Raw genomic sequence first — 55848 nt, 5'->3', positions numbered from 1 at the left:
TTTTCTGTTTCATCAGTGAGCCCCGGCCTGTTCGTGGGTGCGAGCATTATAAGATTTGGCATACGCAGATGAACGCGCATTCAGAAGCGGGTCATCCGAAGCTGCAATGCCATCCGGTAAAATCAGCGGATCGTAATTGATGTCGTTACACGCGCCATCCTGCTGAGCCGTCATCGTATGGATGGTGAGGGTTCCGGCAGTGATCTTCCTGCGGTCGTCTGGCCACGCCACCGACGCATCATTGCCTTTATCCCCTGCATCCGCCTCGGTGATGATCAGGTCCCACTGCTGCGGCCCCTGTGCCAGTCGCTGCTGCAAATCGTTCCGTAAGAAGTCAGCGTCCCCCTTCTCTTTTACCGCTATCGGCTGATAGTCAGCGTGCGGCACCATACTCCAGCGCACCAGATGGGAATGGCCCGCGGCATCGATAAAATTAAAGGCGTTCAGGCTGTTAAAGCGATCGCTTATCCAGCTGGAAGAAGGCACTGCCTGCTTTGCCCAGCCAAAAAAGCGTTTGATCTCCGGGTGCTGCTGCACAAAAGCCTGAACTTTAGCGGGATCGGGTTTACCCGTTCTGGCATCCGGCAGCGTCGCGGCCTGCAGATCGTAAAAACCCTCCACGCTCTGGACCGGAAAGAACGGCATCGCATTCATGCCGGTTCGCCACTGTTCACCATTTTTCTGATAAAAGGCCAGCGCCATGCTGCGCACCGGCACCGTATAGTCAGGCGCATGGGGATTGCCGCCTGCAATCGCCAGACGACCCACCACAGGCGTCACCCCTGGCGCGAACAGCGCGGCGCGCGACAGGGCACTGGCGTTACCGTTTGCCGAAAAGTCGCCCAGAATACAGACGCCTTTAGCATGATTGCGACGAAAGCCTGGATGCCTGCCGCCCGACTTTTCTAAAGCCGTGACCAGCTTATCCGAAGACAGCCGCGACCTGTCCAGCCAGCCACCCGCCCACAGTAAGAGCGCGATCAGCAGTAACGGTATGACAGCGATTATCGCCAGACGCGCTAATTTCTGACGATCAGAAAGAGAAGATTTATTCATTAACACACTCAACATTGCAGAAATTAACGTCAACGCTCATTCGCGCGTCATCCTTCACGTTTTGCCTCTGACAGAACGATGAACCCGTAAATCGCGCCGGGCCTGCAATGAATCTACTAGTAGGTAGGCTAAGGTGTCAAACGACTTTGCGTCTTTCTTTTAATCATCTGTGCTTCAGAGAGGAAGCTGGATGAGGGGCGTATCAGGAGTTACAGACAGCGTCTTTTCCGGCCGGTACATCGTGACAAATGGCGTCCACTCTTCCGGACGCCCTGCCCACCCGGCACGCTGTTTACTCAGTAAACCCTGAGCCGGTTACTGCGACATCTGTTGGGCAGATTTCAGATGCTGCTCGACAACCGGGGTATGCGCGTCGGCCAGCGCTTTTACATCCGGATCTTTTATCGTCTTAGCATCACTTTCCAGCGTTGACAGCACCATTTTATGGTCTTTCAGGCCGGCATTTTCCATATACATTTTGTCAAATGCCCCGCCGCTCTGCTTTTCCAGTTCCAGGGCCATTGCCTTATGCGTGGCATCCGGCTCAGTGGGTAACGCGACCCCTTTTTGCTGAGCGACCGTCTGCACTTTGGTCAGGGCAGCGCCGTGATCGGCAACCATCTTCTGAGCGAAGGCCTTAACGTCAGCGCTTTGCGACTTACTGAGCGCGATTTTTGCGGCGGCAATTTCATTGATATTGGCCTGCGCCATCTCTTTAACCGCTTTCTGGTCGCCGGCGCTGAGTTTTCCGTTCGATGCGGAGGAGGCGGGATTACCGCTTTGCGGTGTGTTCGTCTGCGTCTGAGCCTGCACGCTGGCAGTAGAGAACAGGGTCACCACTGCTGAGACAGCCAGCAGCCCCTTCACCGTTTTTGTGTATTGCATTATGTGCTCCTGAACAAGGCGGGAGAAAATGAACTCTGCACGGCACAAAGTTCCGGACAAAATAGATCTGAATACCGTGCAGAAATAGCGGAGTCAGGCACGGGTTTCCTGCGTTTTACCGCGACGGCTCACTGAACCCCCTTTACGTCCCGCTTCAACGGCCCGTTCAGGGTTATTTTTAAAATTCCCACTACTGGCTTTTCCGCCAATCCGTCCCGCTTCTGAAGCCCGCTGGGGATTTTCTGCGAAATTACCCGATCCGCCTCTGTGCTTGTTCATATTCATCTCACTTTTAATGTTAATGACTTAACAAGCGTGGTTTGAATGGTGTTTAAACACAACTTTTTATTATTAATTTCTTCAGGAAATAATCGCGCTGATTATTCCCGTTTCGATTAAAAATAAATATATAGTCTTTATAAGCAATAGCTTCACCCTGATATCTGTACCGGGCCGAAATTCACTGTATAGTTTCTTCCATGAGCTTTTAAGACGATTCTTAGCCCCGTCAATAACTCAGATAACCTGCTGACTGATCAGCATGTTAAATAATCTTACGAGCCTGATGCCACGCGTAAAATCAGCAAGAGTGGCGCTAAAAGAAGAAAATCACAGGCTGCTTTTCAGAAATAAAGCGTAAGCGGCAAAAAATAAAAAGCAGGAATGAGACAAAATCGTGAAGCTGAAATTTTAAGTAAATGTTTCCTGTTTCCGGGCCAGCCGTTGTCATGGATGGCAGATAAATGAACTGCGCCAGTAAAGTACCGCTTCCCTTAAAATGTGGCAATCTGTCAGAGGATCAAGAGCAATCCCGAATCGATGAAAATAAATTTTACTGAATTTGTGCCAGCGGCGCGGGACGCAATCCGGAAATCAATTCAATCTGCGTTTCCGACTGAGTCAGGTTCAATCGCCTCAATCAGGGATTTACCCTGATTATGAATGTTCCCGACTTTGCGGGTAACAGGATGCCAGGTAAAGGCCGTCTCAGGTAAGGCTGCGTCACGTGCGATCTCCTGCGCACGTTCTGGCGTGGTTTCTGCACTCAGCCATTCGCGTACTGCATCGGCACGCAAAACCAGCGGGCGACGGTCATGAATATCGACCATGCCTTGATTGCTCGCGGCCGTTACGATGACAAACCCCTCGCGCCCGTGATCCCTGCCGTAAGGCGCCCTGCCAATCGCAGCAAAGAACAGCGGCTCCTGCTTTTTATGGTAAATAAAATAGGGCTGTTTTGCTTTGCCGTCCCGCTTCCACTCAAACCAGCCATCTGCCGGAACAATGGCGCGTCCATGCTCCCAGAGAGGTTTAAACATACGCCCTGTGGCAGCCGTCTCACCCCGCGCATTGATGAGTGGCTGCTTGTGCCACCACTCCGGACCATAACCCCAGTTGACCGGGTCAAAGTGGATCTCCTCCTCCCGCTCATTGAGCAGCAGGACGTTTGTTCCAGGCGCAACGTTGTAGCGCCCTATCGGTTCCGGATCGTAAATGACCTCATCGGGCGTCAGCCCCAGTGCGTCAAAGTATTCATCTCTGCTGCTGTACTGCGCAAACCGTCCACACATAGTCACCTCCTCTGCAAAGGATAGTGTGTTACGGGCAGGCCGCTCAGGCTATTTTCAGGATGCGCTACTCTTATTCTGGTCAGCGTCAGCGAATACTGAGGTCACGACGCAGCTCATCAGAAAGAGGACGCGAAAATGAAAATTACGGTGGTTTTTGAAGATACAGGTGTGGAAGAAGAGCATGACTTTGACGCGAAACCCCGCGCAGGCGATTTAATTACGTTGCCGCGCGACGGAAAAGGAGAGGATTTTATCGTGCTGATTGAGCCCGATCCCGATCACACGCATGACGATGGCCGCGACGGACATCCCACTAAGGCCAGAGTCCGGCCTGCGTAGTGCCCCATTTGATTAAAATCGGCGATCCCGCGTTTAACCGATGCAGGCCGCCCGGTGTGGCATATACCGGGCGGCCCTTTCATGACAACGCAATAATCATCAGGTGCGCACGCGGAGTGCGGCCTCAATCCTGTCGGCAATTTTCGTGACCACATAGGCAATCACCATGTAGAACTCTGCCGCAATCAGGAAGGCTTCGAGATAGTAGAAGTTCAGGGCTGCCGTTAACTGGGCCTGAGCAAAAATATCCACCACTTCGATGGCAAACGCCAGCGACAGGGCTTTCATGATCACCATAAACGCATTCGCCAGGTCGGGGATTGCCGCCACGATGATCTGTGGAAACATCACCCGACGGAACAGCTGTCCGCCGCTGTAGCCGAGCGATAAGGCGGCATCCGACTGACCGCTGTCGAACGAATTCAGCGCGCCTTTCCACACTTCAGCCTGGAACGCCGCTACGCAGGCACTCAGCGCCACAATGATGATGACCCAGTTCGGCAGCGAGTGAGCATTAACCGCTATTCCGGACAGCGTGGCGACAAAGTGCAGCGCCGGGGGCAGACCGTAGTAGGCGAGAAAAATCACCACCACCATCGGCACACCTTTGAAGGCAATTTTGTAGGCGATGACCAGCTGCCGCAGCACTGGGATGCGCTGATGCTCAATAAAGGCAAACAGTCCGCCCAGCAGCGTCGAACAGATGAATACCGTCACTGCCATCAGCAGCGTTACCGGCACCGCATCCAGAATGCTCCAGAAGTCCGGCAGTAACACCTCAGCATCAAACATAGTTTTTCTCCCCTGCTCAGACGCTGGTGGTGAACTTCACGCGTGGTGCAGACTTAGCGCTGTACTTCGCATGACGTTGTTCGAAGAAGCGGATAACCAGCCACGCCACACCACACAGCAGTGAATAGAGCACGGCCAGCACCAGATAGGTGCCGAACTGATACTGGTTGTAATCGCGTTCCATAATCAGGTGTGCGGTCGCCATCACATCAGCTGCACCGATGTACATCACCAGCGCCACATTATGAATCAGATAGATAATGGCATTGCCGTAGCCCGGCAGCGCAAAGTGCACCGCCTGTGGGCCAATGACACGCAGCATTTTCTGGCGGAAGCTGTAGCCCAGGCTGTCGGTGGCATCGTGCTGACCACGCTCAACCGCAAGATACGCCGGGCGCATCACTTCCGACAGGTAACCTCCGTGATAGAGGCTCAGGCCGATCATCGCCGCCACGTTGGCGGTAAAAAAGTCGCGAAAACCGAAGTTATCGGTAATCAGTGGCATGCCGTAGAAGGCAACAAACAGCTGCAGCACCACGGGCACGCTGCGCGCGTAGGAGACATAGAGATCGGCCAGCTGGCTGATCACGGGAAGACGGCGCACGCGGAAAAACGTGGCGATAAGCGCCAGAAAGAACCCGATAATCATCGCCACAAACATGATGCCGAGCGTCAGAGGCAGCGCCGACAGCAGTTCTGGGATCATGGAGGATAGATTCACGGTGAAACACTCCTGCTAAAAAGGACAGCCTGCGCCCGATCTGACACCGGGCGCAGTGAATCTGTTACTTCATGTACTTCGTCACGTCTTCGCCAAACCACTTCTGCGCCAGCTTATCCAGCGTGCCATCCGCTTTCAGCGCCTTCAACGATTGAGCGATGTCATCACTCAGCGCCTGATTCTCAGCGGAGCGGTGGATCAGCACATAGGTGTTGTTAATCACTACCGGCTCACTGGCTTTGATCGCCAGCTTCTGGTTGTCGATGACCGTCTGCTCACCCAGATTTGACGGCAGGATCAGCGCGTCATATTTCCCGTTCTGCACCTCTTTCAGGCGATCCGGGTAAGGCACACCCGCGCTGGACGCTTTGATGGTGATTTTGTCGTTCGGGTTATCCTGCTGCCACTGGGTGACAAACTTATAGACGCCGCCGCCTGCGGTCACCGGCACGATATTCTTACCGACCAGATCTTTCATGCTGTTGATGTTGCTGTCGCTGCGACTGTAAATCTTCATCAGGCTGGCACCGATCGGTGCATCGGGGATGAGGAACTGTTTACTGCGGGCAGGCGCTTTATAATATCCGCCCGTCGCCATGTCATATTTGCCGGTCACCAGACCGGTTTCCTGAGCGATATCCGCCGCGCCTTCCATCACAAATTTATACTGTGGCAGTTTCGCGTTGATCGCTCTCAGTACGTCCGGCTCGTAGCCCTGTGGCTCATGGCCGATTGCGCCCCATGACAGGGGTTTGGACTCTGCTGCGGTGGCGATCTTAATGGTGCGAACGGCATCCGCAAAGCTGTTACCGCTGATCAGGGCCAGTGCGATGATGCCAGGCGCGGCCAGGCGACGAAATGTGGTTTTGATTGCAGGCATGTCTCTGACTCCTGTGTTTATTAGAATACTTTTTCTGAGTTGAGGAACTGGGCAAGGCGCGGCAGCGTGGGGTTATCAAACATCTCTGCTGGCGTCCCCTGCGCAGCCACCACACCCTGATCCATAAACACGATGCGGTTCGAAATGCTCTTCGCAAACTGCATTTCGTGCGTCACCAGCAGCGAGGTAATGCCGGATGACGCCACATCTTTGATCACTTTAAGCACTTCCCCCACCAGCTCAGGATCGAGCGATGAGGTCGGTTCATCAAACAGCATCACATCGGGACGGACTGCCAGAGCCCGGGCGATACCGGTACGCTGTAACTGCCCGCCAGACAGCTGTGACGGATAGTGATGGTGCTTCGCCCCCAGCCCTACGCGCTCCAGCTCCTGCACGGCGATGTCGCGCGCCTGCTGTCGGGGTTTACGCTGGATGACGATCAGCGGGTCCATCACGTTCTCCAGCACCGTCATGTTCTTGAAGACGTTAAACTGCTGAAACACCATGGCGGTACGCAGACGGATCGCCTGAATCGCCGCTTTGTCGGGTGACTGATAATCCATGCGGATCTGATCGAGCTGAATCGTCCCCGCGGAGGGCTTCGCCAGATAGTTGATGCAGCGCAGCAGCGTGGTTTTCCCGGTGCCACTTGGCCCGATGATCGACACCACATCGCCACGTTTGACCGACAGGTCAACGCCTTTAAGAATCGGGTTGCTGCCGTAAGCGAGCGTAATATTGTTGAGTTCTAACATCCGGTGCAGCCCTTATTTGTTCAGGTCAGCATGGCCGAGCACATGCATCAGACGGTTGGCCCAGCCAAAGATGGCGATGGCGTGGATGAGATCGAGGATCTCCTGATCGTTCATGCCGACAGCGCGCAGAGCGGCCACATCGTCCGGCGTCGCCTCAGAGGGCGTGACCGATAAACGACGGGCAAAGTGATAGATCGCCGCGTCGCGTTCACCTAATACATCGGCCCTGTCGAAGTAGACCGCACTGACCACCGCGTCATTCCCGGCCAGCTGGGCATGACGGCGCGCATGCACCACCGCACAGTAACGACAACCGTTGACGATGGATGCACCGAGCGCGCCCAGCTCTCGATCCGCGCGGTCCAGTCCCCCTTCAACATACATAATGGCGTTGAACAGGCCGGTGCGGGCGGTGTAACTTTCGGGATCGTGCACCAGCGTGCGCACGTACTCTGAGATTTTCTTGTTGGAGGGCGTCACCTTCATCGCATCAAGCTGTGCCGGTGTCGCCTGTTCAACCTCGACCGGCGTGATATAGGGATGCCAGTGAAGTGGTTTGAGGTTAACTGACGGAATCATGCGGACCTCATCAGGCGTAAGCCAGCCGCGACGCGCGTCTGGAAGTTAACAAAGGCGATCAGTTCCGAGAGCGCGACGATTTGCGGATTACTTAACCCGGCCTGCTCAAGCAGCCGGATATGCTGTTCGGTCGCCTGAATGGGTTGCTGCGTCACCAGATCGGCATGGCGCACAATCGTTGCCAGTGGCTCTTCACTCACCCTACCGCCCGCGGCCAGGGTCAGCAGCACGTCAGACGGATTTAACGCCGCCAGCTGAGCCTGGTAATCCCGTTGCAGGGCGGCATCGTCGTTCTGGTGTGCCATGCGCTGGGCCAGCGCCAGACGCAGATCCGCCGGTAAACCCTGTTCATCTTCGGGCGCCAGCACGGACAGACGGCACGCTTCTGCACCCTCAACAAATTCGGGGCGCAGGCGGCGCGTCTGATACAACGCCTCATCGGGTGTTAATCCGGCTGCCTGATCAATAACGTCGATCACAACGCGTTCTCCTGTTTTAGTTGCGGGGTTGAATCCACCCATTCATCGCCCTGCAATTCAGGGGTGTCATAAGCCTGTAAACTGGCGAAGTGCTGTTCGACATCCTCGGCAAACAGCGAGGCCGTTATGCCGCGCACCAGACGATCGGCCCCCGCACTCACGGCCGGAATATCGCCGGAGACTTTGCCGTGCGTCAGCATCGCGGCATCGTTAAAGCAGTGGATGTGTGCCAGCATCGGGCAGGCCCCCGGCGTCACTTCGCGAAACTCAAAGGAAGGCCCCAGATCCGGCGCGTCCAGCAGGTTCTGACGTGCTGGCCCCATCTCTGGCTGATAACGGCCGTCGGCCCAGCTGCGGATATGCGGCGCGATGGCAGCAAACTCAGGCCGGCCGTTGAAATCGTTGGTGAAACCGGTGGCGGCAATCAGGAAGTCGTAGCGCAGTGCGCCCTGGGTGGTTTCAATCACCAGGCCCTCTGCTTCCTGCCTGACGGCGTTAATAGCACAGTCGAGAAAGAAACGCGCATTGTCATGACGGGAGACGCGCAGGGTTGACGCGCGCGGCGGCGGCGTTTGTGTCGCGGCGGTGTAGTCGACAAACTTCCATTTCCACGCATCCGGCAGAGAGTGCATGCCGTGTATTACCCCCTGGCTGCCGATGCCGGTCATCTTGTTGATACGCGGCATCTCTTTGCGCCGGATCAGCAGATCGACCGCTGCGGCACCCTGCTCCAGTGCGGTGGCAGCGTTATCCATCGACGACGCGCCTGCTCCAATCACCGCCACGCGTTTGCCCTGTAACGCCGCAAAATCGATCTCATCGGCGGAGTGTGCCCAGAACCGGCGATCAATACCCTGCAGGAAATCCGGAACGGCAAACCCGCCCAGTCCTGAACGTCCGGTAGCCAGCACCAGACGGCGTGTGTAAACACGGCCGGTTTCGGCGCCGTCCAGATCCAGCGCAATGACATCTCCGGCCTGGGCGATAGTGCAGACCCGCACGTTGTTCTGCACCGGCAGATTCAGCACCCTGCGATACCAGATCAGATAATCCATCCACTGCGCTTTAGGGATTTTATCCAGCGCCTGCCAGGCTTCCTTGCCCCACTGCGCCGTAAACCATGCGCGGAAGGTCAGCGGTGCAAGACCCAGTGCCGGGCCCTGCAGCGTTTTCGGCGAGCGCAGGGTTTCCATGCGTGCAAAGGTCACCCAGGGGCCTTCACGCCCTGCCGGTGCGGCGTCATACGCCACCACATTGCTGATGCCGGTGAGCTGTAATTTAGCGAGCGCAGCCAGACCGCACATACCGGCACCGATGACCACGACATCGCGAACCGGCGCCCCCTGCCAGGTGCGCTCCGGCACCCAGGATTTGGCGGGCAGTTCCAGACATTCCAGATCCTGCTGCAGCTGAGCTTCAAGCGCGGCAAGGCCTTTGGCGGCATACGTCATATAAAGATTTCCCTGGTGTCAGCGATCGCCGGATAGCGGGCGAAAACGATTAAAACGCGCCGATGACCCTGCTTTTTAATTATCTTAAAAACACATAGTAAGCGGATAAGAATCATCATAACGCATAGTAAGAACTCAGCTTTCGCATATTCCTCTTGCCCCAAATCGGAGTCAAGAAGCACGCTCACCCATTGACCAATGGATTTCTTATATCTTATGCCGCATAAGTTATAAGTATTGAAATTACAGGGATTATTCAGAAGCCTGCGCCCGGTTAATCCTGATGGGTATCTGTTGATTGTGGCTGGACGAGAGGTCACCCTGCCGGGTGACCGGGAGAGGCGGTGTTAATTCTGGTTGATAATACGCATGACGCGTGGATGTTCACTGGCTGTCAGACGTTCAAACCCCGGCAACAGGTGTGCGGCAGCATCGGCCAGGGCTTCCACCAGCGCCTGGACCGCACTGGAAATCTGGCGGCCCTGAGGGGTGATGACGCCAAAGAAGTAAGGAATATCTTCCTGAATCGGGCGGATTGCCACACCGGCCAGCGGCATGCCCCAGCCCGTTACCGGTTCGAGGATCGCCACACCTAATCCAGCCCGCACGCAGCCCAGGATATTGGCCGAGGAGTTGGTTTCAATGGTTTCCAGCAGCGGGGCTCTGACCTTTTTCAGCGCTTTTTCATAGCGTCCGCGTAAGCGCTGCGGGCTGAAGGGAGCGATCAGCCGGCGGCCTGCCAGCTGGTTCAGTGAAAGCTCACTGTTCGCCGCCAGCTCATCCTCTTCCGGCAGCGCCACGACGCACTGCGACTGTCCAATCCAGTGCAGTTCAACCGCGTGATGTTCCAGCGGCAGACTGCATAAACCGATGTCAGCCTCTGCGGTGATCACCGCGTGCGCCGTCTGGACGGCAGATTCACTGATGATCTGGACTTTGTTCTGCAGGTTCAGTGCCGCCAGCGCCTGCGGCAGTAATCCGGCCGCCAGCGCAGGCGTAGCAGCAATACTGAGCGGGCGATGCTGCTGATGCGCAATCTCCTGGGCGCGTAAGCGGATCTGCTGCAAAGAGAGCAGTGCTTTTTGCACATACTGATGCAGCTGTAACGCCTCTTCAGAGGGATGAATGCGTGGGCCGTTGCGGATAAACAGGGGGTAGCCCAGCGACTGCTCCAGCTCCTGAATCAGACGGGAAACAGCGGGCTGCGAGCGGTTCAGTGCTTTGGCTGCCGCCGTGACGCTGCCCGCAGAAATTACCGCCGAGAAGGCCTCCAGCTGACGCAGATCGAGGTCATTTAACATGGTCATCGCGAAGATACTTCCCTGAGTCGTTGATCGTTCCCGACAGAGAGTCGGAAAAAGTCATCATAGAGAGAGTGTGCAGAATTAGCCACCACGAGCAATCTGCGGGGCAGCGCAGTCCGTCATCCCCCATCACCCTGCTGCATGTGAACGCTGGTAAAGAGATAACGGAAATGTCACCCTTCAATGATGCTGATTACTCAGGAAGGTCCGGGGATCCGTCGCCACGGCATTATGCTTTTAACTGATGACGCGGCTGAAAGCCGATCCTGTATCAGGATAACTGACGGCGGGCCGTCAGTTCAGGTAATAGCGGTGCTCATCATGATAAATCATCAATGAATTAGTGCCCGCTCATCAACTTTTTTACCTCTTCAGGTTTGTCATGCACGCCGAACCGGTCAACCAGAGTCCGGGTCGCGTCGTTCATTCCCCTGATGTCGACGTCGGTGCCCTCACGGCGAAACTTAATCACAATGCGGTCCAGCGCATTGACTGCGGTGATATCCCAGAAATGGGCGTGCGTCACGTCGATCACCACACGATCCAGCTTCTCGCGAAAATCGAAATGGCGGGTAAACCGGTCAGCTGAGGCAAAGAAGAGTTGTCCGCTCACGGTATAGGTACGGGTATTGCCCTCTACGGCAGAGGAAACGGCCATAAAGTGGGCCACCTTAGTGGCAAAGTTCAGTGATGCAATCAATACCCCGGTCAGCACGCCAAAGGCCAGATTATGGGTGGCGACCACCACGGCCACGGTCGCCAGCATCACGACGCTGCTTGAAAGCGGATGGGTGCGCAGGTTTGCAATGGATTGCCATGAAAAGGTGCCGATGGAAACCATAATCATCACCGCAACCAGCGCCGCCATAGGTATCTGCGACACCCAGTCGCGCAGGAACACCACCATCAACAGCAGCACCACGCCCGCCGTAAGCGTCGAAAGCCGTCCCCGCCCACCCGATTTAACATTGATTACCGACTGGCCAATCATGGCACAGCCCGCCATCCCGCCAATAAACGAAGTGCAGATATTGGCAATACCCTGTGCTTTGCACTCGCGGTTCTTGTCACTCGCTGTGTCGGTCATATCATCCACAATTGTGGCGGTCATCATGGATTCCAGCAGCCCTACCACGGCCAGCCCCGCCGAGTACGGCAGAATGATCAGCTGGGTCTCAAGGTTAAGCGGAATATCCGGAATGAGAAACACCGGCAGGCTGTCAGGCAGTTTACCCATATCGCCCACCGTGCGAACGTCCAGGTGCAGCCAGACAGAGATAACGGTCAGCACGATGATGCAGACCAGGGGAGAAGGAATCGTTTTATTCAGGTACGGGAAAAGATAAATAATGCCGAGTCCGGCAGCCGTGAGCGCATAGACGTACCAGGTGACATGCGTCAGCTCCGGTAACTGCGCCATAAATATCAGTATCGCCAGTGCGTTCACGAAGCCGGTCACCACCGAGCGTGAAACGTAGCGCATCAGGCTGCCGAGCTTGAGGTATCCGGCTATCAGCTGGAACACGCCGGTCAGCACAGAGGCCGCAAGCAGATATTGCAGTCCGTGGTCTTTAACCAGCGTGACCATCAGCAGTGCCATCGCACCGGTTGAGGAGGAGATCATCGCCGGGCGGCCACCAAAGAAGGCCATGACGATGGGGATACAGAAGGCGGAATAGAGGCCGACCTGGGGATCGACACCAGCAATGATGGAAAAAGCGATCGCTTCCGGAATAAGCGCGAGCGCGACAACAATACCGGCAAGGAGGTCACCACGGACGTTACCCAGCCAGTCCTTACGCGTCGAGGACAGCAGCATAATAATTTCTCAGATTTTGAATAAAGTCAGCCCGCAGGGGCAATAATTTTCAGATACGAAAAGATCCATCCGCAGACGGGATGTTCAGGGCGCGCAGCTGAGCGGGCTCAGTGCGACAGAGGAGGGGTAAGACTCAGGGTGGCGTAAGACGCATGATTTCAGGTTCTCCTTTACGGCTACAAAATGCCTTCAGGACGGAAGTCATCCCGCGCAATGCTGTTCTGAACGCGGGCCGTGATATCTGATCAGAGCGAAAAGCTGACCAGACAGACCCGTTACTATAAACGAATGCCATGACCGATCAATCCCGCTTGCAACAGGTCAGCGCCTTTCCGCGCAGGGCGAGCGGATGTCAATGCGCCAATCCGTGGCTATTCTTACCTTGCAACCAGCCAGCTCTGTAAGCGAAGGCATCTGCCCAGGCCGATGGTCAGGAAAGAGAGGTGACAGTGTGGCTTTATAAGGACAGCGGACGAAGGCCTGATGCGAAGCCGCGACGATAAACTGATTAAAAAGGTGACATGATGTCTAAAACGCGGTGGCTTCTTCTCCGGCTGACCCGACAGCTCTGGTTTCGCAGTTCATTATTCGCGCTGCTGGCGATTATCACTGCCCTTGTCGCTATCGCCCTTAAACCCTTTATACCGGTTTCGGTATCAGGGATTGTGGGCAGTGACGCAGTCGATAAGATCCTGACGATACTCGCCTCAAGTATGCTGGCCGTCACCACTTTCTCGCTCAATATCGTGGTTACCGCTTATAACTCTGCCAGCAGCAGCGTGACGCCACGCGCTACGGTGCTGCTGCTTGAAGATGGCACAACGCAGAATGTGCTGGCGACCTTTATTGGCTCCTTTCTTTACAGCCTGGTGGGCATCATCGCTCTCGGCATGGGCGCCTATGGCACCCAGGGGCGGGTGATTCTCTTTTTTGTCACCCTGGTGGTCATTGCCACAATTGTCGTGACGCTGCTGCGCTGGATACAGCATCTGGCCCAGTTTGGCTGCATGTCTGACACATCACATCGCGTCGAAGAAGCCACCACGGCAGCCCTCCACGATCGCCTCCGGCAACCCTGTATGGGCTGCTCTGCCTGGAACGGTGTTCTGCCGGAGAATAGCGCCCCGCATAGCATCTTTCATCCGCAGACCGGCTATCTGCAACATGTTGACCTGCAACATCTTTCCGACTTCGCTCAGGAGAACGACTGTCATCTTTATCTTGCTGCTCAGCCGGGCACTTTTATTCATCATGGCGCCCCGCTGCTCTGGTGCGATCGGCCACTGGAGGAGGATGAGAGGCAGAGAGTGTGCCATGCCTTCACCCTGGGTGAGCAGCGTTCCTTTGAACAGGACCCCCGCTTTGGGCTGTGTGTCCTGTCCGAAATCGCCTCACGCGCGCTATCTCCGGCGGTTAACGATCCGGGCACTGCGATCGATATTATCGGCCGGGCGGTCAGGTTGTTCACCCTGCCCGCCTCTGCAGACTCTGCCACCACGCACTACCCGCGGCTCTTTATGCAGCCCGCACAAATCTGCGACATGTTTGACGATATTTTCACCGGGATTGCGCGCGATGGTGCCGCACTGGTCGAAGTTCAGTTGCGCCTGCAGAAAGCGCTGCACTCGCTGGCGGTGATTTCACCTCAACGTTATGCCGCAGAGGCGCAGCGCCATGCCCTGCTTGCGCTGACACGTGCCAGTCACGCAATGCATTGTGAGGCAGACAAAGAGGCAGTTAAACGTGCTTATGGCTGGCACTATTTAAACGGGACGGGAATAAGTGAAGAAGAGAGCCTGATATGAAACAATATCGGCTGGCAGAGAAAGGTTTTAATTAAAGTTGCCAGTAACACTGCGGCAGCGCTTATTTATTGATAATGGTTTCGTAAATTAACCCTCATCTGTCAATGTATTAAAAATGAAAGCCCCGGCAGGAATGCCGGGGCCTGAGGCTAAGTCAGAATTAACATCTCTGATTATTCAGACTTACGTCCGCCCCCGTGGCTATTCTGGCCACCTTTTTTGCCCGCTTCTGAAGCTTTTTCACGGTCATTGGCGAAGTTACCGCCGCTGTTTTGCCCGCCTTTTTTACCCGCTTCAGATGCTTTCTCAGGGTTTTCTGCAAAATTACCTGAACCACCACGATGTTCGGCCATATTATCCTCCTGGATAACTTTTCTAAAAATAGATGGTAACCGGCATGATAAATATCGCCAGCCGTATTCGTGTTGCAATGTTTATTCTAGAGGGGGCAGAAATGTTTGCAAGCGGACCCGTTTAAACTCTGCGGGGAAAAAGCATAAGCGAGACGCATGCCAGGCGAAATAAGCCAGACGACAGGGATGAAAATTTTAAAATTAAAACAAATTCTTATGACACTGAGTTGAAAGTTATATTTTCCGCGCCCCGTTAATAAAATATTACCTTTGTTAAAATTTATAAAAACAGAGCACTGTGACGCTGTGCTGAAGCATGCTTGTTCAATCGAAAAGAGTTCAGATGGGCTCTGACTCACTCATTCTGCAGAAAGAGTGGCAGATAAGCGTAACCGAGTCTGTAAAAGCCCGTATGATTTTACTCAGTTCCAGGTTCAGAAAAACACCAGGTGCAGTTTGTTAGCAGCCTGATGGATCTGCAGCGCGGCTTGGGGCGCCTGGCCATCCGCCGGAAACACACCTTAAGGATTCAGCCCTTTCAGTGGCTATCTCACAATAATTTACGCTGGCAAACAGTCTGTTTTAGTCAGAATCAGCAGGCGTTTTGACTCCTTTCTGATGTGCGATCCGCTTAACCCAGCTCCTCTGGATTCGTAGTGTATCTTCAGCGCGCCTGTTGAAGAGCCCTCCAGCCTCGACGTGCCAGTTTGTCCTGAATGCAACAGATCTGCTCTTAAACAGTTTCTGCATTAATCGTTAAATAATCAGAGTTAAAGAGGTTACAACCTTCTGAAATGCATTTTTTTCATTACCTATCCAATTTTTTAGATAAACATAAAATTAATGCTTAATAAAAATGTAATACGTTTCAGCCTGTAAAAGCTGTTACCGTGAACTGTATCTCACTTTCAGATCTGGCCTGACAAAACAGCACCCGCCAGAAAGATACATTAAAGATCTAACAAACCTACCTGCTACTTTACACACAACAGTTAATCACCAGACACTTCTTATTACATCTACATCCCTTCTCTTTTCATGCTTTTTTTAATTTACTGCAGGCAACCCCACGGCGGGATTATCAGCAACGTGTTTTTTACTCATGTATTTCTTAATTTAAGGATGGACTATGAGACTCAATAAAATCACTTTTGCGTTAGGAGTTTTGCTAATTATGTCATCCCGGCTATCAGTCGCAGCGCTGTTGGACAGTGAGGCTATTAAATCCGACTCTGCGAAGCCCTATGTGTTAATCGGCGATGCGAATGGCGCTGCAGGTGCTGCAGGAGGTAATGGGGGGAATGGTGGTTCATAACAGGCTGCTTTAATTTTAATACGCGGCGAATGATTTCTCCGCGTTTAATTTATGGAGATATAAAATGAAAGTTCGCTCATTAACCATCAATATAGTTATCCTTTCAACTATTTTAGTCAGTGCTTTGAATGCTCAGGCCTCAAACAGGCATCATCATAAACATAATGACTGCTCATATCTGAATGGGAAAGATGGCGGCACGACGAAAAGCGGTGACGCTAATGGTGAGAATGGCAGGCAAGGTGTGTCGGGAACCCCATGTATCAATGGCGGCAATGGCGGTAATGGCGGTAACACGCCTGATGGAAACGCAAATGGCGGAAACGGTGCGCCCGGAGCTAATGGAGCTAATGGATGAATAACAAAATAAATACATTTTTCTCGTTAAGCCTGTTTAGCGTAGTAATTCTCAACTCAATGACCAATGCCTGGGCAAACAAGGAGAAAAAAATTGTAATACCGGCTTCTCATTTGTTTCATCTGACAGCTGATGGCGGCAATGGTGGTGATGGCGGAAGTGGCTCAGCCGGAGGCAATGGCGGGAATGGTGGAAATGGCGGGAGTGGGCCTGATGGTGGCAATGGGGGCAACGGCGGGAATGGTGGAAATGGTAATAGTGCTGATTCACCCGGCGGGAACGGAGGTGACGGTGGTGATGGGGGCAACAGTGGTAACAGCGGGCACGGAGGTGAAGGCGCGGCCGGGGGAAATGGCGCTGATGGTGGAGATGGAGGTGATGGGGGCAGTAATAATTCACCTGGCGGAAATGGCGGTGACGGTGGAGATGGCGGGGATGGGGGAAACACTTAATCAGATAATGTAACAAATTCATTTAAGGAGAGTCTGAATGCAATATTTTAGTTTGCGCGTCTTTTTAAAGTCATCAGTCATAATAACTCTCATAACACTTCGGGTATTAATTTTTTGCACACCTTCTATTCTGTTACCGGCATTAACTTTTGCCATTAGCTTTAATGCTATCGCAGACGATGGAGATGGAGGTGATGGAGGTGATGGCTCCGGCAATGGTGACGGCGGTAACGGCGGAAATGCCGGAGCCGGGTCTGATGGAAACGGAGGTAATGGGGGAAGTGGTGGCGAAGATGGAGGTAACGGTGGAAATGGCGGTAATGGTGATGGTTCAGGTACCGGTGGAAATGGAGGTGATGCGGGCCCCGGGGGGTTAGGTGGTCAGGGTGGTCAGGGTGGTACCAATGGAGGTCACGATGGTTCTCCGGGGATGAGCGGTGCCAGAGCGTCTAAGTAGACAGACTTTTCGTAATGAATCTATTTCAGTCAGGTTGATGTAATTCAGGTATTAAAACCTGATATCGCTCTGGCTGAACGTCTGACTTTTCACAAGGTCCGCTTTGTACCAGAAGCGGCCTCTTCGCTTAAATCTGTAAAGAACAGAGCGTTTGCTTTTTTGAATGGAGACCTTAAATAAAGCATTTCATCTAAAGTTTTATGTGGCTCTGTCGTTACTTAAAAAAACCATCGATATTTATCACGGACTGAGTGTTGTTCAGGATGGAGAGGCATTGGCAATGAATATCAATACGTTAAACAATATTTACAGGCAGAATCCATCTGTATCAGTTAAACCCCCTGAAAGCTCCAGCCTCTACCCTGCCAGCGAGAGCAACGCTACAGTCGTGCAGCCTGTCTCGTCAGGCCAGTCTACGATAAGTGGACGAGGACTGATGATGTCTCGTCTTTTTGGTAAGGTAAGCACCTTACCTGAAATGCAGACTCAGCTTACCAAAAATAACCAGGGAATGGATGCCTCTGTTTTTCTGACGAAGAGCGATTTGGGCGCACTTTCACATCTCTATGATCAGGCACAGACACAGGGAGCTGACTTACGATATGTTGATGATATAGCACGCGATTTAGGTAATTACCGTAAGTTCGGAAGCGTGTCAGGTAGTTATAATACAGGGAATAGTTACGATACGACTGGTCGGGTTCAGACGGTATCATTCACAGATAAAGATGCTGCAACAGCATCCCGTATTCTGAATGGTGATAACCTTGCAAACTCTGGCCTCGACCCTGCTTTTATCAGATATGAACTCGACCCTGGGTATTCTTTCAGTCATACCGCGAGTTTTGACTATCTGGAATCCATCATGAACACTACCGTTTCTGATGCTACATCGAAAAACCAATTCATGGCATCTCCGTTCACAACTTATGTAAGTCAGGGACAGAATAACTACATAATAAAAACGGCCAGCGAAGCCACGCTGAAAATTGAAGAACCTGATGTCATCAGCAAAGATGGTGTATTTACTGTCACCGAAGCCGGCAAGAAGCATGGATTCAGATTAGAAGGCAATGATGTCATACAGGATAAAAACACAGGCATAAATGACACTCAGTATGGAAAGCGCTGGGACAAAACGTTAATGGACTACTTTTTGAACCTGAAGAATACATAAGATATTAATCCTGAAAATTCAGAAGCCAGAACTGTTTGATCTGCTTAGTCAGTAACTTTTATCAATAACGCCTTTCAGTTCTATCTGCAGTCGACGGCTCTCAGACTGGGCATGAGATTGCTTTTAGGGGAATGATCGTTTGGTCAGAATCACAAAGAAAATGGGGCCCCAGAGGCCCCATACATTCTCCACGGAATCTTCAGCAACCGCTATTCAGGTAAAGCGTAAACCACCACCTGGTCGCCCACCTGATCCTTGAGGATGGTATTACCGCCGGCGACAAACGCCACGTACTGGCGGCCTTTATACTCATAGACCGAGGGATTGGCTACCGCAGGGGCTTCTGCCTGATCGGACCACAGCTCCTCGCCACTCTCCACGGAATAGGCGCGAACCTTAGCATCCATTGACGCACCAATAAATATCACGCCGCCCGCAGTGACTGCCGGGCCGCCGATGGTCGGTGAGCCCCAGCTGTCTGGCATAAAGAAGCCATACTGCTGAGATGCGCCAACAGGACGACGCCATTTGACGTCACCGGTGTGCATATCAATCGCCACGATTTCACCAAAGGGTGGCTGCCAGCACGGCATGCCCAGCCAGTTATTGGCAACCATGAGACGCATGCCGTAAGGCGCGCCTTCCTGTGGTGCAAAACCACTCTCATTGCCCGCGCCATTATCCGCTTTTTCATAATCTTCGCGGCTGTAGAGCTTCACGTACTGCACGATATGGGAGGTGTTAACGATCGCGATCTGCTTTTGAGGATCGAACGCGACGCCGCCCCACTGCACGCCACCCGCACTGTCCGGATACGTCAGTGTGCCTTCGCCTTTGGTGACAGGCGGCGTGTACATGCCTTCGTAGGTCAGCTTATCCCACAGCCTTGAACACTGACCTGCCCCCACCATATCCGCCAGTTTCCAGATCGCTGGCTTTTTCGACTGGTCAAGCAGCGGTGCAGGTTTCGTCGGGAATGGCTGCGTGGGTGAAAGAACTTCACCCTGAACCGAGCCATCACCCTGCGGCACAGGTCGCTCTTCAATCGGCCAGACATCCTCACCGGTCAGCCGATTCACTACAAACAAAAAGCCCTGCTTGGTTGCCTGAATCAGTGCCGGGATCGGTTTGCCATTGACCGTGATATCCATCAGTGTCGGCGCCGAGTTGATGTCGTAGTCCCACACATCGTGGTGCACCCACTGACGGGACCAGACGACTTTACCGGTGTTCACATCCAGTGCAGTGGTTGAGGTAGCCAGTGGGATAGGTGCAGTGCGGTTACCTCCCCAGTAGTTGGGAGAAGGCGATGAGACCGGCAGATACGCCAGTCCATGCGCCTCATCAGCTGACATGTGTGTCCAGACGTTAGCCGTACCGGTACGTTTGCGGACCGCCTCCGGAATAGCGTCAAACGTCCATTCGCGTTTGCCGGTCTGCGCATTGACAGCGAAAACCGTGCCTGGAGGCGCTTCAGCATAGGCCCAGTCCTTGCCCGCCCAGCCAATCAGCAGACGGTTACCCACGACCGTTGGCGGCTGCAGAACTGAAAGCGGGTACTTGGCATTAATCGTGTTCCACTGATTCAGATCGAGAACGCCATTATCAGCAAAGTCGCTGCATGGCTTACCGGAATCGGCATCCAGTGCAAAGAGCTTGCCATCAACCGTACCCATATAGACGATTTTCTGACACGCCTCTCCGGCGACAGGTTTTTTTGCCTGCCAGTAGGAGACGCCCCGGTTTTTCAGAACGGGCTGGGTCAGAGCTTTACGCGGGGATTTGGTGTCGTAGTGCCATTTCTCTTTGCCCGTGCCGGGATCGAGGGCAATCAGGCGATCGAAAGGCGTACCGATATACAGGGTCTGGTTGGCAAAAATAGGGGTGGCTGACCAGACGGTCGCGGGCGTGTCACCCTTGCCGTCCGAGACATCACCGGTATGAAATTCCCAGATCTTCTTTAACTGGCTGACGTTGTCGGTATTGATCTGCTTCAGCGGGCTGTATTTCTGCGCGTTAAGCTGACCGTGGAAGCTGTCCCAGGTCGCACCCGATGGCACCAGCGAAGTCGGGGGATTGTCTGCCGTTGCGACCTTATCTCCATCACGCTTGCCGGTTGAGGCATCGTCTGTGGTGTTAGTAGTACCGGGAGATTGGTGATCAGCCGCATCCGGACTGACCTTCTCCCGCGCGCCCATAGAGGCCTCCGCAGCGTTATCCTGCGCATGGAGTGCCAGTGGGGTAAGCAGCAGCGCCAGCGCCGTCATGCCGACTTTCATTACCGGAGTCGTTTTATTGTTCTTCACGAAGGTTTCCTCAGGCTTTAACGCGATGGTCAGGACGGGCGGGGTTTCTGCAGAGCGTAATCAGACCAATAAGGCCTGCAACCATCGCTGCCGTAATGATGTACTGATGCAGCAAGGCGGCGGCGAAAGCAGTACCGAATAACACGACCAGGGTCAGAACAATTACTGTCGCACGTGCACCGCGACCGGATGCACTACGCAGAATAAATGTCAGTATCGCCAGAATGACGCTGGCGATAGCCACACCTAACGCGCCGATTGTACCGGTCACACCGGTCAGTGGCGTCAGCCACGCATACAAAGCCACCGCGAAACCGATCGCTGCCGCGATCAGCAGCAGTAAGCCGCCCAGACGTGAAGATTGAGGTTGCAACATAACAGGAAGTCCCTTGGTGTCTGATTAATCATTAAATATGGCGCACTGGCAGGTTTATGCGGCTGTTTTTCGCCGGAAAATGATAAAAAAAACCTGCCATCTTTAGCGGACTGAACACCCAGCGTATTCAGATCACAGGTTTATGCGTGAGCTTCATAAGGCCTGGAAGGAAAACGGAATTCCGCAAGCCGGGATGTGCTGCGGGCAAAAAGTATTTTTGAATAGAAGAGGCAATGTTATGAAGTGTGCAGATTGCTCATTTTTTCCGCTTATTTATAAGGGAGTTCGGGATACTGAACTCTGACTTAAACTGGTGATCACCTGGTTCAACCCCATTGAGTGGGAAAACTTTTGCGCCTTCGGGGTGAATACAGGACGTTACAGGTATCAATGCTTTTTTTTTATAGCAAAGCCTCGCTTCGTGCATTTGACGCATGAATGTTAGTAGATCCCCGGCTTTTGACCCTGTTCTGAAGGCGAAGGCTGTGCGAGCGTCCCGCCAGGACTGGCATATGCACGCGCCATGGGACCCGCCGGAAAACTGATGATTAAATATGCGGTTAAGAGTCCGCAGCGCGGATGTCGCCTTACAGGCCGCGCTGGTCAGTGCTTTAATGTTTTTTAGTTATAACGAGAAACGTCTTGTTGAGCTCGATTGCATCAGGGCTGACCTGCAGCATTTGGCGCGTAATCTGCTCATCCAGCGCCAGACGGACGGCTAACCGGTAGGCCTGAACATCAATGGAAACCTCGTTTTATGCGCATAAAAAACCCAGCGTCAGCTGGGCTTAGCGAAATTGATCTGGTTATTGGGTTTCATTTAACCAGTACACTCATATCAGAACTCGCCTGGCCCCGGTTTTTAAATGATCGGGGTGTGAAATTTAGCTTAAGAGGACTTTTTAGTGGTCGGAAAAATGCTTTTTATAATCCTCGATATCAACCATCCGAGAAATAACACCGCTAAAAGAGCCACGAAAAAAGTAACGGGGTCTTCTCCCCATTGATAGTCACTTCCAATCCACCCTTGTCCTCCTGGGCCAAGCTTGAAGAAAAGCCATGAACCAAAGGTGAAAATAAGATTGTTGAGTGGTGTGATGTACTTTATGAGAAGCACAGCTAAAACCAGCGAAACAACACTCACGGCGATCTTTCTAGTCAACGCATTTTGCATAATCAGCTTTGCCCATCACATCTACGTAGCCATAAGCCATTAACCCACTGCGTGAGCCTGCCACTGTCATTTTACTTGTGCGCAGCAGGGCTTGTCTTATCTGCTCAAAATCAACAACTTTGAACAGCGTTATGCATCCACATTGACCTGAGCCCTTTGATTACATCCATTTTTGTTAACAGCCTATACGGGTAAATAGCGGACATTTACCATCGAAGTGTCCACTATGATAAAGTGCGGATGCGATAATATGCAATAACCACACCTTATGTGACTTCTGGGGATTTGATGAACTGAGTTATTGTTTCTCCCAGTTTCAGAAGGAAATCGTTTCGCGATGGATGAGGATCTATGACCTGCGGAGGTAGCTCATTCATGAAGGTAAAGTGACCTGCATTCTCAGCAATGTGTAGTTCAGAATAAGTGTGTAAACGTAAGGACTGATGAAGGAATAGTGCCTGTGCAGGTGGCGTAATTACGTCCTTTTCACCCGCCCAAATCTGAAGCGGTATCTTTATGGGGACCAATGACAGATGTGCTGGAAAAAAGTCGGAGGGGGGCGTCAAAAGGACCAGTCGATTAAGGATATTATGGCCTTCAAACCTGACAGGTTCTCTGGCACTGGTCCAGGCGGTAGCTCCAGCACGTATGAGTAAAATTACTGCTCCGAGTGAATGGCCAACACCTGATATTGAGGCATATCCTGTGCAGAATTTTTCAGCCGCCAGGTTAAGTCGCTGGACGCGCTCTGTCAATTCAGCTTGAGTCGGAAAACGCGAATTCAAAAGTTCGAAATGTGGCGCTACAACGGCTACTCCGTGGCGAGCAAATGTTCGGATAAGCCCTATGTGTCTTAGCGGGTTGCCGCCCAGTCCGGGAACAAAGAGAATACACGTTGTAGCATCCCTTACTCTGAAGAGTGTCACATCAAGGCTTTTTCCCGCAATGTCAGCTTTTACAGTTTCCTGACTGACGCCTGTATCCATTAAATCCCCCTCTTAAAGGAGCGTAAAATATACTTTTTTCATCATTGAAAGATTGCCTTTTGGTCTGCTTCTGGCACAGGGCGGACTTTCAGCTAACAGGCTCACCCGATACTTTTAGCTACTTTATGGCAGGAATATCTTTTAACCTCGTTGTATAGCGTGGCGACAACCTTTCACGCTTCATCTGCCATGAGCTGTCGCGCGCTCCCTGCCCCGCAAACCAGACCTTTCCTTTCCCTGAACGATTAATGCCGTCCAGTGCCGCCATTAAAGCATCTGCGTTTGCACGGGGCTGCTGCTCACTGAACAGGTCAAACTGCGTCATGCCGGACGGGTAAAAATCTCCCAACATCACCCCAGCTTTGGCATAGCGGAAGCCCTCCCGCCAGATAGTTCCAAGACCGCGAAGCGCTGATTCTATAATGTCCCGCGTATCACTGGTCGGATAATCGCACATGCAGGATGCCGTGTTGGAATATCGCGGCTCATCGCCATGTCTGCCGGTGGCAACTGAGACACTGATATGCCTGCAGCGTGAATTCTGCTCCCTGAGCTTTTCTGCCGCACGCGTGGCATACAGCACGATTGCCTGCTGCATCTCTTCCAGTTTTGTGACTCTTTCACCAAACGACCGCGAGTTCAGTATGTGCTCTTTCGGTGGCGGTGCATCCTCAAGCGCGATGCAGGACTCACCATTCAGCTCACGGGTGATACGCTCAACGATGACGTCAAAATTTTTCCGTATCATGCTGATGTTGCTGTCTGCCAGCTGCAGAGCCGTTGTTATTCCCAGCTGATTCATGCGTTTGCTTATGCGCTGACCAATGCCCCAGATATCGCTGACGTCGGTCAGATGCAGGAGCTTTCGCTGCCGGTGTCTGTCAGACAGGTCCACGACGCCGTTAGTCTGTGTCCATTTCTTTGCCGCATGGTTGGCCAGTTTCGCCAGCGTTTTCGTCGGCGCAAACCCCACGCCAATGATGAGTCCGGTTTCCCTGCGGATACGCTCGCGCATCTGCTGTCCGAAGGTCTCAAGCGGGATGAGGCTGTTAATCCCTGTAACGTCCAGAAAACACTCATCAATTGAGTAAACTTCCTGCCCCGCAGCCATCTCCCCCAGTATCGCCATCATGCGTGCCGACATGTCGCCATACAGCTCGTAGTTGGAGCTGAATACGTATACCCCGTTCTCCCTGAAGAAACGCTCATTCTTAAACAGCGGGGCCGCCATTTTTATGCCCATTCGCTTTGCTTCAGCCGAGCGGGCAATAACGCAGCCATCGTTATTCGACACGACCACAATAGGTTTTCCGCGCAGGTCGGGCCGGAATACCGTTTCACAGGAGGCGTAAAAATTATTGGCATCGGCCAGCGCAAACATCCCTACTCTCCTGCCGGCCCGTTGAATCCCACCCCGGCCACATCAGTGAGCGCATAGGCAACCACACCCCAGACGGGCAGCGTCTGGTTCACATCCAGCACTGTTACCGTTTCGTCCTCGTCCAGCGCCTGCAGGGCGGGAACCGGATTGAGCAGCAATCGCCTCAGCGTCAGCTCCCCATCAACCTCAGCAACGATTAGCTGGCGGTGTACAGGCGTCAGTGCACGATCGATAGCCAGCACGGATCCTTTCACAATACCGGCATCCGGGCAGTCGCTTTCGCTGCGCATCAGATAAGTTGAGTAAGGGGAAAGATGAACGAGATCGCCCAGGTTAAGGCGCGTTTCGGTGTAGTTCTGAGCGGGATTCTGAAAGGCCATTAAAATGCTCCATTCTGACCAGCGTTGCTGCCTGTCTGCATCCACCAGGCATACACATTTATGACTCCTGTGATGAGTATAAGTCGTTACAGCCGGCAATGCTCATGTGTGTACGCCGGTGTCTGCTACAGGGGAAAAACGGACATGCTATCGCCGCAGACAACACAAAAATGGGCAAGCAGGCGAGTTTTGAAGTCGGACATGCACAGGAGCTTTAAATTGTAGATTGTTCGATCTACAATCAATTATCAACACAGGGGAATGAAATGAAATCATCTGCTGGCAGACCTCGAGAATTCGATCCACAGGACTTCCTGAACACTGCACTGGACTGTTTCTGGCAAAAAGGATATCGGGCAACTTCAATGTCCGATCTGATGAAAGCATCAGGGTTAGCCAGCGCCAGTATCTATAAGCTCTATCCGGATAAGCGAGCTATCTATCTGGCGGCGCTACATCAATATATGGATGAAGGCGTTTCCAGAGCAGCCAAACGCGAGGTAGAGCTATCGCCAGAAGCTGCATTGCGCGATACGCTCGAATTTGTGGCGCTTTTATCATCCTCTCCTGATGGAGAGAAAGGGTGTTTCACAATTGCCGCTGCCAGTGAACTTTTACCGGGTGACGAAGAGGTAAAAAAAAGGGTTCACCATAAATTCAATTCAATAATCAATCGTTTGGAAAACATACTATCCACTGGTCAGGCTCAGCAGGTCTTTCGGCGCGATGAAAACGCAAGAGTCATGGCGCTGAGCATTTTTATGATGCTGGAAGGGATGCGGATATACGGAAAAATTCAGCCTGACAGCGAGGAGCTTAAAAGATGTAATGATTTTGTTGTCAGATCCGTGCTCATGAGCAGCAATGTTAATGATGAAGATCTTTCAGGAAAGGCTTCAATATGACAGGGGTGGGCACAATTGTTCGGCGTCGGAAAAGAAAACAAACAATGGTTGTGCTGGAATGTGAAGACGGTATGGCGTTGTGCGGTTGGATCGTTAAAGGAAGGTTTTTCAAAAGGCGCTTTCCACTGTCTCAGTTAAAGATATGTGTGCCTTATTCCTCCTTCTTGCCTCTGACTTAACGCGCTATGCTCTCCCTTGCAGGCTGCCTGATTCAGATGTCCGCTTCTGACTCAAAGCGCACTGATACGCAGGCCGGGATCTGTTAAGCGCGAGAAACGGATGCGGTTCGTTCATATCGTGACGATTGTTACGTTGACCTGCCCAGACGTATGTCATCAATTCAGCGACTCATAAGTATGCCCGAAGGTTGCATATGTTGATCCATAACGTTTTTGAGCGGCATTTTGGTGCTCAGCGTGAGGATGATCGGTGGCTAATATTTCGCGCAGACCTGTCAGAGAGAAAGCTTTCTCGGCTCTATGACGTCGCAATCCCGAACCAGATGACAGAAGGTGGATTGCTGGCTGGTCAATGCAACCGCGGATGGCAAAGCAGAGTGTCCTGAACGCATTGCTGATGGCTGTAAGTCGGCATACCACCCAAAAACAGGCGCTGGTTCTCTGACCAGGGCAGTCAGTCCACAAGCCATGAGTGGTGGTCGTTCCAGAAATCACATGGACTGGAGGGCGCCATAATCCCCCTCCCTGCACCATTCAATGAACTCATCCGGTAACGGCCAGAACGGTGAAACGCTGTCCTGCGAGCAACTGCTGTACGTTCTGTCCTCATTGCCCGACTGCGTCTGATGACACCCTGCCTGCCCGTTAATTTGCATCAGAGACTGACAATTCTGAGGCACCACTGGATCTCAGGAAGTTATTAATGTTCTCACACTCAGCGCTTTTTCGTGCCAGAAGCAGACAGGGCAAATACCGTGGAACGGGCGGCTCTCCTCTGACCAGCTAAATAAGCTGGACATTTTCTGAACATCCGCAGGCGCCTGCCGATAATCAATAAGGGGTATATCACCAGGTTGCTTTCCACAGAAAGCTCGTCACATAAAGAAAATAATTTCCTGATAAATAAGGATAAATATGTTTCCTGCACGTATTGCTACAAAAATGACATTGGGTGGCGTCCTGCTGTTAGGCGTGACGACCGCAATTGTCTGTCTTGTACTGTTGTTACGTGGTCAGCCACGCATTATTGAAGCCAGCAATAAATTAATTGAGCAAGCCGGTGGAAACCTGGTCAGCAGGCTGGACCAGCAGCTGGCGGGCATTCAGGGAGAGGCAGTCAGCATGGCGCGTCTGGCAGAAGTGCTGCCACACGATGTTTCGCTGTGGCAGAACAGTTTTCCGCAAATGATCGACAGTAATGGTAATCATACTATCGCCGGTGGAGGCATCTGGCCTGAGCCGGATGCGTTTGTTGCAGGCACTGCACTGCGCAGCTTCTTCTGGGCGCGTGAAGAGAGTGGCAAACTCGCTTACTCTGACGGATATAATCAGCCCGCTACCGGCGATTATCACAAGGAAAGCTGGTATACACAGGCACGCAATGCGCCACGCGATCGCTGTACCTGGTCCGATGTTTATCAGGATCAGGTTTCAGGCGTCAAAATGGTGACCTGCAGCGTACCCTACTATGCCGGTGATCGTTTCGCGGGTGTCGCTACACTGGATGTGATGCTGGATAACCTGGCACAGTTTGTGAAAACTCAGGGTAATGTGACGGGCGGTTATGCCCTTGCGGCAGACAAGACCGGTACGCTGCTCTACTACCCTGGTGTGGATACCAAAGTGCTGAATACCTTATCCACTGTTGCTCAGAAAGAGATCTGGTTCCAGCCCGTTGTGTCAAAATTAAAAAGCCTTGGGCCTGATGCAACCCTGGCCAGAGTCGATCGTATTAATGATGCACAACTGAATCAATCCGCACAGGTTACCCTGTTCCGCATGCCGGGAACTGGCTGGATCATAGGTCTGGTTACGCCGGAGAAAGTGGTCAGTGGCATGGCCCGCACGATCATGTGGGATATTTTCATATTCCTTGTGCCTGCCATGATTATTCTGCTTATTCTCACCTGGTGGTTTACACAACGTATTGGTCAGCGCCTGCGTCATACCTATGATGCTCTGAACGAGATTGCGACAGGAGATGGCGATCTGACGCGCCGTCTTGAGCGTAATGGTCACGACGAACTTGCCGACATTGCCGGAGCCTTCAACATTTTCGTCGATAAGATTGCGGGTGTAATCACGCGTGTTCAAGGTAGCAGCGAAACGGTAGCGATCAATGCATCTGGGCTGGCTCAAAGCAATCAGTCATTTTCAGACAAGATTGCGGAGCAGGCCGCTGCGCTTGAGCAGAGTGCTGCTGCGATGGAACAACTTAACGCAACAGTACAGCAGAACGCTGAAAACACCCGGCTGGCTGATACGGTCGCGGAAAAAACTTCACAGATTGCGCAGACCAGTTCAGGAACAATGGAGGAAATGGTGCACACTATGGCAGCCATTCAGAACTCCTCACAACGCGTCGCTGAAATCCTGGGACTGATTGACAGCATTGCCTTCCAGACCAATATACTGGCGCTGAATGCGGCAGTGGAAGCGGCGCGCGCCGGTGAGCAGGGAAAAGGGTTTGCCGTTGTCGCAGCAGAAGTCCGTGCGCTGGCGCAGCGTAGCGCAAACGCAGCACAGGAAATCAAACTCCTCATTTCCGATTCCGACAGCACGGTCATTGCTGGCAGCAAGCTGGTGAAAGGTGCTGGTGAGCAACTGAAACAACTGGTTAACGACGTACATCGCGTCAGACAGGTTGTTGGGGAGATGCGGGTCGCCGGTGATGAGCAGAGCAAAGGCATTTCTGAAATGACGCTGGCGGTTACACAGATGGAGCGCGGTATTCAGCAAAACCTGTCGCTCATCAATCAGACTGCAGAAAACACTCAGGTTCTGCGAGACGAGGCAGCACAGCTCGCACAGGAAATATCCGTATTCAAAGTGGTTAACGGATAGTGCAAATCAGGGTTTGGCAGCGATGAGCCCGTAAACTGATCCAGCATTACTGCCCGGGCCAGCTATCTGGCGCCGGGCGATTCACTAACCTGCAAGCATGGCTGCAGCTGAAAGTTGTACGCAGAAAGCGGGGAGTGACTCACCGAAAGGACACATCGGGACATTTTTTCAAGCTCTTCACGGCAGGCCCTGCGTAACCCGGCCTCTTCCAGACAGTCCTTAAGGTAAAGGCAGAACAACCCTCCCCCAGGGTTGCCAAATCCACCGCAGCTCCCTTTTCCGGCACCCGCCGCCAGTGGCGCATGCCGGGACGCCCGGTTGATGCGCTGCGTCTGGTCAGCTGTCTCACAGATGGCACCGGCATATTCATGAGCCCCGCGGGATGCGCCATAAACTCATTAAGCAGAGAACTATTAAGTGCCTGCAGCGCGGATGTCGCATCACGGCTGACCTGCTGCAGGTTGCGCGTAGTCTGGTCATCCAGCGCTACCCGCACGGCCACGTGGTAAGCCTGAACATTCATGGGAATCTTAATCTAAGGACATAATAAACCAGCCTTAACTGGTCTGGTTTAGGTGAGAAATGTTGAAAAAAATGCTGCAGTTTGACACGACAGTGACGATAAACTTCTCAAATCTAAAAAAACAAGAGCTTCTGTTATGGATAAACTTAGCCGCCTGTTTAAAAGGAAACGGTCTGCTCAATTGATGTATATACGCACATCAGAAGATGAGCTTTCACAGATCGCCAGAAGTTGTAATCGGGATGAAGTGGCTTCAATACACATTAGATTAAAGCAATTTTGCTCTGAATTAGCAGCCTGCCCCGAATGGGACGGTGACACTCAGGACCAGATATGGGATGCGATCGAGACACATGAGCGTCTGCTTGTGCAGATTGATTTGCTTAAGAAACCATGAACAGTACTCATTCTCACTGAATAATCAAGGCTGACTGCCGATACCAAAGGCATATAACTTAAGGAGAACGCTCAATGGAACAACCAAACCCCCTCTCAGCCCTGTCGTTGATCATCTGGTTTTTCACTTTTATCCCATGCTTCCGCATGGCTCAGAAAGCTGGTTTCGGATGGAAGATGGCGTTACTGCTTTCCTGCCCGGGCATACATTTCGTCATGCTCTACGTCTTCGCTTACAAGAAGTGGCCGAACGCGCCTTATCGATAAGCACCGATCATCTGTCAGGATATGGCAATCAGACCTATCCGTGTATCTTTGCCTGATTAATCGACGCATGGATGAGCATAACGTTGGATTCTCCTAAAATCAGCGTCATAGAATTTATCAGACACATAAATGAAGGCAGTACTAAGCCCATTCTTTGTTGATGCGATGAAGGCAAAAATATATCGTAAAATCAATTCCTTTAATGCCGCCCAATCATCTTCTTGCAGAATTTTTTTCTGCTTGCCTGGCTTTTCATCAGTCAGCACTGGTTAATGGATCCCGAGTTCTGCGCTATTTGTTTGCGGCGGTCGCCTTGGCTTTATCGTCCTCGTATTTCGACCTGGCGCACAGGCAGGCACTGACCACTCTGAGGCCGCTCTTGCCCAGGATAGCGAGCATGCCTTAAATCTGCTTCGGGTTTCACGGCAGCGGGTATTCCTCGCCGTCGATATCGGTCACCGCCGCCGCCGCCGGAAAGGCATATATATTCATGTACATCACATTTGACGCAGGACACATTCATGACGACGGAGGTGCCAGGTATTAAATAAAAGCCTGCGCCCGCCAGCATAAGGCTGTGGAAGACTGAATCAGCTGTCTTATCGGGCCGCTTTGTACTGCTTTATATCAGCCAGGATGCATCACAGTGTGCACAGTCAGCCTGATTGTTTTATGATTACTATTTAATACTTAAAATATGGATATTGCATGCTTAAGACCACGCTCATTCTCGCTGCGCTTCTCTTTCCTTTTGCCTCTGTCGCCGAGCCCGGTAGTTTCATATTTGAAGTAAATGGTACGAAGGAAACATACTCACCGGAATGTATAAAATCAATAAGTTACCTGCCAAGTGATGAGATCGATTCTGTAAATGTAAATTTTTCATTGAGTGATGAGTGTGGGAAGTACTTATAAAACTACAAAGCAGAACATTGGTAAGAAGTTGTTTATTTATTACAAAGGCAATCTGCTTTCCAGCGCGAATATTGTCTCTGTACTAAGGAATACTTTCAGACTCTCCGGTAAAGAGATGCCACGTATAGTTCTGATGCAGCTTCTTTATGACTATGGGGTTAAGCATAATTAGAGGAAAGGTAGTGGAATTAAGCATGGACGAACGCGACAGGATTAACTTAGATTTAGTCGTGTGATAAGTTTTACCGGAGCTTTGGGCTGCAGTATCCGGACGGCACTGGCACGATTAATTACAAGGAGAAAAAGCGGTGAGGTGGATCTTTTTATCTGGAATGTTATTTTCCATGACAGTCGTAGCAGAGGACGTGTCATTCGAAACGCCAGAGGTGAAATGCCTGAATGACCACACCATCCCATTCATAAAGTCGGAAATTCCGTCTAAAGAAATTGTTGATAAGGCCTATGTGCTCTGCAGGCCAGAACTGGATGAATGGAAGAAATCGCTGGAACCGTTGCCTGATGAAATGAAGCAGCACATGCGCAAAGAGCTTTATGACTTCTACATCAGGATGATTGAAAAACGACGAAATTATGAAGTCAGCAAAGCTGCAAAAGCTTTTCATTGAGACACTTTTTAACGTCTCCGCGACTTTGGTTCTGAGGTCATTGTTCGATGCCGTTTCCACGGAAATCAGACCTGATTTGATATAAGGAAGTTGAAAATAGCTTATAAACCGAGAACGTGTCCTTTCTGCAATTTCTGGGGACCACGAAAGCGTCCTGACGGGAAGTTTTCCTGCGATATGTGCGGGCTTGAATGGAAGCCTGAACAGGATAAGCGCGACAAAGATAAACAATGAAACCCCGCCTTTGCGGGTTTTTTTTATGGACCGAAAACCGGAGGTAAATCATGGCTCAGCTGCTTAACCTGACAGAGTGGCTGAGCGAGACCTCTTCTCAGCCGCCTTCCCTGTCCTCTCTGCGCCGCTAGGCGCGCAAAGGGCGAATCTACCCGTGCCCGGAACTACACGTCAAAGAGTACCGGCTTCATCCGCAAGCGGTTTATCTCAACCCCCGTAAACGCGTCAGAAATGCGAACGCTCTTTCGCATAGGGTTATCGGGCGTAATCTGCTGATGGAAAAAGTGATATATAATCAAAAGACCGAATCTTATGATGCTAACCTCCCCCGTAATACCCTGCGGCTGCGTAAATACCAGCTAAACGCAATCCGGTAATCTTTGGGTGACCTGGCGATGAATGCAGTCACGACCCGCGATATTGCCCTGTTTCTGGATGTCTGTGTCATCGAAAATAAACAGACAATGGCAGTCATTCTGCGCAGTGTCCTGAATGATGTGTTCCGTGAGGCGATTGTGGCGGGGGTGATTGAAAGAAATCCGGTTGAACCCACACGGGCAAAACAGCCCAGGGTTCAGAGGAGCCGGCTTTCAGTTGAGCAATTCCGGATGCTGCTGGAGGCCGTAACTGAATCCGAACCGTGGTTTCACTGCGCTCTGCTGGTCGCTGTAGTTACTGCTCAGCGCCGGGAGGATATCACCCGTATGAGGTTTTCCAACGTTAGTGATGGCAGACTGTTCATCATACAGAGTAAGAAAGGCAGTAAGTTAGCTATCCCCGTTGATCTGGCGTTGCCCGATATCGGCATGACACTGAACGACGTGATTGAGTTATGCCGGCGGAATAATCCTTCACCGCATTTTATCTGTTCTGCTACACGACGTCATGAATGCAGACCCGGCCCGGTTCGCCCGGAAAAGCTGATGCAGGCATTCGCGCGCACGCGGGCCCGCTGCGGTCTGGACACATTGCCAAACCCGCCAACCTTTCACGAAATCCGCAGCCCGTCCGGAAGATAATATGAGGCGCATTACGGTCAGGCATTTACACAGCGACTGCTGGGCCACAGGAATCTCACCATGACTCAGAAGTACCTGGATTCCCGTGGCGATACGTATCTACTCGTATGATGTCTCTGTAATTACGGACATTTTCCTGCGCGCATAAATTTACCCTTGCAACCCATGCCATAACAGATATGCTATATACGAAACATATTTGTCCTAAAGCCAACGATTAGTTAAGCTATTTCAACGAGATACGCGTATATTGCCCTCTCATTGTTGATAGCAATGCTTACCCATGCATCCCTTTATAATCAGAGAGTTAGCATTTTTCCCGACTCTGTTCGGACAGGTTTCGGATTAAAATGTTTTTGCCTGAAGCCTCTTTACTCCTCACCGACTCTCGCGATCTGCCTTGCATCATCAGGTTAAATCCTTTTATTCCCGGAATATCTTTCAGACTCGTTTATAGCGTGGAGACAATTTTTCGCGCTTCATCCGCCATGAGCTGTCGCGCGCTCACTGCCCCGCAAACCAGACCTTGCCTTTCCCTGAGCGATTAATGCTTTCAGTGCCGCCATCAAAGCATCTGAGTTTGCATGGGGCTGCTGCTGCCTGAACTGGGCAAGCCGCCCTACATTATTTTTGCTTGAGCATCTGGTAACTTTTCGACTGCGCTTGTGGTTCATTTCAGCAGATAAGCCTACCCGTACATCATCACGCCTTCGAAGACTGTGCAGGAAATGGCAGATGCCTCACTTAAGTCTATTCTGCGAAGTCCTTTGCCTCAGTTGCCAGCAGCGCCCGATGCAGCGTTCCAACGGTGACGGCAAACGGCAGGCCGTTCAGGCTTTTCTGAGGGAAGCGGATATCGGCGGCAATCTGAGCAATGCGCGCCTCTCTGTCCCCCTCTAGCGCGGGCAGCCGAAGCGGGCTGCGGTAGATTTTTAGTAGGTTGAGCAGCTGCGCATTCGGCTGACCGTACTCCACCAGAGATTGAAGTAACAGGCTGAATCCGACTTTTTCGCCGTGCAGCCAGTCCTGCAGCTCCGGCTGATGAGTCAAGGTATCGTGGATCACGTGCGCCAGCCCCGGCGTATCCAGTTCACCGCGCACGCTGTTGGCTAATCCGGCCAGCACGATATTGGCCTCAATCACCCTTTCCAGTGCCGGCGTCACCTGCTGCTTCTCATTTGCCACGATCGCCTTTTCGCCCCAGTGCAGGAGTGTATCGTAGGCCTGCCTGGCCGCCGACACTTTTACCTCCAGCGCCAGATGGTGCGGGTTATGCCGCTGCCAGGGATCAAATTCCACCCATTTCGCCAGCGCATCGACGATGCCGGAGCGCAAATAGCGCACGTCGGCGCGGGTGATGATTTCACTGTCGACCAGAATCAGTGCAGGCATGGCGTTCAATGCCAGGCTGTCGAGATGGCCGCCTTCTTCATTGTAGATAATCGCCAGCGGCGACCAGGCGGCGCAGGTTGCCGCCAGCGTCGGTAGCACAATAAGCTGGCGATCGCCCAGCGCATCGTTAACGGCTTTCGCGGTATCCAGCACGCGCCCGCCACCGATGGCCAGAATGCCTTCCGCGCCCTGCTTCAGCAGGTTATGGCGAAATCGGGCGATGGTCGCATCGGTGCATTCGCCGGTTAAATACTCCACCTGCCAGCGCACACCTTCCCGGTTCAGGCTCTCCTCCAGCGCCGGGTTCACCGCCTGCCAGGCCTGTGGCGACGTGAGAATGCGTAGATGATCGACCAGCGGACGGATGCGTTCACCGACCTGGTGGACAAGGCCCGCCTGCTGGATGTAGTTGCCCGGTGACTTGATTGCGAACTGCGCGGACGGTGATAGCGGTTGAACTGTACTCATGGCATCCTCCGATGACAACAAAATCTGTGACGGGCTACGTGACTACGGTTCCTGTATTGTCTCGCTGGTCCAGACCACAAACGTCGGCGGCAGCCAGGCCGTCACTTCCGGCAGCGGTTCGTTAAAGAGGACAATTTCCACGAAGCAGGTTTGTGCCGTACTGCCCTGGCCGAGCCGTGAACTGCCTATGTCGGTGGTTAACACGTTCGGGTTGCCGTGTTTATCCAGTGAGCGGTTTTCCTGTGCATTCAGCGGATCGTACCAGGCGCCGGTGGAGATCTGCACCACACCGGGCCGGATATCCTCGGTGAGATGCACCCCAGCCAGCAGCGCGCCGCGATCGTTAAACACTTTCACGATATCGCGCTCGCCGATGCCGCGCGCGGCAGCGTCCTCCGGATGCATCCACAGCGGCTCGCGACCGTTAATTTTGGTCTGCTGGCTGACCGAACCGTGGTCGTACTGGCTGTGCAGCCGCGTGCGCGGCTGGCTAGACAACAGATGCAGCGGCCAGCGCTGGCGCAGTGCCTGTTGGGCATTTTGCTCATCTGTGTACCAGTAGGCGTAGCCCGGCGCTTCGCGGTAGCCAAAGGCTGCCACCGCCGCAGAAAAGAGCTCGATTTTACCCGACGGCGTAGACAGCGGCGCGGCCTCGGGATCGTCCCGGAAGGCCTTCAGAAGGATCTGCGGCACGTCTGGTACAGCGTATTCCAGCTTGCCCTGCCCCCAGAAATCCTCGAAGTCTGGCAGCTGAATGCCGTCCTCTGCGGCCCGCGGACGGGAATCCTGATAAATCTTTTCCAGCCAGCCTCGCGCGCTGTACCCTTCGGTAAACTGCGCGGCAAAATCCAGCTTTTCGGCCAGCGCGCTGAAGATGGCATAATCATCCCGCGCTTCCCCCTGCGGCGGCAGATGCTGGCGCATGGCGATCATAAAGCCGTCGTTGCTGGCGCTTCCGATATCTTCTCGCTCCAGTGACGTCGTAGCGGGCAGCACGATATCAGCGAATTTGGCCTGCGCGGTCCAGTACTGTTCATGGACGATTACCGTTTCCGGCCGCCGCCAACCATCGATCAGCCGGTTGAGATCCTGATGATGGTGGAAGCTGTTGCCGCCCGCCCAGTAAACGAGGCGGATATCGGGATAGGTTAGGGTCTGGCCATCGAATTCGTAGCTTTCTCCGGGATGCAGCAACATATCGGTGATACGCGCCACCGGAATACGCGTACTGACCGCGTTGCGGCCTGCTGGCATACGCGGACCGGAGAAGCGCCGCCGTTCGGCACCAGCCAGATTCGTCGAGGCATAGCCAAAACCGATGCCGCCGCCGGGGGTGCCAATTTGTCCTAGCAGCGCGGTGACCGCCACCAGCGCCCAGTAGGCCTGCTCACCCTGACGTGCACGCTGAACCGACCACGCCATATTGATCATCGTTTTATTCTGCGCCATCTGTCGCGCCAGTTGGCGGATGGTATCCGCCGGCAGCCCGGTGATGGTCGCCGCCCACTCAGGCGTTTTTGCCTCGCCGTCATCCTCGCCCTGCAGGTAAGCAGCAAAGCGATCATAGCCAACTGTACAGCGGGAGATAAAATCATGATTAATAAGCAGCTCGGCAATCAGCACCTGACACACCGCCAGCAGCAGCGCGGTATCACTACCGGGCTGGATCGCCAGCCATTCTGCATCGTGGACAGCGGCCAGATCGTTGCGCACCGGGCTAACGTTAATAAAACGGCAGCCGTTGGCACGCAGGGTTTGCAGCCAGTAGTCCAGGGCATGATCGTTGGCTCCGCCGCCATTAACCTGGGCATTACGCAGCGGCAGGCCGCCGATGGCAACGAACAGTTCACAGTGTGCAGCCAATACCGGCCAGTGGGTGTGCTGACGCTGAAGATCGTCGAGATCGCCGAGAATATGCGGCAAAACGCGTTCTCCGGCGGCGATACTGTAGGTATTGGTACTGGCGGTATAGCCGCCAAACAGATTGAGGAAGCGATGCAGCTGGCTTTGCGCATGATGGAAGCGCCCGGCGCTCGACCAGCCGTAGGAACCGCCATAGATCGCCTGATTACTGTGGGTATCTTTTACCCGCCGCAACTCACCGGCCACCAGCGACAGCGCCTGCTCCCAACTCACTTCCACAAAGGGTTCTTTACCACGTCCCTCACGGTTGGCAGGCTTGCCCTGCAGGTAGCCGAGCCTCACCGCCGGCCGCCGTACGCGGCTGTTGCCCTGCACCGCACCCGGCATCGAGAAGCCAATCTTCGACGGATTGCGGTCCCACTCAACGGGCTCGACGGCAGTCAGTACTCCGTTATCAGTGGTCACCCGATAGGTGCCCCAGTGGGTCACGGTCAGTCGTTTTTCGGCTTCGGCCTGCTGGCTCATGGTGCACTCCGGGATGTTAATGCATGGTCATACCGCCAGTGACGTTAATCGCCTGGCCGGCCATATAAGAGGACAGCGGACTGGCGAGAAACAGCACCACGCTGGCAACGTCTTCAGGCTGTGCGGTGCGCCCCAGCGGCACCTGTGAGCAGTCTTCAGCATAGGTAGTTAGTTAAACGAGTACCGCATGCCTTGAGGCGACATACTACCCAATCAGGCGATAGCTTTTTCCCCGCCTGCGAGGCGATATTGATAATACGTCCATAGCGCCGGGGCTTCATCACTGCAATCAACTCGCCTGCCTGTTCAGGCCGGGAGATATCAAAGGACAGCCACAGCCAGCGATCGCTGGTTTCACTCGCGGTGATGGCGATGTCGCCTACCACCACGCAGGCACCAGCCTGATGCAGCAGTTCGGCGATCGACCGTCCGATCCCCTGCAGTCCGCCGGTGACCACCGCCGTCTGCCCCCGAAGATCGATAGAAACCATTAAACCACCTGGCGGGAAAAGGCGTCGGTGCTGATCCCGGCCGCCAATATCTGGCGCGCATACTCTTTCGCCGAGAACAGCGAGTGGTCGCGATAGTTACCGCACTCCAGTGGCGTAACCGCCGGGACGTCGGTGGCATCAACGACACGCTCCAGCACGCGGGTCAGCGCGGTAGCGATGGTTTTTGGGTCGCGATTATCCCACAGGATTAAATAGAAGCCGGTGCGGCAACCCATCGGGGAAATATCGATCACGCCCTCCAGCTCTTCACGCAGGCCGAAGGCCAGCAGGTGCTCCAGCGTATGCATTGCAGCTGTCGGGATAGCATCCACGTTCGGCTGCAGCAGGCGCAGGTCGTATTTTTCCACCACGCTTCCCAGCGGATGTTTTTCATTGCCGGCTACCCGCACATACGGGGCGATGACTTTGTTATGGTCGAGCGTAAAGCTCTCTACTGCTGGCATACTGTTTCTCCTTACCATTATTCGCGACGTATCCGTCGCGCCAGACGCGTGCCGAAGGTCTGTAAAAGCTGCACGATTACGATCAGCACCAGCGCGGTGGTGAGCGTGGCGAAGGCATCAAAGCGCTGATATCCGTAGGTAATGGCCAGATCGCCGATGCCGCCGCCACCGACGGTGCCGGCCATCGCGGTGGCACCCAGTAGGCCGATCGTGGCGGTGGTGAGTGCCAGGATCAGCGATGATGCGGCTTCCGGCAGCATAAAGTACCAGATGGTTTGGATGGTACTGGCCCCCATGGCGTTGGCGGATTCAAGAATGCCGTCATCTACCTCCAGCAGAGAACTTTCCACCAGCCGGGCAATATAGGGAGCGATAAACACTACCAGCGGCACAATCGCGCCGGCGGTGCCGATGGTAGTGCCAACCAGCCAGCGGGTGACCGGAAGAATGCTGATTAGCAGAATGATAAACGGCAGGGAACGCAGGATATTGACCACGGGATTGAGGAGCTGGTGCAGCGCCGCGTTGGGCAAAATGCCACCGGGGCGGCACAGTACCAGCACAATGCCAAGTGGGATACCAAGGAGCGCACCAAATCCCAGCGAGACGCTGACCATAATCAGCGTGTCGTACAGCGCCAGCAGAAACTGATCGCCGGTCACGGCGGTATCAATAAATTCAAACATCGCTGATTTTCACTCCTGCGTCATGGAGGTAGCGGATTGCCGCATCAATGTCCGCCGTTTCCCCGCCGATCTGCACGATCATAAAACCGAGAATGGTGTTCTGAATTTCTGACATGCTGGCAAACAGGATATTGACCTCCACCGGATACTCGCGGATCAGCCGGTTAACGATCGGCTGCTGCGCGGTCTGACCGACGAATTCCAGCCGCAGTGCCCGGCTCTGGCTTTGCTGCCTGATGCGCGCCACGGTCTGTTCCGGCAGGCGATCATGGATCACCGACTGTACAAAGCTGGCGGTGACCTCCTCCTTAGGCTGGCCAAACAGATCCAGTACGCTGCCCTGTTCAACTACCCGCCCCTGTGCCATCACCGCGACCTTGTGGCAGATTTTCTGTACCACGGACATTTCGTGGGTAATTAGCACAATGGTGATGCCGTAGCGGCGGTTGATTTCCTGCAGCAGCAGCAGGATCTGCACGGTGGTGTGCGGGTCCAGGGCCGAAGTCGCTTCATCACACAGCAGAATTGACGGATTGGTGGCCAGCGCGCGTGCAATCCCCACGCGCTGTTTTTGCCCACCGGAAAGCTCATCGGGATAACTTTCTGCTTTATCACTGAGGTTCACGAAAGCCAGGAGCTCGCTCACCCGCTCACGAATAAAGGCTTTATCGCGCCCCTGTAAGATCAGCGGTATCGCCACGTTGTGAAATACCGTGCGCGAGTTCAGCAGGTTAAAGTGCTGAAAGATCATTCCAATATCTTTCTTTAATTGGTTCAGCTGTTTCTTACTGATGCCCTGCAGCGACAGATTGTTAATCAGCACATCGCCCTGAGTAGGCGCTTCCAGATGGTTTATTAAGCGCAGCAGCGTACTTTTTCCCGCGCCGCTGGTACCGATTACGCCAAAGATATCACCCTGATTAATCGTCATATTGACGTTATCCAGCGCAAGGAAGCTTTCTCCCTTACGGGTAAACGTTTTGCTGACCGCGTTAAAGCGGATAACCGGCTGGCTCATTTGAAATAGCTGGGCTGCAGGTAGCCGTCGTACTGCGAATGGCTGGTGATATAGGTTTTAAACTCGGCGGAGTGGTAGCCTGCCACGATATCTTTAGCGAACTGCGCGTCTTCATTTTTCCCGGCTACCGTGACCACATTGATAAACTGGCTGGTTGGCGTTTCCAGTTTCAGCGCCGAGCTTAATTTCATTCCGCTGGAGACAGCAAAGTTCCCCTGAATCAGGCCGAAATCAACGTCCGGCAGTGCGCGAACCTGCTGGGCGTTATCCATTTCTTTCAGCACGATTTTGTAGGGATTTTCGATGATCGCTTTCTGTGAGAAGGTCGCCGGGTCGATATCGGCCTTGAGCTTAACCCAGCCGAGGCTTTGCAGCACCAGCAGGGCGCGGTATTCGTTAGGTGCCTGGTTCGGGACTGAAATCACCGTACCCGGCTTTGGGGTGTTCAGCGTGTTGAGCTTGCCGGCATAGAGGCCCATTGGTGGGGTTGGCACCTGCACAATGCCGACGTTATCGATCCCCAGACGTTCGTTGACGGATTTTAAGTAAACCGGGTGCTGCATAATATTGGCTTCAATATTACCCCGCGCCACCGCATCATTAACCTGAATACCGTCGCTGAAATCTTTATACTCGACTTTATATCCCTTCTTGATCAAAAATGGCGCAACGCCTTTCTGAAACTGTTCTTTATAAGGGCCGGGGTTAAAACCCAAACGAATTAATTTATCATCGGCATGCGCTGTCGAAATAACTGCAGCAGAAGACAAGAAGGCAACAACAATTCCGCTAATCAATGACCTGCGCATAGAAACATTCTCTCCGGTAACGTGTTGAATACAAAAATAATTGATTCCAATATACTCAGGATTTTGCAGCAAAAGTGAATTCCGCTCAATATCTTTATTGTGCTAACCTTAACTGTTTTTTGTTATTGCGATTTATTAATATCCTTATTAATTTTAATATTTTTCCTGCCGGATAATTTCATTTTATGAAATGACGGGCTATGCCATAGTCCAGGTATTATTTTTTTATCGGGATGTGTTATGCCGGTATTTTCTGCTTCACCCCTGCTTGATCAGTTAGAAGAGAATCTGTTTAGTGCGCTGGAAAAGATGGCGGCACAGATCGATACCTCACAGCGCCCGCTGATTGACCTGTCTTCCGGCAGTCCGCGCCAGCCTACGCCGGCAGCAGTGGTCGCCACGCTGCAATCCGCCGCTGCGCAGCCAGAAAACCACGATTATCCATCGTTCTGGGGCAAGCCCGCGCTGCGCCAGGCGATAGCGCGTTTTTATCAACGTCAGTACGGCACAGAGCTGGACCCGGATAGCGAAGTTGCCGTTTTCCACGGCTCGCATATCGGCGTGACCGGCCTGCCGCGTGCGCTGCTCGCGCCCGGTCAGTATATGATTTCGACCGATCCCTGCTACCCCATTTACCGTTCGGCCGCCGCGCAGGCGCAGGCGAAGTTCTACGGTATTCCGCTGCACGCATCAAACCAGTTTCTGCCGGACTTTACCGAGGTGCCGAAAGCTGTCACTCAGCATGCCGGGCTGCTGATGCTGAACTATCCTCACAATCCCACCGGGGCGGTGGCCACCCCGCAGTTGTTTGACGATGCGCTGGCGTTCGTGCAGCGGCTGAACATTCCGCTTCTGCACGATTTCGCCTACTCGGCGATTGGCCGCCATCCGCAGGACGCGCCGCCGAGCCTGCTGTCGCAGCCGGAGGCTAAAGAGTGGAGCGTTGAGATCTATACGATGTCGAAAACCTTCCTGATGGCAGGCTGGCGCTTCGGCTTCGCCGTCGGCAATGCCTCGGTGATTAGCGCATTTAAAAAGCTGCACACCCACAGCTACAGCACAGTGTTTGGGGCGGTGCAGGATGCGGCAATTACCGCGCTGGGTCTGCCGGAGAGCGCGGTTGCGGAGTTTGCCACACTTTACCACCATCGTCGCGAGCGGGTTATCCGCGCGCTGGAAGCGATGCGCTGGCCGGTGAATGCCCGCCAGGGCACCTTCTTCCTCTGGCTACCGGTTCCAGCGGGATACAGCTCGCAGCTGTTCACCGAGCACCTGCTGCACGAGGCGCAGGTTCTGGTTGCTCCAGGGCACGGTTTTGGCGCTGGCGGCGAAGGGTTTATACGCCTGAGCCTGACCGCCAGCGACGAGGCGCTGGATGAGTCTCTGAAGCGGATTGCGGCACTGAAACTCTTCAGTTGAACCCGACACTTTTTAGCAGGTGCGCACAGGAGCCTACAACCTGCAAGCAGCAGCCTGACGTGTAATAGCCTGCATCATCGCTTCAGCATAAAACTCACCGGCTTAATAGCTGCGCGGAATAGTAGATCACTTCGAGGGAACTCACAGAGCCCGGGTCTCTCAGGCCTGGTTTTTGATGCTCCTAAATGGCCCAGCGCACCCGATGGTTATGTCAGCTTTTCGCTCATAGCGGGCCTTGAGAGCCGTCTGTCCGCCTTGTGCCAGAAGCGGACATTGTAATAAATCATTAGGTATGAAATGCCAGAATACCCGTTCAATCTTACAACGACTCAATCACCTCAAATTATTTTGCGATAATTTCCATATTGCCAGAAAAATGTTCTGCACTGAGAAAAACCACTTATGCTCTTTCTGCCAGTATTCGAGACTTATATCGCCCTCGCCTTCTTTGCGGGCAAACCCCTCAGTAACATCACAAAAACGGACCAGTTTCATTAAAACTGTCTGTTTTCACTTTTCTGAACTTCACACTGGATATAAATGGGTCTCCCTCAACGGGTATGCATGCCGAAATCAGCATCCCATGTTTAAAAGGAGTTCAGATGTTGTTCAGAAAATCATTATCAGGTCTCGCGATCGCTGTGATTACGTGCTCCGCCACGATGGCGTACGGGTCACAGGAAAGGCCGACCATGTCTTTAGGTTATGAACAGGGGCATATCAGAGATTTTGGAGATGTCAGAGGCGGGAACTTCAGGTTTCAGTATGAGAATGCGAAACCCTGGGGTGTGATGGGGTCGCTGACCGCGATGAAGAATAGCTGGCAGGATGAACTCTCCTCATGCAGACAGGCTGATAAAACCTGCAGAGAGAGTTACCGAAAAAAACATAACCTTGATAGCAAGGCTGAATATTACTCCGTAATGGCAGGGCCAACCTACCGGCTATCTGAGAATTTAAGCGTATTTGCTCTTGGGGGTATTTCTCATTCGAGAGTCGAATTCCCTGCCCGAAGCGTCAAGCCCGTTTCTGCTTCTGACAACACGCACGGTCAGTCATCCAGTCAGTATGCATACAGCACCGGTATTACGCTTAATCCTGCTGATAATCTGGCGCTGACTGCAGGCTATGAAGGCTCGCGCGCCAGTTTTGATGATAAAAAACACCCGGTCAAAAGCGGTTTTATGGATGTTGGTTATCGCTTCTGAGTTTTTGTTTTATGGTCCACAGGATGTGGGCCATTTTATGCCTTGCCCGGCGCACGGGGACAGTCAACCTTATCCTTACTGTTTATTTCCATCCTGTAGACATCCGCTAAATATTTTTTCCAGTCAGCGAGTTTTCCTTTCTCCTCATCACTCAGTCCATAAACGTCCTGAACAATTGTCAGCATGCGTATTTCATCGACCGCCCTTTCCAGCAGGTCACTCTTTAATGCAAAACGCCGGTCTGCCTCCCTTTTTTCCCGATCAGGAATATCAACCCATTCAGGCATGCCGTTTTTTTCTGCACCTCGTGTTTTGCCTTCCGGTGGCTGACTGACAAACTGACGCCAGAGGTCTTCCGTAACGGGAATAATATCATCCTGCCAGGTGCCACCTGCCCTGTAAGCCTCTTCATCATCCAGCAAAAAAAATGCATTCACTTTTGCACTGTAACCAAACCGCATGATTAGTATCCCATTGCCAGCCAGTAAAATGATGGTTCACCCTTTTATCTATTCTGCTGCACGACGGCATGGACGCAGACCCGGCCCGGTTCGTCCGGAAAACCTGACGCAGGCATTTACGCGCACGCGGGCCCGCTGCGGTCTGGACACATTACCAAACCCGCCAACCTTTCACGAGATCCGTAGCCTGTCCGGAAGATTATATGAGGCACATTACGGTCAGGCATTTACACAGCGGCTGCTGGGCCACAGGAATCTGACCATGACTCAGAAGTACCTGGATTCCCGTGGCGATGCGTACGTACTGGTATGATGTATCTGTAATTTCGGACAAATTTCGGACATTTTCGGACATTTTCGGTCAGGCTGAAATTTGCCTTTTCAACTCATGAGGTTAAGGATATGCTATATACGAAACATATACGTTTTATATAGGATTAGCATGGGTATCGTTAAAATCTCGGATTTGATGCATGAGAATCTGCGCATCGCCAGTCAGGCGATGAGCCGCTCCATCAATGCACAGGCTGAACACTGGCTTAAAATCGGCATGCTGGCGGAACTCTATCCCCAGCAGACCCAACACCAACTGGCGCAGATGCTGATCCGGCTGGAGGTGGAAGGCCGCACCGATATCCGGAATATGCTTCCTGAAGAGATCCTCGCCACACAAGGAGATGTGTCATGAACAGCGTTAAAATTCATACCGCAGCAGAAATCGAGATGGCCCGCGCAGCGGGACAGGCTGCCGCGCAGGTGCTGGCCATGATCACGCCACACGTCAGGCCTGGCATCACCACCGAAGAGCTGGATGATATCTGTCACGACTTTATTGTGAACGAACTGAAGGTGACGCCAGCCAACATCGGCTATCAAGGCTATACCCGCACTACCTGCACCTCCGTCAATCATGTGGTCTGCCACGGTATCCCGGCCGGGAAAAAACTCAAGGATGGCGATATCGTTAATATCGATGTAGCCGTCATCAAGGATGGCTGGTACGGCGACACCAGCCGCATGTACTTCGTCGGCACGCCATCAGTCCGGGCGAAACGGCTGGTAGAGATCACCTATCAGTCGCTGGTGGCCGGGATCAAAACGGTCCGTCCGGGCGCAACGCTGGGCGATGTCGGCGCCGCAATACAGCGTGTAGCAGAAGCAGCTGGTTTCTCCGTGGTGCGTGAATATTGCGGTCACGGGGTGGGCGAGATTTACCACACCGAACCGCAGGTGCTGCACTACGGCACGCCGGGCCAGGGTATGCCACTCAAAGCGGGCATGATCTTCACCATCGAACCGATGATCAATGCCGGTAAAGCGGGCACCAGCGTGCTGTCTGATGGCTGGACGGTGGTGACAAAAGATCGTTCACTCTCGGCGCAGTGGGAGCATACGGTCGCCGTGACGGAAAGCGGCTTCGATCTGCTGACGCCCTGGCCGGAAGGCACCGGTGATTACCCGGCAATTTAATCCAGTGGCCTGAGAGTGTCTCAGGCTCTGGACTTTTTCAGTCGCGAACTTCACTGAGTGTGTTGAGGGAGGAAGCCCGCCAGACATGCACATCATTGCGTCCGGCGCGCTTCACCTGATAAAGCGCCTCATCAGCGCGTCGCAGCCATTCATGAATCGAAGCCGCTTCGCGCGCTGAAGCAATTCCGATACTCACCGAACTCTGAAAAGTGGGCGAAGCAGGCAACCGCAGCAAGGTAATGCCTTCCTGGATCTTTTTAGCCAGTCGCAGGATGCTGGCTTCATCGGCCTCACGCACAATGACGCACAGCTCATCCCCGCCAAATCGGGCGGGTATATCTTTCAGACCGACGCTGTTTCGTAACAGTGCCGAAATCTCTGTCAGCAGAAAGTCGCCCGCCTCATGGCCAAACGTGTCATTAACCTGTTTGAAGTGATCCACATCCAGCAGCATGAGCCAGGCGTTGCCCTCGCCTCGCTGAGTTCGCAGAAATTCGCTTTCCAGTCGCTGCTCAAACAGACGACGGTTCGGGATTTTCAGGCCGGGGTCCATCAGCGCGATGCGCTCCAGCTCGCGATTCTTCTTACGCAGGCTCAGCGTCAGATTGTGCGAAACCACACTGAGCGCCAGCAGATAAACGCTGGCCAGTGGCAGAGTCAGCCAGGCGGTACGGGTAGAGAAGTTCAGCATGATCGGTGCACCCGCGACTGACCATACCAGCACAAAAGTGAGCAAAAAGGCCTGCAGCGCAGATTTCAGCTGTACCCAGCCGCCCGCAGAATAGCGGTCAGAAATCAGTACGGCCATGATAACCAGTGAGGGGAAAGGACTCAGCGCCATCATCCCCACCCAGACGCCGCCAAAAGCCGCATCCAGCGTCAGACTCTTGCGTTCAAATCCTGTGGGGTCGCGCGATCGTAAGGCCAGCCTGTAGGCGGCATAGGGCCAGACAAACGCGTTGACGAACAGCAGCAGGCAGAGTTCCGCGCATTTCCCCCGCTCCATCAGCACTGACAGGATGGGCAAAAAGCAGAGCAGCGTACCGAGCTGACGCATCATAAACATACGGCGCACGAATCGGCTGGCGCGCCGCCTCAGTTGAGCATCGTCAGGTGTGTAATAGTTCATATGCAGACTGAAGCAGCGAAAGGTTACGTCAGTTTATCCAAACTGGTGAATAAAAGTAATATGTTTGCAGAATATTCTTATTGCCGGATTAAGAATGATCGACTACGCGTTAAAAGCCGGTATTGTTCGGCTGACAGATGACTGCTGTCGCCTGCCAGCACGAGGGTAGGTTTTTATCTGCGGCCCTTAGCAACCGACGCGGACCAGCTGAAGTCGCTGACTTCACTGGCTGTCAGTGAGGAGGGTTTCTTTTTGCGGAGGGGTTTTTTCGCCTTCAGCGCCTGCGCTTTCTCTTTTTCCTGCTTTGCCGTCATAACGATCCGACGCGCTTCACTGCTGAATTCTTTTTCCTTTTTACTATCCGGCTCTTTACCGGTGCGCTGACGATACTTTTCTATCAGCCCTTTAACGGTCTGTTCGACGGCCAGTCGTTCATCAGCGTTGAACTGATCAATGGAAATCATCTTCTTGTCGTTCATAGCAGTCTGTCTCGTGGCGAAGGGTGAGATGAGTGTACCGCATTTACGGTTTATTAAGTCAGAAACCGCCTCTGTCCCGCATCTTCTTCACTTTGCAGGGCATTCGTCCCGCTTCATCGGATGGCCATGCGAAAAACAGGGTTGCCTCTTAATATAAAACTAATGTTTATCAGGTTTACTGGCAGTGACCACGTACTGCCGGGAGGCTAACGGAATGACTAAAGAGACCGATCGCCTGTCACAGGCCCTGTTACGGCGGCATGGCATTGGCGTCAGACAGAAACGCATCCACTTTCGGGGACGCGATCTGCTGTTTCAGCTGCGCAATGCCCGTTATGATGTTTTCAACGGTGACCGCTGCATTGCGACCGTGGAAACCAATAACATTCATGACGCCATCAAGCAGTTTAAGGCGCTCGACACACCTGTGGAGAAATAGTCATGCCCGATTACTGCGTGCTTCAGAAAGGCCGTGAAATCATGGCCGTTAATCTCACCCATAAGGACAAGCGGGGGAAGGTATATTTCCCATTAATGCGGGATTAAAAGGCAAAGTGACTGTTAATTCATGTCGTGCCGATTAGAATAAGGGAAATTTCTCCGCACACAGGTTTCTGATGAAAATCACTATTCAGAAAGAAGATGCGCTGTTTATGCATAACTTCTTTGCTGCGCCCTGCGACACGCTCGACACAGATTCACCTCAGACACGACAGATTCAGCAATCGCTTCAGCTGGCTATCCAGCAAAAAGAAGCAGAGATCGACGGTGACTGGAAACGCACTCTGACGTTCATGCTGCTGTTCCTGTTTTTATATGCTGCGCTCGGTGCCTCGCTGACGCTGGATCTCAGCACCACCACCGGCCATAAGAGCATCGAATATGCCCTGGAGGCGATTCCGGTGCTGATCGCCTTCTCCGGTTTTTTTGTCTCTATTCTCTATCTGTTCCTGACACGCGCCAGCGCGCGTAAACAGCGCAACTGGGAAAATGCCATCCTGGTGCTGGAAAAATATTCCATCGGCAATCTGTTTAAAGCTACCCATACCCAGGGGGGCGGCACCAGTAACTACTCCGTGCCCAATCTCTACATTTCTCTCGCGCTGTTTATCTGCCTGACCTGGCTGGTCACCTATAACTATCTGACCTTCACCACCAGCGGCGTCTTCGGCAGTGTGATTTCGCTGTTCATCAGCACCATGGTCTATGTGATTCTGGATATACAGCTGCTCAAACCTTTCACTCATGCTGCAGAGAAAGAGGAAGCGGCGAAGGATAAAGCGGATGACGCGCAGGCGTAACTAAAACGCCAGAATTGAGACAATACCCGGCCCGCAAGCCGGGTATTTTTTTGCTGCAACAGGCCCGGTCTGGCTGCTCAGCCCTTTCGCACCCAGCTATCTGAAACCTGATTCAGCAACGTAAAGTATGTTGTAACTATCATCACTCATTCAGCAACGCGGGCATCGTAAAGGGCACGCCTTCACAGCGTGCCCCCTGGCGTTACCAGCGCGTTTTCTGCATATCAATCACAAAACGATATTTCACATCGCTGGTCAGCATACGTTCAAAGGCCGTTTCGACCTCTTCACCGGTAATCATCTCAACATCCGCCGTGATGTTGTGCTGCCCACAGAAGTCGAGCATCTCCTGCGTCTCCTGAATACTGCCAATTGAGGTGCCGGTAATACTCAGACGGCGGAACACCATCGGTGTCACATTCGGTGACGGATGAGGCTGATCGGGGATACCCACCAGCACCAGCTGACCGTTGGTTTTCAGCGCATTCAGATAGGGATCGAGATCGTGTGGCGCAGCCACGCAGTCCAGAATGATATCCAGCGACGCCTGACAGGCCGCCATCTGGGCCGCGTCACGGGAAACCACCACGTTTTTGGCGCCCAGCCGGCGGGCATCCGCCCCTTTCTCTGGCGAGGTGGTAAACAAGGTGACCTCTGCGCCCAGCGCACTGGCCAGCTTAACCGCCATATGGCCCAGGCCGCCCAGGCCTACAACCCCGACGCGATCCCCCGCTTTAACATTAAAGTGGCGCAGCGGTGACCAGACGGTGACGCCCGCGCAGAGCAGCGGTGCCACCGCGTTCAGCGCCAGGTTATCGGGCACCCGCACGACAAAATGGTGATCGGCAATCACATGCTGGGCATAGCCGCCAAAGGTCGTGTTACCGGTGTACTTATCGGTTCCGTTGTAGGTCGGCGTAAAGCCTGCCTCACAATACTGCTCTTCATGCTGCTGGCAGAAATGGCACTCGCGACAGGCGTCAACCATCACGCCGACCCCAGCGATCTCTCCGACCGCAAACTGAGTGACGTTCTCACCCACTGCCACCACCCGTCCGACAATTTCGTGACCCGGCACCAGCGGATAGCGGCTCACGCCCCATTCATTGCGCGCCATATGCAAATCGGAGTGGCAGACGCCGCAGTAAAGGATCTCGAGTTTAACATCGTCAGCCTGCAGCTCGCGTAACTCCACCTGACCCGCTCGCAGCGGTTGATCTGCCTGACTGGCGACCAGTGCATTAATCTTCATCTGTTGCCTCTTCTCACCTGATGGTCGTAAAGAAAGCGGCACACTATAGACACATGGGATCTGTTTTGGTAGTAGTTACCTTTTGGTTACCACCCTGCTAAGGAGACAATAATGCCCGCCTGGGTTGATGGAAAACTTTTGTTTTATGCGGATTCACCGCCGCGCCGCCTGCTGGAACTCTTTTCCGTCAAGTGGAGCACGATGGTGCTGCATGCGCTTTATCACTGGCCGGAACACCGTGCGCGCACGGGTGAACTGGAGCGGAGCCTGCAGGGAATTTCAAAGAAGATGCTGATTCAGACGCTGCGCGAGCTGGAGCAGCGCGGGCTGGTTGCACGCCATGTCTGGCAGGTGGTGCCGCCGAAAGTGGAGTACAGCCTGACCGCGCTGGGCATGACATTTGCCGGGCCGATTGAGCAGATGTATCAGTGGGGCCTGGAAAATCAGGCTGCGCTGGATGAAATGGAGAATCACGCGCGCAGCCATCGGGAGGCGTGAGGAGGACCAGGTGGGCCTGTCAGCCCGGCCCGGCCTCACTCAAAGGGAAATTCGCGCGCCAGCACGCGGGAGATCACATTCAGCGCCCCCTCTTCATTGTTGCTTTGCGTCTGATATCGCGCCACGGCGGCGACAGAAGCGGCGGCATTCGCCATTGAGAAACTGAAACAGGCCTGACGCAGCATCTCAATATCATTAGCGCTGTCACCGATGGCCAGCACTTCGCAGTCGCTGATGCCCCACTTCTCCTGCAGCAGCGCAATGCCATGCGCCTTGTGGCAGCCAGGAATGATCAGGTCGATAAAGCCAAACCCGCTGGAGACCGGATGCATGATGTTTTCCAGCTCGCCGAGTCGGGCATGCAGCCGTTGCAGCAGGGCATCCACCCCTTCATGCTCCAGATTCAGCGAGAATTTAAAAATTGTATCGTCAATGGCATAGAGGTCATCGCGTTTTTCCAGCCGGTGATAGTGATTTGAGAGCTTTGCCATCACCTCGTCAGAAGCCGATGCGTGCATGTAAGCGCCATTACGCCCGCACACCACCACCGCAATATCGGGTTCATGCGCCAGGATATCCAGAATCTTATGCACCTTCTCGCGGGCCAGCTCGCCACAGAAGATCTCTTCGTTGCAGTCTGAAACCCACGCGCCATTCTCTGCGACGAACGCGATCTCATCTTTGATGTCGGGGAAATAGCGCTGTAACTGGTAATACTGGTTTCCGCTGGCGACCACAAAACGGATGCCCTTCTGCTTCAGCAGCGCATACTGCCGCGAAAACCGCTGAACGTTGTACGCTTTGTTGTCGTCCAGAAAGGTGCCATCCATATCCACCGCAATCATCTTAACCGCCATCTCACCTGCCCCTATAGAGTCGCCGTTCTGTCCTTTCGGCTGATTGATTTGATTCATAAAGCTTACTCGCTGTGTGGATTAATGAGAATGCAAATAGTGACGTTGCTAACGGCTTTCGGAGCCTTCCGGTTCCGGAGTTGTGTTATCACGCACGTTTCGGAGCGTTAAAAAGATGTTAATCTCAGCCGTAAATTACGAATGAAGGTTATTTTAATTACATTCGTAACTCAACCCGAATAGTGAGGAGCATGAGATGCGTGATGAGACCCGATCGACCCCATTGCCGGAAGACGTCAAAGCGGCAATACGCGCAGTGAAACAGCAGTTGCGTCAGCAGATTGGTGATGTTGAAGGCCTGTTCCGGCAGGTGTGTGACAACATCGAGGCGGCGATTACGGAGGCAAAAGCGGATGAGGAGTGGACGGGCAGCGCCTGGCCAGTGGTGCCGATGCAGGATATCGCTGAGGGACAGGTTTCAGATGAAACCCGGGCGCGGATTAAACGGCGCGGCTGTGTCGTGATTAAGCAGCACTTTCCCCGGGACCAGGCGCTGGCCTGGGATAAGTCGATGCTCGACTATCTGGAGCTCAACCGGTTTGACGAACAGTATCGCGGGCCAGGCGATGATTTTTTTGGCACGCTGGCCGCCTCGCGTCCTGAAATTTATCCTGTTTACTGGTCGCAGGCGCAAATGCAGGCGCGACAAAGCCCGGCAATGGCACACGCGCAATCTTTCCTGAACAGGTTATGGACCTTTGATTCACAGGGCAAAGAGTGGTTTGACCCGGATGTCAGCATCATCTATCCCGATCGCATTCGCCGTCGCCTGCCTGGCACCACCTCCGGCGGATTAGGGGCTCATACCGATTCCGGCGCGCTGGAACGCTGGCTGCTCCCGGCTTATCAGCAGGTTTTCAGTAAGCTGTTTCACGGTGACTTTGCCGCTTATGACCCCTGGGACGCGGCACACCGCACTGAAGTGGATGAGTATGATCTGCCTGGCACCACCAAATGTTCTGTGTTCCGCACCTTTCAGGGCTGGACTGCCCTCTCTGATATGATCCCCGGTCAGGGCCTGCTGCATGTCGTGCCGGTGCCGCAGGCGATGGCTTATGTGCTGCTGCGTCCACTGCTTTCGGATGTGCCGGAGGATGAACTCTGCGGCGTTGCCCCAGGCCGGGTCTTGCCGGTTAACGAGCAGTGGCATCCGCACCTGATGGCCGGACTCTGTCCGATACCGGCCTTAGAGGCCGGGGATTCGGTGTGGTGGCACTGTGATGTGATTCACGCCGTGGCGCCGGTCAGGGATCAGCAGGGCTGGAGCAATGTGATGTACATTCCGGCCGCCCCGCTGTGTGAAAAAAACCGCCTCTATGCCCGCCATGTCGCACAGGCGCTGGCGCAGGGTCATTCACCAGGCGATTTTCCTCCGGAGCATTATGAAGCGTCGTGGGATCAACGTTTCAGGCCGGAAGATCTCAATCTTAACGGACGTCGCTCGCTGGATTTAGCCTGATCTGCCCCCGCGCTGCACCGGCGCGGGGAAAACCCTGATACACTGCCACTCCTGTTTTTCTGCGACATCCCATTATGAATCCGCGACATCATCAGATTATTCAACTGGTTAATAGCCGGGGCAGCGTGACGGTCAGTGAACTGGCACAGCTCACCGGGGTTTCTGAAGTTACCGTGCGTCAGGATCTCACGCTGCTGGAGCGTGACCGTCTGCTGCGGCGGGTTCACGGCTCTGCGCTGGCGCTGGACAGCGATAATGTCGGTACCCGCCTGAACACCCGCTATCCCATCAAGCAGGCCCTGGCGCTTCACGCCGCCCGCCTGGTTGAGCCGGGGGAGTCCGTATTTATTGAAGGCGGCAGCACCAACGCCCTGCTGGCGCGCGCGCTGGCTGACCGTGCCGATCTGACCCTGATTACCGTCAGCCACTACATTGCCCAGCTTCTGCGTGAGGCGGCCTGCGAAGTGATTGTGCTGGGTGGGATGCTGCAGAAAAGCAGTGAGTCGGTCGTCGGCCCGCTGACCCGCTACTCCATTCAGCAGGTTCACTTTCACCGGGCATTTGTCGGCGTGGATGGCTGGCATCCGGAAACCGGCTTTACCGGTCGCAACATGCTGCGCTGTGATGTGGTGGATGCCGTTCTGGCAAAAGGGGCGGAAAGCTACGCCCTGACCGATGCCTCTAAATTTGGCCAGATCCATCCCTATCCGCTCTCATCCGGTCATCAGGTCGGGCATGTGATTACTGATGAAACGCTGGATGCCGTCACGGCAGAGCAGCTTAAGGCGCGCGCAGTTAACGTGATAACGGTCGCCACGGGTTAAACCGCGCCCGGTCCCTGCGTGACCGAATCGCGCAGCATCAGGCTGGCGGTAAAGGGGGGATGGGCAGACCAGTCACCGCCATCCAGCATGGTCAGCAGGCGATGAATCGTCTCATTGATCATCTCCGTCACCGGCAGTTTCATGCTGGATAATGACGGGGTGATGTAGGGTGCCAGCGGGATATCATCGAAACCGATCACTGAAACCTGATCGGGCACCGCTATCCGGCACGCTGTAAGCCGTTTGATCGCCCCGATCGCCATCTCATCATTACTCGCCACCAGCGCAGAGAAGGATACCCCGCGTGCCAGCAGCGTATCCACGGCCTCCATCCCGCTCTGAGCCGTCCAGCGGCCTGACACAATACGCGCCGGATCGGCGTCGATACCCTGTGCTGCCAGCGCGGCACGATAGCCGGAGAGGCGTTCCACCCCGGTCGGGGAATCGAGCGATCCGGTAATAAAGGCGATGTCGCGATGCCCCTGATTCAGCAGATGACTCACCGCCGTGACGCTGCCGGCGTGCTGATCGCTGTAGATGCAGTAGCTTTGATTGACACGCAGCCGCCGGTTAATGACCAGGATCGGCTGTTTGTGACGGGAGATAATGGCATCCAGCGCATCAATGGACAGAAAGCGCGGATAGATGATGATGCCGTCGCAGCGCAGATCGAGCAGAAACTGAATTGCCGCCTGCTCCTGCTCCGCCGTATGTTTGCCATCGGCCAGAATCAGCTGGCGGCCCTGCTGCTCCAGTATGCGCGCCGAGTGCGCCATCAGTTCCGTAAAGTAGCTTCCGCTGTAGAGGGTGTTGGTGATCACCAGCCCGATAGTCTGAGAGCTTTTCGTTGCCAGATTGCGCGCCAGCAGATTAGGCCGGTAGCCGGTTTCGGCAATCGCATCGAGAACTCTCTGACGCTTTTCCTGACCGACATACCCGTTGCCGGAGAGCACGCGTGACACTGTCGCTTTTGAGACGCCCGCCCTGTTCGCCACTTCCTGAATCGTTGCCATGCTGATACTCCTTTACTGCGTCGTTCTGCAGTCTACCTAAGCCTCTCAATATTGGAAATATTTACCCTCGCGCTCAGCCGGCCTTTGCGCCAATGGCAGGTGACGCCGGTCACAAAACGAAAATCTGGCTGATTTTTAGGCTTGTCCCGGTCATAAAAGCCCTTCATGATTTTGTGAAACCGGTTTCCTATCTGCCTGCATGCAGGCGCAAAAACATAACAACATTGACCGATTTACCCTACAGAGAAGAGCGATCATGCCCAGAAACTATGCCGAGGTGTCACGCGCCATCGTCGATGCGCTAGGCGGCCTCAACAATATCGAAGCCGTAACGCACTGCATGACCCGACTGCGGTTTGTGGTGAAAGATGAAACCCAGGTGGACTATCCCCGGCTGAAAGCGATCGATGGCGTGATGGGCGTGGTTCACAACGACACCCAGTGTCAGGTGATCATTGGCAATAACGTCTCTCAGGCCTTTCAGGCGCTGCAGGCGATGGGATCCCCTGCCGCCGACTCATCCACGCCGGTGAAACGCAAAATCACGCTGAAAAGCATCGGCGCAGGCATTCTGGATGCGCTGGTCGGCACGATGTCACCGCTGATCCCGGCCATTATCGGCGGGTCGATGGTTAAGCTGCTGGCGATGATACTGGATATGGCCGGTGTGTTTGAAAAAGGCTCCTCCACGCTGGTGATCCTCAACGTGATTGGCGACGGGGCCTTTTTCTTCCTGCCGGTGATGGTAGCCGCCTCTGCCGCGCTGAAGTTTAAAACCAATATGTCGCTGGCGATCGCCATTGCTGGCGTGCTGGTGCACCCTAACTTTATCGATCTGATGGCGAAAGCGGCGCAGGGTCAGGCCGTGGAATTTGCCTTCATTCCGGTCACGGCGGTGAAATATACCTACACGGTGATTCCGGCGCTGGTGATGACCTGGATCCTGTCACACATTGAGCGCGGCGTGGACCGCATTACCCCGGCCGTCACCAAAAACTTCCTGAAACCGATGCTGATTGTGCTGATTGCCGCACCCATCGCAATCGTGCTGATTGGTCCAATTGGCATCTGGATCGGCAGCGGCATCTCTGCGCTGGTCTACACCGTCCATGGCTATCTCGGCTGGCTCTCGGTCGCGATTATGGGCGCGATCTGGCCCCTGCTGGTGATGACCGGTATGCACCGGGTGTTTACCCCGACCATCATTCAGACCATTGCTGAAACCGGCAAAGAGGGCATGGTGATGCCCTCCGAGATTGGTGCCAACCTGTCGCTGGGAGGATCGTCTCTGGCGGTAGCCTTCCGCACCAAAAACCGGGAACTGCGTCAGACCGCGCTCGCGGCGGCGGCCTCCGCTATCGTTGCCGGCATTTCAGAACCTGCGCTGTATGGTGTGGCCGTCCGGCTGAAACGCCCGCTCGTCGCCTGTCTGATCAGCGGTTTTATCTGCGGCGCGGTAGCAGGCATTGGCGGGCTGGCCAGCCACTCGATGGCGTCGCCTGGCCTGTTCACCAGCGTGCAGTTTTTTGATCCCACCAGCCCGATGAGTATTGTCTGGGTCGGCGCGGTGATGGTGTTGTCTGTGGTGCTGTCGTTTGTGCTGACGCTGCTGTTAGGCTTTGAAGATATCCCTGAAACCGACG

59 protein-coding genes and 2 pseudogenes (2 of these 61 only partly in view) are annotated in these 55848 nt (G+C 53.7%); 25 read left to right on the top strand and 36 right to left on the bottom strand.

Annotated features, from left to right (window positions below; genetic code table 11):
• From AC1V0D_RS14295 to AC1V0D_RS14275, 5 genes are all read right to left on the bottom strand, one after another.
• Positions 1-13 carry the 5' portion of a cytochrome b gene (locus tag AC1V0D_RS14295; RefSeq protein ID WP_337025667.1) on the bottom strand. The gene continues 569 nt to the left of window position 1, outside the view, so the window shows 13 of its 582 coding nt (coding positions 1-13); its start codon is at positions 11-13; its stop codon lies beyond the left edge, outside the window.
• Positions 13-1056 carry a catalase family peroxidase gene (locus AC1V0D_RS14290; RefSeq protein WP_482907635.1) on the bottom strand — a complete coding sequence of 348 codons (1044 nt, stop codon included), beginning with the start codon at positions 1054-1056 and terminating at the stop codon, positions 13-15. Before AC1V0D_RS14290 ends, AC1V0D_RS14295 begins: the two co-directional genes overlap by 1 nt.
• Positions 1057-1371: 315 nt before the next feature.
• On the bottom strand, positions 1372-1941 hold the full coding sequence (locus tag AC1V0D_RS14285) for a DUF4142 domain-containing protein (RefSeq protein ID WP_150029105.1): 570 nt from the start codon (positions 1939-1941) through the stop codon (positions 1372-1374).
• Positions 1942-2034: 93 nt separating this feature from the next.
• Complete coding sequence (locus tag AC1V0D_RS14280; protein ID WP_072215481.1) at positions 2035-2220, bottom strand: con-10 family general stress protein; 186 nt, start codon at positions 2218-2220, stop codon at positions 2035-2037.
• 599 nt (positions 2221-2819) lie between these two features.
• On the bottom strand, positions 2820-3512 hold the full coding sequence (locus AC1V0D_RS14275) for an SOS response-associated peptidase family protein (RefSeq protein WP_337025664.1): 693 nt from the start codon (positions 3510-3512) through the stop codon (positions 2820-2822).
• 135 nt (positions 3513-3647) lie between these two features.
• Between AC1V0D_RS14275 and AC1V0D_RS14270 the strand changes: the two genes are divergently transcribed.
• Positions 3648-3851: a hypothetical protein gene (locus AC1V0D_RS14270; RefSeq protein ID WP_009092886.1), complete on the top strand. Its 204-nt coding sequence runs from the start codon at positions 3648-3650 to the stop codon at positions 3849-3851.
• A 99-nt stretch (positions 3852-3950) separates the two neighbouring features.
• Here the strand turns inward: AC1V0D_RS14270 and AC1V0D_RS14265 are convergent, their stop codons facing one another.
• The 9 genes from AC1V0D_RS14265 to AC1V0D_RS14225 all read right to left on the bottom strand — a co-directional run bounded on the left by AC1V0D_RS14265 (position 3951) and on the right by AC1V0D_RS14225 (position 12634).
• A complete protein-coding gene (locus AC1V0D_RS14265) occupies positions 3951-4643 on the bottom strand; it encodes an amino acid ABC transporter permease (protein ID WP_482907634.1) in 693 nt (230 codons plus the stop codon).
• A 16-nt stretch (positions 4644-4659) separates the two neighbouring features.
• On the bottom strand, positions 4660-5349 hold the full coding sequence (locus AC1V0D_RS14260; RefSeq protein ID WP_009092884.1) for an amino acid ABC transporter permease: 690 nt from the start codon (positions 5347-5349) through the stop codon (positions 4660-4662).
• Between the two features lie 79 nt (positions 5350-5428).
• On the bottom strand, positions 5429-6244 hold the full coding sequence (locus AC1V0D_RS14255) for a transporter substrate-binding domain-containing protein (RefSeq protein WP_482907633.1): 816 nt from the start codon (positions 6242-6244) through the stop codon (positions 5429-5431).
• 20 nt (positions 6245-6264) lie between these two features.
• Positions 6265-7002, bottom strand: coding sequence for an amino acid ABC transporter ATP-binding protein (locus AC1V0D_RS14250; RefSeq protein ID WP_482907632.1), 738 nt, complete (start codon positions 7000-7002; stop codon positions 6265-6267).
• Positions 7003-7014: 12 nt separating this feature from the next.
• Positions 7015-7581, bottom strand: coding sequence for a peroxidase-related enzyme (locus AC1V0D_RS14245; RefSeq protein WP_140029120.1), 567 nt, complete (start codon positions 7579-7581; stop codon positions 7015-7017).
• Entirely contained in the window at positions 7578-8060 is a 483-nt protein-coding gene (locus AC1V0D_RS14240; protein ID WP_482907631.1) for a CMD domain-containing protein, read from the bottom strand. Before AC1V0D_RS14240 ends, AC1V0D_RS14245 begins: the two co-directional genes overlap by 4 nt.
• The gene (locus tag AC1V0D_RS14235; protein ID WP_471803730.1) at positions 8057-9511 is read right to left on the bottom strand and encodes an NAD(P)-binding domain-containing protein; all 1455 of its coding nucleotides are present in this window, start codon (positions 9509-9511) and stop codon (positions 8057-8059) included. Before AC1V0D_RS14235 ends, AC1V0D_RS14240 begins: the two co-directional genes overlap by 4 nt.
• Positions 9512-9858: 347 nt before the next feature.
• The gene (locus AC1V0D_RS14230; protein ID WP_482907630.1) at positions 9859-10818 is read right to left on the bottom strand and encodes a LysR family transcriptional regulator; all 960 of its coding nucleotides are present in this window, start codon (positions 10816-10818) and stop codon (positions 9859-9861) included.
• A 337-nt stretch (positions 10819-11155) separates the two neighbouring features.
• Positions 11156-12634, bottom strand: a complete 1479-nt coding sequence (locus AC1V0D_RS14225) for a SulP family inorganic anion transporter (RefSeq protein WP_482907629.1) — start codon at positions 12632-12634, stop codon at positions 11156-11158.
• Between the two features lie 521 nt (positions 12635-13155).
• On the opposite strand from AC1V0D_RS14225, the gene AC1V0D_RS14220 reads away from it, so the two are divergent.
• Positions 13156-14439, top strand: a complete 1284-nt coding sequence (locus tag AC1V0D_RS14220) for a DUF2254 domain-containing protein (protein ID WP_482907628.1) — start codon at positions 13156-13158, stop codon at positions 14437-14439.
• A 173-nt stretch (positions 14440-14612) separates the two neighbouring features.
• On the opposite strand, the gene AC1V0D_RS14215 is transcribed toward AC1V0D_RS14220, so the two are convergent.
• Positions 14613-14792, bottom strand: a complete 180-nt coding sequence (locus AC1V0D_RS14215; RefSeq protein ID WP_009092874.1) for a con-10 family general stress protein — start codon at positions 14790-14792, stop codon at positions 14613-14615.
• Between the two features lie 1379 nt (positions 14793-16171).
• On the opposite strand from AC1V0D_RS14215, the gene AC1V0D_RS14210 reads away from it, so the two are divergent.
• From AC1V0D_RS14210 to AC1V0D_RS14195, 4 genes are all read left to right on the top strand, one after another.
• On the top strand, positions 16172-16465 hold the full coding sequence (locus AC1V0D_RS14210) for a hypothetical protein (protein WP_071987830.1): 294 nt from the start codon (positions 16172-16174) through the stop codon (positions 16463-16465).
• A gap of 132 nt (positions 16466-16597) precedes the next feature.
• Positions 16598-16930 (top strand): hypothetical protein, encoded by a 333-nt coding sequence (locus tag AC1V0D_RS14205; protein WP_482907627.1) that lies wholly within the window; start codon positions 16598-16600, stop codon positions 16928-16930.
• Positions 16931-17066: 136 nt separating this feature from the next.
• Positions 17067-17294, top strand: coding sequence for a hypothetical protein (locus AC1V0D_RS14200; RefSeq protein WP_482907626.1), 228 nt, complete (start codon positions 17067-17069; stop codon positions 17292-17294).
• A gap of 243 nt (positions 17295-17537) precedes the next feature.
• Entirely contained in the window at positions 17538-18551 is a 1014-nt protein-coding gene (locus AC1V0D_RS14195) for a hypothetical protein (RefSeq protein WP_482907625.1), read from the top strand.
• Positions 18552-18760: 209 nt separating this feature from the next.
• Here the strand turns inward: AC1V0D_RS14195 and AC1V0D_RS14190 are convergent, their stop codons facing one another.
• The 5 genes from AC1V0D_RS14190 to AC1V0D_RS14170 all read right to left on the bottom strand — a co-directional run bounded on the left by AC1V0D_RS14190 (position 18761) and on the right by AC1V0D_RS14170 (position 25154).
• Positions 18761-20818, bottom strand: a complete 2058-nt coding sequence (locus AC1V0D_RS14190; protein ID WP_482907731.1) for a pyrroloquinoline quinone-dependent dehydrogenase — start codon at positions 20816-20818, stop codon at positions 18761-18763.
• Positions 20819-20867: 49 nt separating this feature from the next.
• On the bottom strand, positions 20868-21233 hold the full coding sequence (locus AC1V0D_RS14185; RefSeq protein ID WP_009092868.1) for a hypothetical protein: 366 nt from the start codon (positions 21231-21233) through the stop codon (positions 20868-20870).
• 1440 nt (positions 21234-22673) lie between these two features.
• Entirely contained in the window at positions 22674-23393 is a 720-nt protein-coding gene (locus AC1V0D_RS14180) for an alpha/beta hydrolase (RefSeq protein WP_111207302.1), read from the bottom strand.
• A gap of 118 nt (positions 23394-23511) precedes the next feature.
• Entirely contained in the window at positions 23512-24774 is a 1263-nt protein-coding gene (gene umuC, locus AC1V0D_RS14175) for a translesion error-prone DNA polymerase V subunit UmuC (RefSeq protein ID WP_154928858.1), read from the bottom strand.
• Between the two features lie 2 nt (positions 24775-24776).
• Complete coding sequence (locus tag AC1V0D_RS14170) at positions 24777-25154, bottom strand: peptidase (RefSeq protein ID WP_009092864.1); 378 nt, start codon at positions 25152-25154, stop codon at positions 24777-24779.
• 266 nt (positions 25155-25420) lie between these two features.
• On the opposite strand from AC1V0D_RS14170, the gene AC1V0D_RS14165 reads away from it, so the two are divergent.
• The 6 genes and pseudogenes from AC1V0D_RS14165 (at position 25421) to AC1V0D_RS14140 (ending at position 30268) form a co-directional block, all read left to right on the top strand.
• The gene (locus tag AC1V0D_RS14165; RefSeq protein ID WP_154928859.1) at positions 25421-26059 is read left to right on the top strand and encodes a TetR/AcrR family transcriptional regulator; all 639 of its coding nucleotides are present in this window, start codon (positions 25421-25423) and stop codon (positions 26057-26059) included.
• A gap of 373 nt (positions 26060-26432) precedes the next feature.
• Positions 26433-26624 carry a DUF7661 family protein gene (locus tag AC1V0D_RS14160; RefSeq protein ID WP_072215477.1) on the top strand — a complete coding sequence of 64 codons (192 nt, stop codon included), beginning with the start codon at positions 26433-26435 and terminating at the stop codon, positions 26622-26624.
• Positions 26570-26753, top strand: a pseudogene (locus AC1V0D_RS14155) (DDE-type integrase/transposase/recombinase); the annotation flags it as partial. The gene AC1V0D_RS14160 and the pseudogene AC1V0D_RS14155, both read left to right, overlap by 55 nt.
• Positions 26754-27153: 400 nt before the next feature.
• Entirely contained in the window at positions 27154-29082 is a 1929-nt protein-coding gene (locus AC1V0D_RS14150) for a methyl-accepting chemotaxis protein (RefSeq protein WP_140029430.1), read from the top strand.
• A gap of 659 nt (positions 29083-29741) precedes the next feature.
• Positions 29742-30002: a hypothetical protein gene (locus AC1V0D_RS14145; RefSeq protein ID WP_482907624.1), complete on the top strand. Its 261-nt coding sequence runs from the start codon at positions 29742-29744 to the stop codon at positions 30000-30002.
• Between the two features lie 74 nt (positions 30003-30076).
• Positions 30077-30268 carry a hypothetical protein gene (locus tag AC1V0D_RS14140; RefSeq protein ID WP_482907623.1) on the top strand — a complete coding sequence of 64 codons (192 nt, stop codon included), beginning with the start codon at positions 30077-30079 and terminating at the stop codon, positions 30266-30268.
• Positions 30269-30324: 56 nt separating this feature from the next.
• Here AC1V0D_RS14140 and AC1V0D_RS14135 read toward each other — a convergent pair whose 3' ends face one another.
• Positions 30325-30534, bottom strand: coding sequence for a hypothetical protein (locus AC1V0D_RS14135; RefSeq protein ID WP_482907622.1), 210 nt, complete (start codon positions 30532-30534; stop codon positions 30325-30327).
• 993 nt (positions 30535-31527) lie between these two features.
• Here AC1V0D_RS14135 and AC1V0D_RS14130 point away from each other — a divergent pair.
• Positions 31528-31809 (top strand): hypothetical protein, encoded by a 282-nt coding sequence (locus AC1V0D_RS14130; RefSeq protein ID WP_482907621.1) that lies wholly within the window; start codon positions 31528-31530, stop codon positions 31807-31809.
• A 614-nt stretch (positions 31810-32423) separates the two neighbouring features.
• Positions 32424-33062 carry a tyrosine-type recombinase/integrase gene (locus tag AC1V0D_RS14125; RefSeq protein WP_482907620.1) on the top strand — a complete coding sequence of 213 codons (639 nt, stop codon included), beginning with the start codon at positions 32424-32426 and terminating at the stop codon, positions 33060-33062.
• A 750-nt stretch (positions 33063-33812) separates the two neighbouring features.
• Here the strand turns inward: AC1V0D_RS14125 and AC1V0D_RS14120 are convergent.
• The 8 genes from AC1V0D_RS14120 to AC1V0D_RS14085 are packed head-to-tail and all read right to left on the bottom strand — an operon-like array spanning position 33813 to position 40778.
• A complete protein-coding gene (locus AC1V0D_RS14120; RefSeq protein ID WP_140923367.1) occupies positions 33813-34922 on the bottom strand; it encodes an iron-containing alcohol dehydrogenase family protein in 1110 nt (369 codons plus the stop codon).
• Between the two features lie 42 nt (positions 34923-34964).
• Complete coding sequence (locus AC1V0D_RS14115) at positions 34965-37310, bottom strand: molybdopterin-dependent oxidoreductase (RefSeq protein ID WP_482907619.1); 2346 nt, start codon at positions 37308-37310, stop codon at positions 34965-34967.
• Positions 37311-37326: 16 nt separating this feature from the next.
• Entirely contained in the window at positions 37327-37452 is a 126-nt protein-coding gene (locus AC1V0D_RS14110) for an SDR family oxidoreductase (RefSeq protein ID WP_223812721.1), read from the bottom strand.
• A gap of 13 nt (positions 37453-37465) precedes the next feature.
• Positions 37466-37801 (bottom strand): SDR family NAD(P)-dependent oxidoreductase, encoded by a 336-nt coding sequence (locus AC1V0D_RS14105; protein WP_482907618.1) that lies wholly within the window; start codon positions 37799-37801, stop codon positions 37466-37468.
• Positions 37801-38265, bottom strand: a complete 465-nt coding sequence (locus AC1V0D_RS14100) for an S-ribosylhomocysteine lyase (RefSeq protein ID WP_482907617.1) — start codon at positions 38263-38265, stop codon at positions 37801-37803. Before AC1V0D_RS14100 ends, AC1V0D_RS14105 begins: the two co-directional genes overlap by 1 nt.
• A 17-nt stretch (positions 38266-38282) precedes the next feature.
• Positions 38283-38951: a methionine ABC transporter permease gene (locus tag AC1V0D_RS14095; RefSeq protein ID WP_312828687.1), complete on the bottom strand. Its 669-nt coding sequence runs from the start codon at positions 38949-38951 to the stop codon at positions 38283-38285.
• The gene (locus tag AC1V0D_RS14090; protein WP_482907616.1) at positions 38944-39969 is read right to left on the bottom strand and encodes a methionine ABC transporter ATP-binding protein; all 1026 of its coding nucleotides are present in this window, start codon (positions 39967-39969) and stop codon (positions 38944-38946) included. Before AC1V0D_RS14090 ends, AC1V0D_RS14095 begins: the two co-directional genes overlap by 8 nt.
• Positions 39966-40778 carry a MetQ/NlpA family ABC transporter substrate-binding protein gene (locus AC1V0D_RS14085; RefSeq protein WP_482907730.1) on the bottom strand — a complete coding sequence of 271 codons (813 nt, stop codon included), beginning with the start codon at positions 40776-40778 and terminating at the stop codon, positions 39966-39968. The genes AC1V0D_RS14090 and AC1V0D_RS14085 overlap by 4 nt, the downstream gene beginning before the upstream one ends.
• Before the next feature lie 240 nt (positions 40779-41018).
• On the opposite strand from AC1V0D_RS14085, the gene AC1V0D_RS14080 reads away from it, so the two are divergent.
• Complete coding sequence (locus tag AC1V0D_RS14080) at positions 41019-42197, top strand: aminotransferase class I/II-fold pyridoxal phosphate-dependent enzyme (RefSeq protein WP_482907615.1); 1179 nt, start codon at positions 41019-41021, stop codon at positions 42195-42197.
• A 343-nt stretch (positions 42198-42540) separates the two neighbouring features.
• Here the strand turns inward: AC1V0D_RS14080 and AC1V0D_RS14075 are convergent.
• A pseudogene (locus AC1V0D_RS14075) lies at positions 42541-42698 on the bottom strand (ASCH domain-containing protein); the annotation flags it as partial.
• 59 nt (positions 42699-42757) lie between these two features.
• Between AC1V0D_RS14075 and AC1V0D_RS14070 the strand changes: the two are divergent.
• A complete protein-coding gene (locus AC1V0D_RS14070; protein WP_150029129.1) occupies positions 42758-43405 on the top strand; it encodes an Ail/Lom family outer membrane beta-barrel protein in 648 nt (215 codons plus the stop codon).
• A gap of 35 nt (positions 43406-43440) precedes the next feature.
• Here the strand turns inward: AC1V0D_RS14070 and AC1V0D_RS14065 are convergent, their stop codons facing one another.
• On the bottom strand, positions 43441-43866 hold the full coding sequence (locus tag AC1V0D_RS14065; RefSeq protein ID WP_482907614.1) for a tail fiber assembly protein: 426 nt from the start codon (positions 43864-43866) through the stop codon (positions 43441-43443).
• Between AC1V0D_RS14065 and AC1V0D_RS14060 the strand changes: the two genes are divergently transcribed.
• The 3 genes from AC1V0D_RS14060 (at position 43865) to map (ending at position 45336) form a co-directional block, all read left to right on the top strand.
• Entirely contained in the window at positions 43865-44179 is a 315-nt protein-coding gene (locus AC1V0D_RS14060; protein ID WP_482907613.1) for a tyrosine-type recombinase/integrase, read from the top strand. The two genes, AC1V0D_RS14065 and AC1V0D_RS14060, sit on opposite strands and share 2 nt — an antisense overlap.
• Before the next feature lie 129 nt (positions 44180-44308).
• Entirely contained in the window at positions 44309-44554 is a 246-nt protein-coding gene (locus tag AC1V0D_RS14055) for a ParD-like family protein (protein ID WP_009092856.1), read from the top strand.
• Positions 44551-45336, top strand: coding sequence for a type I methionyl aminopeptidase (gene map / locus AC1V0D_RS14050; RefSeq protein ID WP_046102748.1), 786 nt, complete (start codon positions 44551-44553; stop codon positions 45334-45336). The genes AC1V0D_RS14055 and map overlap by 4 nt, the downstream gene beginning before the upstream one ends.
• A gap of 37 nt (positions 45337-45373) precedes the next feature.
• On the opposite strand, the gene AC1V0D_RS14045 is transcribed toward map, so the two are convergent.
• Both AC1V0D_RS14045 and AC1V0D_RS14040 read right to left on the bottom strand, forming a co-directional pair.
• Positions 45374-46465: a diguanylate cyclase gene (locus AC1V0D_RS14045; protein ID WP_111207290.1), complete on the bottom strand. Its 1092-nt coding sequence runs from the start codon at positions 46463-46465 to the stop codon at positions 45374-45376.
• A gap of 173 nt (positions 46466-46638) precedes the next feature.
• Complete coding sequence (locus AC1V0D_RS14040; RefSeq protein ID WP_337025655.1) at positions 46639-46944, bottom strand: hypothetical protein; 306 nt, start codon at positions 46942-46944, stop codon at positions 46639-46641.
• Between the two features lie 214 nt (positions 46945-47158).
• Between AC1V0D_RS14040 and AC1V0D_RS14035 the strand changes: the two genes are divergently transcribed.
• Together AC1V0D_RS14035 and AC1V0D_RS14030 are read left to right on the top strand one after the other, a co-directional pair.
• Positions 47159-47383, top strand: coding sequence for a hypothetical protein (locus tag AC1V0D_RS14035; protein WP_009092851.1), 225 nt, complete (start codon positions 47159-47161; stop codon positions 47381-47383).
• Positions 47384-47561: 178 nt separating this feature from the next.
• Complete coding sequence (locus AC1V0D_RS14030; RefSeq protein ID WP_337025654.1) at positions 47562-48245, top strand: RipA family octameric membrane protein; 684 nt, start codon at positions 47562-47564, stop codon at positions 48243-48245.
• A 202-nt stretch (positions 48246-48447) separates the two neighbouring features.
• Here the strand turns inward: AC1V0D_RS14030 and AC1V0D_RS14025 are convergent, their stop codons facing one another.
• Entirely contained in the window at positions 48448-49497 is a 1050-nt protein-coding gene (locus AC1V0D_RS14025) for an NAD(P)-dependent alcohol dehydrogenase (RefSeq protein WP_046102751.1), read from the bottom strand.
• 111 nt (positions 49498-49608) lie between these two features.
• On the opposite strand from AC1V0D_RS14025, the gene AC1V0D_RS14020 reads away from it, so the two are divergent.
• Positions 49609-49995, top strand: coding sequence for a winged helix-turn-helix transcriptional regulator (locus AC1V0D_RS14020; RefSeq protein WP_046102752.1), 387 nt, complete (start codon positions 49609-49611; stop codon positions 49993-49995).
• A gap of 35 nt (positions 49996-50030) precedes the next feature.
• Here AC1V0D_RS14020 and AC1V0D_RS14015 read toward each other — a convergent pair whose 3' ends face one another.
• Positions 50031-50852, bottom strand: a complete 822-nt coding sequence (locus tag AC1V0D_RS14015) for a Cof-type HAD-IIB family hydrolase (RefSeq protein WP_140029457.1) — start codon at positions 50850-50852, stop codon at positions 50031-50033.
• Positions 50853-51105: 253 nt separating this feature from the next.
• Here AC1V0D_RS14015 and AC1V0D_RS14010 point away from each other — a divergent pair, with 253 nt between their 5' ends.
• Together AC1V0D_RS14010 and AC1V0D_RS14005 are read left to right on the top strand one after the other, a co-directional pair.
• The gene (locus AC1V0D_RS14010; protein WP_471803706.1) at positions 51106-52368 is read left to right on the top strand and encodes a DUF1479 domain-containing protein; all 1263 of its coding nucleotides are present in this window, start codon (positions 51106-51108) and stop codon (positions 52366-52368) included.
• Positions 52369-52442: 74 nt separating this feature from the next.
• Entirely contained in the window at positions 52443-53192 is a 750-nt protein-coding gene (locus AC1V0D_RS14005; RefSeq protein ID WP_482907612.1) for a DeoR family transcriptional regulator, read from the top strand.
• Here the strand turns inward: AC1V0D_RS14005 and AC1V0D_RS14000 are convergent.
• Entirely contained in the window at positions 53189-54205 is a 1017-nt protein-coding gene (locus tag AC1V0D_RS14000) for a LacI family DNA-binding transcriptional regulator (RefSeq protein ID WP_009092844.1), read from the bottom strand. The two genes, AC1V0D_RS14005 and AC1V0D_RS14000, sit on opposite strands and share 4 nt — an antisense overlap.
• Positions 54206-54461: 256 nt before the next feature.
• Between AC1V0D_RS14000 and ascF the strand changes: the two genes are divergently transcribed.
• A protein-coding gene (gene ascF, locus AC1V0D_RS13995; RefSeq protein ID WP_482907611.1) for a PTS cellobiose/arbutin/salicin transporter subunit IIBC crosses the window boundary here: on the top strand, positions 54462-55848 show its 5' portion. The gene runs 62 nt beyond the window's last position; only the first 1387 of its 1449 coding nucleotides appear in the window; the start codon lies at positions 54462-54464; the stop codon falls past the right edge of the window.

Source organism: Pantoea sp. PA1 (assembly GCF_056856975.1).
The sequence above is the reverse complement of the archived record's forward strand: the minus strand, read 5'-3'. Positions and strand labels throughout refer to the sequence as shown.

Bases quoted from the DNA above. Each gene is read 5' to 3' on its own strand.
- AC1V0D_RS14290 (WP_482907635.1), bottom strand. From the start codon at position 1,056: ATGAATAAATCTTCTCTTTCTGATCGTCAGAAATTAGCGCGTCTGGCG.
- AC1V0D_RS14285 (WP_150029105.1), bottom strand. From the start codon at position 1,941: ATGCAATACACAAAAACGGTGAAGGGGCTGCTGGCTGTCTCAGCAGTG.
- AC1V0D_RS14280 (WP_072215481.1), bottom strand. From the start codon at position 2,220: ATGAACAAGCACAGAGGCGGATCGGGTAATTTCGCAGAAAATCCCCAG.
- AC1V0D_RS14275 (WP_337025664.1), bottom strand. From the start codon at position 3,512: ATGTGTGGACGGTTTGCGCAGTACAGCAGCAGAGATGAATACTTTGAC.
- AC1V0D_RS14270 (WP_009092886.1), top strand. From the start codon at position 3,648: ATGAAAATTACGGTGGTTTTTGAAGATACAGGTGTGGAAGAAGAGCAT.
- AC1V0D_RS14265 (WP_482907634.1), bottom strand. From the start codon at position 4,643: ATGTTTGATGCTGAGGTGTTACTGCCGGACTTCTGGAGCATTCTGGAT.
- AC1V0D_RS14260 (WP_009092884.1), bottom strand. From the start codon at position 5,349: ATGATCCCAGAACTGCTGTCGGCGCTGCCTCTGACGCTCGGCATCATG.
- AC1V0D_RS14255 (WP_482907633.1), bottom strand. From the start codon at position 6,244: ATGCCTGCAATCAAAACCACATTTCGTCGCCTGGCCGCGCCTGGCATC.
- AC1V0D_RS14250 (WP_482907632.1), bottom strand. From the start codon at position 7,002: ATGTTAGAACTCAACAATATTACGCTCGCTTACGGCAGCAACCCGATT.
- AC1V0D_RS14245 (WP_140029120.1), bottom strand. From the start codon at position 7,581: ATGATTCCGTCAGTTAACCTCAAACCACTTCACTGGCATCCCTATATC.
- AC1V0D_RS14235 (WP_471803730.1), bottom strand. From the start codon at position 9,511: ATGACGTATGCCGCCAAAGGCCTTGCCGCGCTTGAAGCTCAGCTGCAG.
- AC1V0D_RS14230 (WP_482907630.1), bottom strand. From the start codon at position 10,818: ATGACCATGTTAAATGACCTCGATCTGCGTCAGCTGGAGGCCTTCTCG.
- AC1V0D_RS14225 (WP_482907629.1), bottom strand. From the start codon at position 12,634: ATGCTGCTGTCCTCGACGCGTAAGGACTGGCTGGGTAACGTCCGTGGT.
- AC1V0D_RS14220 (WP_482907628.1), top strand. From the start codon at position 13,156: ATGATGTCTAAAACGCGGTGGCTTCTTCTCCGGCTGACCCGACAGCTC.
- AC1V0D_RS14215 (WP_009092874.1), bottom strand. From the start codon at position 14,792: ATGGCCGAACATCGTGGTGGTTCAGGTAATTTTGCAGAAAACCCTGAG.
- AC1V0D_RS14210 (WP_071987830.1), top strand. From the start codon at position 16,172: ATGAAAGTTCGCTCATTAACCATCAATATAGTTATCCTTTCAACTATT.
- AC1V0D_RS14205 (WP_482907627.1), top strand. From the start codon at position 16,598: ATGGCGGCAATGGTGGTGATGGCGGAAGTGGCTCAGCCGGAGGCAATG.
- AC1V0D_RS14195 (WP_482907625.1), top strand. From the start codon at position 17,538: ATGGAGACCTTAAATAAAGCATTTCATCTAAAGTTTTATGTGGCTCTG.
- AC1V0D_RS14190 (WP_482907731.1), bottom strand. From the start codon at position 20,818: ATGACGGCGCTGGCGCTGCTGCTTACCCCACTGGCACTCCATGCGCAG.
- AC1V0D_RS14185 (WP_009092868.1), bottom strand. From the start codon at position 21,233: ATGTTGCAACCTCAATCTTCACGTCTGGGCGGCTTACTGCTGCTGATC.
- AC1V0D_RS14180 (WP_111207302.1), bottom strand. From the start codon at position 23,393: ATGGATACAGGCGTCAGTCAGGAAACTGTAAAAGCTGACATTGCGGGA.
- umuC (WP_154928858.1), bottom strand. From the start codon at position 24,774: ATGTTTGCGCTGGCCGATGCCAATAATTTTTACGCCTCCTGTGAAACG.
- AC1V0D_RS14170 (WP_009092864.1), bottom strand. From the start codon at position 25,154: ATGGCCTTTCAGAATCCCGCTCAGAACTACACCGAAACGCGCCTTAAC.
- AC1V0D_RS14165 (WP_154928859.1), top strand. From the start codon at position 25,421: ATGAAATCATCTGCTGGCAGACCTCGAGAATTCGATCCACAGGACTTC.
- AC1V0D_RS14160 (WP_072215477.1), top strand. From the start codon at position 26,433: ATGTTGATCCATAACGTTTTTGAGCGGCATTTTGGTGCTCAGCGTGAG.
- AC1V0D_RS14150 (WP_140029430.1), top strand. From the start codon at position 27,154: ATGTTTCCTGCACGTATTGCTACAAAAATGACATTGGGTGGCGTCCTG.
- AC1V0D_RS14145 (WP_482907624.1), top strand. From the start codon at position 29,742: ATGGATAAACTTAGCCGCCTGTTTAAAAGGAAACGGTCTGCTCAATTG.
- AC1V0D_RS14140 (WP_482907623.1), top strand. From the start codon at position 30,077: ATGGAACAACCAAACCCCCTCTCAGCCCTGTCGTTGATCATCTGGTTT.
- AC1V0D_RS14130 (WP_482907621.1), top strand. From the start codon at position 31,528: ATGACAGTCGTAGCAGAGGACGTGTCATTCGAAACGCCAGAGGTGAAA.
- AC1V0D_RS14120 (WP_140923367.1), bottom strand. From the start codon at position 34,922: ATGAGTACAGTTCAACCGCTATCACCGTCCGCGCAGTTCGCAATCAAG.
- AC1V0D_RS14115 (WP_482907619.1), bottom strand. From the start codon at position 37,310: ATGAGCCAGCAGGCCGAAGCCGAAAAACGACTGACCGTGACCCACTGG.
- AC1V0D_RS14105 (WP_482907618.1), bottom strand. From the start codon at position 37,801: ATGGTTTCTATCGATCTTCGGGGGCAGACGGCGGTGGTCACCGGCGGA.
- AC1V0D_RS14100 (WP_482907617.1), bottom strand. From the start codon at position 38,265: ATGCCAGCAGTAGAGAGCTTTACGCTCGACCATAACAAAGTCATCGCC.
- AC1V0D_RS14095 (WP_312828687.1), bottom strand. From the start codon at position 38,951: ATGTTTGAATTTATTGATACCGCCGTGACCGGCGATCAGTTTCTGCTG.
- AC1V0D_RS14090 (WP_482907616.1), bottom strand. From the start codon at position 39,969: ATGAGCCAGCCGGTTATCCGCTTTAACGCGGTCAGCAAAACGTTTACC.
- AC1V0D_RS14085 (WP_482907730.1), bottom strand. From the start codon at position 40,778: ATGCGCAGGTCATTGATTAGCGGAATTGTTGTTGCCTTCTTGTCTTCT.
- AC1V0D_RS14080 (WP_482907615.1), top strand. From the start codon at position 41,019: ATGCCGGTATTTTCTGCTTCACCCCTGCTTGATCAGTTAGAAGAGAAT.
- AC1V0D_RS14070 (WP_150029129.1), top strand. From the start codon at position 42,758: ATGCATGCCGAAATCAGCATCCCATGTTTAAAAGGAGTTCAGATGTTG.
- AC1V0D_RS14060 (WP_482907613.1), top strand. From the start codon at position 43,865: ATGATTAGTATCCCATTGCCAGCCAGTAAAATGATGGTTCACCCTTTT.
- AC1V0D_RS14065 (WP_482907614.1), bottom strand. From the start codon at position 43,866: ATGCGGTTTGGTTACAGTGCAAAAGTGAATGCATTTTTTTTGCTGGAT.
- AC1V0D_RS14055 (WP_009092856.1), top strand. From the start codon at position 44,309: ATGGGTATCGTTAAAATCTCGGATTTGATGCATGAGAATCTGCGCATC.
- map (WP_046102748.1), top strand. From the start codon at position 44,551: ATGAACAGCGTTAAAATTCATACCGCAGCAGAAATCGAGATGGCCCGC.
- AC1V0D_RS14045 (WP_111207290.1), bottom strand. From the start codon at position 46,465: ATGAACTATTACACACCTGACGATGCTCAACTGAGGCGGCGCGCCAGC.
- AC1V0D_RS14040 (WP_337025655.1), bottom strand. From the start codon at position 46,944: ATGAACGACAAGAAGATGATTTCCATTGATCAGTTCAACGCTGATGAA.
- AC1V0D_RS14035 (WP_009092851.1), top strand. From the start codon at position 47,159: ATGACTAAAGAGACCGATCGCCTGTCACAGGCCCTGTTACGGCGGCAT.
- AC1V0D_RS14030 (WP_337025654.1), top strand. From the start codon at position 47,562: ATGAAAATCACTATTCAGAAAGAAGATGCGCTGTTTATGCATAACTTC.
- AC1V0D_RS14025 (WP_046102751.1), bottom strand. From the start codon at position 49,497: ATGAAGATTAATGCACTGGTCGCCAGTCAGGCAGATCAACCGCTGCGA.
- AC1V0D_RS14020 (WP_046102752.1), top strand. From the start codon at position 49,609: ATGCCCGCCTGGGTTGATGGAAAACTTTTGTTTTATGCGGATTCACCG.
- AC1V0D_RS14015 (WP_140029457.1), bottom strand. From the start codon at position 50,852: ATGGCGGTTAAGATGATTGCGGTGGATATGGATGGCACCTTTCTGGAC.
- AC1V0D_RS14010 (WP_471803706.1), top strand. From the start codon at position 51,106: ATGCGTGATGAGACCCGATCGACCCCATTGCCGGAAGACGTCAAAGCG.
- AC1V0D_RS14005 (WP_482907612.1), top strand. From the start codon at position 52,443: ATGAATCCGCGACATCATCAGATTATTCAACTGGTTAATAGCCGGGGC.
- AC1V0D_RS14000 (WP_009092844.1), bottom strand. From the start codon at position 54,205: ATGGCAACGATTCAGGAAGTGGCGAACAGGGCGGGCGTCTCAAAAGCG.